Source organism: Haloferax marinum, from assembly GCF_009674625.1.
GTDB classification, from domain to species: domain Archaea; phylum Halobacteriota; class Halobacteria; order Halobacteriales; family Haloferacaceae; genus Haloferax; species Haloferax marinum.
On record NZ_WKJQ01000001.1, the window covers coordinates 787694 to 842921 of the forward strand.

General features: G+C 62.5%; 58 protein-coding genes, 1 tRNA gene, 1 other RNA gene and 1 pseudogene (2 of these 61 cut by a window edge). 37 read left to right on the plus strand and 24 right to left on the minus strand.

The window, feature by feature from the left end:
• Positions 1 to 23, plus strand: the end of a protein-coding gene (gene purL, locus GJR99_RS04015) for a phosphoribosylformylglycinamidine synthase subunit PurL (RefSeq protein WP_151109512.1). The gene continues 2083 nt to the left of window position 1, outside the view; the window shows 23 of its 2106 coding nt (coding positions 2084–2106); its start codon lies beyond the left edge, outside the window; it ends in the stop codon at positions 21 to 23.
• Positions 24 to 50: 27 nt separating this feature from the next.
• Here the strand turns inward: purL and GJR99_RS04020 are convergent, their stop codons facing one another.
• Positions 51 to 1022 carry a quinone oxidoreductase family protein gene (locus GJR99_RS04020; protein ID WP_151109514.1) on the minus strand — a complete coding sequence of 324 codons (972 nt, stop codon included), beginning with the start codon at positions 1020 to 1022 and terminating at the stop codon, positions 51 to 53.
• Between the two features lie 66 nt (positions 1023 to 1088).
• Positions 1089 to 1256 (minus strand): DUF7550 family protein, encoded by a 168-nt coding sequence (locus tag GJR99_RS17370; RefSeq protein ID WP_191967065.1) that lies wholly within the window; start codon positions 1254 to 1256, stop codon positions 1089 to 1091.
• Between the two features lie 264 nt (positions 1257 to 1520).
• Between GJR99_RS17370 and GJR99_RS04025 the strand changes: the two genes are divergently transcribed.
• Positions 1521 to 3272 carry a glycoside hydrolase family 13 protein gene (locus GJR99_RS04025; RefSeq protein WP_151109516.1) on the plus strand — a complete coding sequence of 584 codons (1752 nt, stop codon included), beginning with the start codon at positions 1521 to 1523 and terminating at the stop codon, positions 3270 to 3272.
• A gap of 30 nt (positions 3273 to 3302) precedes the next feature.
• Here the strand turns inward: GJR99_RS04025 and GJR99_RS04030 are convergent, their stop codons facing one another.
• Entirely contained in the window at positions 3303 to 3926 is a 624-nt protein-coding gene (locus tag GJR99_RS04030) for a VOC family protein (protein ID WP_151109518.1), read from the minus strand.
• Between the two features lie 68 nt (positions 3927 to 3994).
• Complete coding sequence (locus tag GJR99_RS04035) at positions 3995 to 4237, minus strand: YgaP family membrane protein (protein ID WP_151109520.1); 243 nt, start codon at positions 4235 to 4237, stop codon at positions 3995 to 3997.
• Between the two features lie 129 nt (positions 4238 to 4366).
• Here GJR99_RS04035 and hisF point away from each other — a divergent pair, with 129 nt between their 5' ends.
• Complete coding sequence (hisF, locus tag GJR99_RS04040) at positions 4367 to 5179, plus strand: imidazole glycerol phosphate synthase subunit HisF (RefSeq protein ID WP_151109522.1); 813 nt, start codon at positions 4367 to 4369, stop codon at positions 5177 to 5179.
• Positions 5180 to 5268: 89 nt separating this feature from the next.
• On the plus strand, positions 5269 to 5862 hold the full coding sequence (locus GJR99_RS04045; RefSeq protein ID WP_151109524.1) for a DUF1684 domain-containing protein: 594 nt from the start codon (positions 5269 to 5271) through the stop codon (positions 5860 to 5862).
• Between the two features lie 47 nt (positions 5863 to 5909).
• On the opposite strand, the gene GJR99_RS04050 is transcribed toward GJR99_RS04045, so the two are convergent.
• Positions 5910 to 6563 carry a helix-turn-helix domain-containing protein gene (locus GJR99_RS04050; protein ID WP_151109527.1) on the minus strand — a complete coding sequence of 218 codons (654 nt, stop codon included), beginning with the start codon at positions 6561 to 6563 and terminating at the stop codon, positions 5910 to 5912.
• A gap of 134 nt (positions 6564 to 6697) precedes the next feature.
• On the opposite strand from GJR99_RS04050, the gene GJR99_RS04055 reads away from it, so the two are divergent.
• Together GJR99_RS04055 and GJR99_RS04060 are read left to right on the plus strand one after the other, a co-directional pair.
• Positions 6698 to 7438, plus strand: coding sequence for a peroxiredoxin family protein (locus GJR99_RS04055; RefSeq protein WP_151109529.1), 741 nt, complete (start codon positions 6698 to 6700; stop codon positions 7436 to 7438).
• A gap of 108 nt (positions 7439 to 7546) precedes the next feature.
• Positions 7547 to 7966 (plus strand): hypothetical protein, encoded by a 420-nt coding sequence (locus GJR99_RS04060; RefSeq protein WP_151109531.1) that lies wholly within the window; start codon positions 7547 to 7549, stop codon positions 7964 to 7966.
• 64 nt (positions 7967 to 8030) lie between these two features.
• Here the strand turns inward: GJR99_RS04060 and GJR99_RS04065 are convergent, their stop codons facing one another.
• Together GJR99_RS04065 and GJR99_RS04070 are read right to left on the minus strand one after the other, a co-directional pair.
• Entirely contained in the window at positions 8031 to 8321 is a 291-nt protein-coding gene (locus tag GJR99_RS04065) for a DNA-directed RNA polymerase subunit L (protein ID WP_151109533.1), read from the minus strand.
• Between the two features lie 26 nt (positions 8322 to 8347).
• Positions 8348 to 9334, minus strand: a complete 987-nt coding sequence (locus tag GJR99_RS04070) for an MBL fold metallo-hydrolase (RefSeq protein ID WP_151109535.1) — start codon at positions 9332 to 9334, stop codon at positions 8348 to 8350.
• A 118-nt stretch (positions 9335 to 9452) separates the two neighbouring features.
• Between GJR99_RS04070 and GJR99_RS17790 the strand changes: the two are divergent.
• Positions 9453 to 9587, plus strand: a pseudogene (locus GJR99_RS17790) (DnaJ domain-containing protein); the annotation flags it as partial.
• A gap of 53 nt (positions 9588 to 9640) precedes the next feature.
• Here the strand turns inward: GJR99_RS17790 and GJR99_RS17795 are convergent.
• Entirely contained in the window at positions 9641 to 10204 is a 564-nt protein-coding gene (locus tag GJR99_RS17795) for a hypothetical protein (RefSeq protein ID WP_323849371.1), read from the minus strand.
• Positions 10205 to 10217: 13 nt separating this feature from the next.
• Between GJR99_RS17795 and GJR99_RS17800 the strand changes: the two genes are divergently transcribed.
• The 3 genes from GJR99_RS17800 (at position 10218) to GJR99_RS04085 (ending at position 12337) form a co-directional block, all read left to right on the plus strand.
• Positions 10218 to 10640 (plus strand): molecular chaperone DnaJ, encoded by a 423-nt coding sequence (locus GJR99_RS17800; RefSeq protein WP_323849372.1) that lies wholly within the window; start codon positions 10218 to 10220, stop codon positions 10638 to 10640.
• A gap of 104 nt (positions 10641 to 10744) precedes the next feature.
• Complete coding sequence (locus GJR99_RS04080; protein WP_151109539.1) at positions 10745 to 11476, plus strand: MBL fold metallo-hydrolase; 732 nt, start codon at positions 10745 to 10747, stop codon at positions 11474 to 11476.
• A 48-nt stretch (positions 11477 to 11524) separates the two neighbouring features.
• Entirely contained in the window at positions 11525 to 12337 is an 813-nt protein-coding gene (locus tag GJR99_RS04085; protein ID WP_151109541.1) for a DUF4097 family beta strand repeat-containing protein, read from the plus strand.
• A gap of 332 nt (positions 12338 to 12669) precedes the next feature.
• Here GJR99_RS04085 and GJR99_RS04090 read toward each other — a convergent pair whose 3' ends face one another.
• Both GJR99_RS04090 and GJR99_RS04095 read right to left on the minus strand, forming a co-directional pair.
• Complete coding sequence (locus GJR99_RS04090) at positions 12670 to 13296, minus strand: uracil-DNA glycosylase family protein (RefSeq protein WP_225317594.1); 627 nt, start codon at positions 13294 to 13296, stop codon at positions 12670 to 12672.
• An 88-nt stretch (positions 13297 to 13384) separates the two neighbouring features.
• Positions 13385 to 13858 (minus strand): DUF5793 family protein, encoded by a 474-nt coding sequence (locus tag GJR99_RS04095; protein ID WP_151109544.1) that lies wholly within the window; start codon positions 13856 to 13858, stop codon positions 13385 to 13387.
• 286 nt (positions 13859 to 14144) lie between these two features.
• Here GJR99_RS04095 and GJR99_RS04100 point away from each other — a divergent pair, with 286 nt between their 5' ends.
• The 8 genes from GJR99_RS04100 (at position 14145) to GJR99_RS04135 (ending at position 22565) form a co-directional block, all read left to right on the plus strand.
• The gene (locus GJR99_RS04100; protein ID WP_151109546.1) at positions 14145 to 14642 is read left to right on the plus strand and encodes a DUF7549 family protein; all 498 of its coding nucleotides are present in this window, start codon (positions 14145 to 14147) and stop codon (positions 14640 to 14642) included.
• Positions 14643 to 14708: 66 nt separating this feature from the next.
• Entirely contained in the window at positions 14709 to 16403 is a 1695-nt protein-coding gene (locus GJR99_RS04105; RefSeq protein WP_151109548.1) for a type II/IV secretion system ATPase subunit, read from the plus strand.
• 1 nt (position 16404) lies between these two features.
• Positions 16405 to 18588, plus strand: coding sequence for a type II secretion system F family protein (locus GJR99_RS04110; protein ID WP_151109550.1), 2184 nt, complete (start codon positions 16405 to 16407; stop codon positions 18586 to 18588).
• A 142-nt stretch (positions 18589 to 18730) separates the two neighbouring features.
• The gene (locus GJR99_RS04115) at positions 18731 to 19378 is read left to right on the plus strand and encodes a class I SAM-dependent methyltransferase (RefSeq protein ID WP_151109552.1); all 648 of its coding nucleotides are present in this window, start codon (positions 18731 to 18733) and stop codon (positions 19376 to 19378) included.
• 109 nt (positions 19379 to 19487) lie between these two features.
• A complete protein-coding gene (locus tag GJR99_RS04120) occupies positions 19488 to 20516 on the plus strand; it encodes an NAD(P)/FAD-dependent oxidoreductase (RefSeq protein ID WP_151109554.1) in 1029 nt (342 codons plus the stop codon).
• A gap of 84 nt (positions 20517 to 20600) precedes the next feature.
• Complete coding sequence (locus GJR99_RS04125; RefSeq protein WP_225317595.1) at positions 20601 to 21893, plus strand: DUF4382 domain-containing protein; 1293 nt, start codon at positions 20601 to 20603, stop codon at positions 21891 to 21893.
• Positions 21894 to 22021: 128 nt separating this feature from the next.
• Positions 22022 to 22092: transfer RNA gene (locus tag GJR99_RS04130), tRNA-Gly, on the plus strand.
• A 167-nt stretch (positions 22093 to 22259) separates the two neighbouring features.
• A complete protein-coding gene (locus tag GJR99_RS04135; RefSeq protein ID WP_151109556.1) occupies positions 22260 to 22565 on the plus strand; it encodes a Sec-independent protein translocase subunit TatA/TatB in 306 nt (101 codons plus the stop codon).
• A 206-nt stretch (positions 22566 to 22771) separates the two neighbouring features.
• Here the strand turns inward: GJR99_RS04135 and ffs are convergent.
• Both ffs and GJR99_RS04145 read right to left on the minus strand, forming a co-directional pair.
• Positions 22772 to 23083: signal recognition particle sRNA (gene ffs / locus GJR99_RS04140), an RNA gene on the minus strand.
• Positions 23084 to 23195: 112 nt separating this feature from the next.
• The gene (locus tag GJR99_RS04145; protein ID WP_151109558.1) at positions 23196 to 23609 is read right to left on the minus strand and encodes a DUF7548 family protein; all 414 of its coding nucleotides are present in this window, start codon (positions 23607 to 23609) and stop codon (positions 23196 to 23198) included.
• Positions 23610 to 23702: 93 nt separating this feature from the next.
• On the opposite strand from GJR99_RS04145, the gene GJR99_RS04150 reads away from it, so the two are divergent.
• From GJR99_RS04150 to GJR99_RS04160, 3 genes are all read left to right on the plus strand, one after another.
• Positions 23703 to 24854, plus strand: coding sequence for a thiolase domain-containing protein (locus GJR99_RS04150; protein WP_151109560.1), 1152 nt, complete (start codon positions 23703 to 23705; stop codon positions 24852 to 24854).
• Complete coding sequence (locus GJR99_RS04155) at positions 24854 to 25231, plus strand: Zn-ribbon domain-containing OB-fold protein (RefSeq protein ID WP_151109562.1); 378 nt, start codon at positions 24854 to 24856, stop codon at positions 25229 to 25231. Before GJR99_RS04150 ends, GJR99_RS04155 begins: the two co-directional genes overlap by 1 nt.
• Before the next feature lie 81 nt (positions 25232 to 25312).
• Positions 25313 to 25780 (plus strand): hypothetical protein, encoded by a 468-nt coding sequence (locus GJR99_RS04160; RefSeq protein ID WP_151109564.1) that lies wholly within the window; start codon positions 25313 to 25315, stop codon positions 25778 to 25780.
• Positions 25781 to 25783: 3 nt separating this feature from the next.
• On the opposite strand, the gene GJR99_RS04165 is transcribed toward GJR99_RS04160, so the two are convergent.
• From GJR99_RS04165 to GJR99_RS04175, 3 genes are all read right to left on the minus strand, one after another.
• Positions 25784 to 26515 (minus strand): DUF7547 family protein, encoded by a 732-nt coding sequence (locus tag GJR99_RS04165; protein WP_151109566.1) that lies wholly within the window; start codon positions 26513 to 26515, stop codon positions 25784 to 25786.
• A 53-nt stretch (positions 26516 to 26568) separates the two neighbouring features.
• Positions 26569 to 27654: an NADH:flavin oxidoreductase/NADH oxidase gene (locus tag GJR99_RS04170; RefSeq protein WP_151109568.1), complete on the minus strand. Its 1086-nt coding sequence runs from the start codon at positions 27652 to 27654 to the stop codon at positions 26569 to 26571.
• Positions 27655 to 27764: 110 nt separating this feature from the next.
• A complete protein-coding gene (locus GJR99_RS04175; protein WP_151109570.1) occupies positions 27765 to 28529 on the minus strand; it encodes a carbon-nitrogen hydrolase family protein in 765 nt (254 codons plus the stop codon).
• 123 nt (positions 28530 to 28652) lie between these two features.
• On the opposite strand from GJR99_RS04175, the gene GJR99_RS04180 reads away from it, so the two are divergent.
• The 3 genes from GJR99_RS04180 (at position 28653) to GJR99_RS04190 (ending at position 33103) form a co-directional block, all read left to right on the plus strand.
• On the plus strand, positions 28653 to 29912 hold the full coding sequence (locus GJR99_RS04180) for a HEAT repeat domain-containing protein (RefSeq protein WP_151109572.1): 1260 nt from the start codon (positions 28653 to 28655) through the stop codon (positions 29910 to 29912).
• 422 nt (positions 29913 to 30334) lie between these two features.
• A complete protein-coding gene (locus GJR99_RS04185; protein WP_151109574.1) occupies positions 30335 to 31447 on the plus strand; it encodes an SMP-30/gluconolactonase/LRE family protein in 1113 nt (370 codons plus the stop codon).
• Between the two features lie 57 nt (positions 31448 to 31504).
• On the plus strand, positions 31505 to 33103 hold the full coding sequence (locus GJR99_RS04190; protein ID WP_151109576.1) for a phospholipase D-like domain-containing protein: 1599 nt from the start codon (positions 31505 to 31507) through the stop codon (positions 33101 to 33103).
• A 36-nt stretch (positions 33104 to 33139) separates the two neighbouring features.
• On the opposite strand, the gene GJR99_RS04195 is transcribed toward GJR99_RS04190, so the two are convergent.
• Positions 33140 to 35041 carry a DHH family phosphoesterase gene (locus GJR99_RS04195; RefSeq protein ID WP_151109578.1) on the minus strand — a complete coding sequence of 634 codons (1902 nt, stop codon included), beginning with the start codon at positions 35039 to 35041 and terminating at the stop codon, positions 33140 to 33142.
• Positions 35042 to 35137: 96 nt separating this feature from the next.
• Entirely contained in the window at positions 35138 to 35989 is an 852-nt protein-coding gene (locus GJR99_RS04200; protein ID WP_151109580.1) for a fructosamine kinase family protein, read from the minus strand.
• A 107-nt stretch (positions 35990 to 36096) separates the two neighbouring features.
• Between GJR99_RS04200 and GJR99_RS04205 the strand changes: the two genes are divergently transcribed.
• Complete coding sequence (locus tag GJR99_RS04205; protein WP_151109582.1) at positions 36097 to 36582, plus strand: Mov34/MPN/PAD-1 family protein; 486 nt, start codon at positions 36097 to 36099, stop codon at positions 36580 to 36582.
• Entirely contained in the window at positions 36579 to 37007 is a 429-nt protein-coding gene (locus GJR99_RS04210) for an adenylyltransferase/cytidyltransferase family protein (RefSeq protein WP_151109585.1), read from the plus strand. The genes GJR99_RS04205 and GJR99_RS04210 overlap by 4 nt, the downstream gene beginning before the upstream one ends.
• A gap of 136 nt (positions 37008 to 37143) precedes the next feature.
• Here the strand turns inward: GJR99_RS04210 and coxB are convergent, their stop codons facing one another.
• A complete protein-coding gene (gene coxB, locus GJR99_RS04215; protein ID WP_151109587.1) occupies positions 37144 to 37854 on the minus strand; it encodes a cytochrome c oxidase subunit II in 711 nt (236 codons plus the stop codon).
• A 163-nt stretch (positions 37855 to 38017) separates the two neighbouring features.
• Between coxB and cyoE the strand changes: the two genes are divergently transcribed.
• The 4 genes from cyoE to GJR99_RS04235 all read left to right on the plus strand — a co-directional run bounded on the left by cyoE (position 38018) and on the right by GJR99_RS04235 (position 40926).
• Complete coding sequence (gene cyoE, locus GJR99_RS04220) at positions 38018 to 39424, plus strand: heme o synthase (RefSeq protein WP_151109589.1); 1407 nt, start codon at positions 38018 to 38020, stop codon at positions 39422 to 39424.
• A gap of 2 nt (positions 39425 to 39426) precedes the next feature.
• Positions 39427 to 40083 carry a DUF7546 family protein gene (locus tag GJR99_RS04225; RefSeq protein WP_151109591.1) on the plus strand — a complete coding sequence of 219 codons (657 nt, stop codon included), beginning with the start codon at positions 39427 to 39429 and terminating at the stop codon, positions 40081 to 40083.
• A gap of 205 nt (positions 40084 to 40288) precedes the next feature.
• On the plus strand, positions 40289 to 40525 hold the full coding sequence (locus GJR99_RS04230) for a SelT/SelW/SelH family protein (RefSeq protein WP_151109593.1): 237 nt from the start codon (positions 40289 to 40291) through the stop codon (positions 40523 to 40525).
• Positions 40522 to 40926: a metal-dependent hydrolase gene (locus tag GJR99_RS04235; protein ID WP_151109595.1), complete on the plus strand. Its 405-nt coding sequence runs from the start codon at positions 40522 to 40524 to the stop codon at positions 40924 to 40926. The genes GJR99_RS04230 and GJR99_RS04235 overlap by 4 nt, the downstream gene beginning before the upstream one ends.
• A 24-nt stretch (positions 40927 to 40950) precedes the next feature.
• On the opposite strand, the gene GJR99_RS04240 is transcribed toward GJR99_RS04235, so the two are convergent.
• Positions 40951 to 41973 (minus strand): aldo/keto reductase, encoded by a 1023-nt coding sequence (locus tag GJR99_RS04240; RefSeq protein ID WP_151109597.1) that lies wholly within the window; start codon positions 41971 to 41973, stop codon positions 40951 to 40953.
• 183 nt (positions 41974 to 42156) lie between these two features.
• Here GJR99_RS04240 and GJR99_RS04245 point away from each other — a divergent pair, with 183 nt between their 5' ends.
• Positions 42157 to 43152, plus strand: a complete 996-nt coding sequence (locus tag GJR99_RS04245; protein ID WP_151109599.1) for a Gfo/Idh/MocA family protein — start codon at positions 42157 to 42159, stop codon at positions 43150 to 43152.
• 12 nt (positions 43153 to 43164) lie between these two features.
• On the opposite strand, the gene GJR99_RS04250 is transcribed toward GJR99_RS04245, so the two are convergent.
• The gene (locus GJR99_RS04250; protein WP_151109601.1) at positions 43165 to 44547 is read right to left on the minus strand and encodes a PQQ-dependent sugar dehydrogenase; all 1383 of its coding nucleotides are present in this window, start codon (positions 44545 to 44547) and stop codon (positions 43165 to 43167) included.
• A gap of 203 nt (positions 44548 to 44750) precedes the next feature.
• On the opposite strand from GJR99_RS04250, the gene GJR99_RS04255 reads away from it, so the two are divergent.
• The 3 genes from GJR99_RS04255 to GJR99_RS04265 all read left to right on the plus strand — a co-directional run bounded on the left by GJR99_RS04255 (position 44751) and on the right by GJR99_RS04265 (position 46858).
• Positions 44751 to 45692, plus strand: coding sequence for an ABC transporter ATP-binding protein (locus GJR99_RS04255; protein WP_151109603.1), 942 nt, complete (start codon positions 44751 to 44753; stop codon positions 45690 to 45692).
• Complete coding sequence (locus GJR99_RS04260) at positions 45689 to 46444, plus strand: ABC transporter permease (RefSeq protein WP_151109605.1); 756 nt, start codon at positions 45689 to 45691, stop codon at positions 46442 to 46444. Before GJR99_RS04255 ends, GJR99_RS04260 begins: the two co-directional genes overlap by 4 nt.
• A gap of 129 nt (positions 46445 to 46573) precedes the next feature.
• Complete coding sequence (locus tag GJR99_RS04265; RefSeq protein ID WP_151109607.1) at positions 46574 to 46858, plus strand: DUF7545 family protein; 285 nt, start codon at positions 46574 to 46576, stop codon at positions 46856 to 46858.
• 150 nt (positions 46859 to 47008) lie between these two features.
• Here the strand turns inward: GJR99_RS04265 and GJR99_RS04270 are convergent, their stop codons facing one another.
• The 3 genes from GJR99_RS04270 to GJR99_RS04280 all read right to left on the minus strand — a co-directional run bounded on the left by GJR99_RS04270 (position 47009) and on the right by GJR99_RS04280 (position 49325).
• Positions 47009 to 47806 (minus strand): ZIP family metal transporter, encoded by a 798-nt coding sequence (locus tag GJR99_RS04270; protein WP_151109609.1) that lies wholly within the window; start codon positions 47804 to 47806, stop codon positions 47009 to 47011.
• Positions 47807 to 48076: 270 nt separating this feature from the next.
• Positions 48077 to 48829 carry a mechanosensitive ion channel family protein gene (locus GJR99_RS04275; protein ID WP_151109611.1) on the minus strand — a complete coding sequence of 251 codons (753 nt, stop codon included), beginning with the start codon at positions 48827 to 48829 and terminating at the stop codon, positions 48077 to 48079.
• A 241-nt stretch (positions 48830 to 49070) separates the two neighbouring features.
• Complete coding sequence (locus tag GJR99_RS04280; RefSeq protein ID WP_151109612.1) at positions 49071 to 49325, minus strand: hypothetical protein; 255 nt, start codon at positions 49323 to 49325, stop codon at positions 49071 to 49073.
• 208 nt (positions 49326 to 49533) lie between these two features.
• Between GJR99_RS04280 and GJR99_RS04285 the strand changes: the two genes are divergently transcribed.
• The 3 genes from GJR99_RS04285 (at position 49534) to GJR99_RS04295 (ending at position 54586) form a co-directional block, all read left to right on the plus strand.
• A complete protein-coding gene (locus tag GJR99_RS04285) occupies positions 49534 to 51627 on the plus strand; it encodes an acetate--CoA ligase family protein (protein ID WP_151109614.1) in 2094 nt (697 codons plus the stop codon).
• 26 nt (positions 51628 to 51653) lie between these two features.
• Positions 51654 to 52751, plus strand: coding sequence for a phosphotransacetylase family protein (locus tag GJR99_RS04290; RefSeq protein WP_151109616.1), 1098 nt, complete (start codon positions 51654 to 51656; stop codon positions 52749 to 52751).
• Positions 52752 to 52888: 137 nt separating this feature from the next.
• Positions 52889 to 54586 carry a sensor histidine kinase gene (locus tag GJR99_RS04295; protein ID WP_151109617.1) on the plus strand — a complete coding sequence of 566 codons (1698 nt, stop codon included), beginning with the start codon at positions 52889 to 52891 and terminating at the stop codon, positions 54584 to 54586.
• A gap of 34 nt (positions 54587 to 54620) precedes the next feature.
• On the opposite strand, the gene GJR99_RS04300 is transcribed toward GJR99_RS04295, so the two are convergent.
• Positions 54621 to 55228 carry the 3' portion of a M24 family metallopeptidase gene (locus tag GJR99_RS04300; RefSeq protein ID WP_151109619.1) on the minus strand. The gene runs 499 nt beyond the window's last position, so the window shows 608 of its 1107 coding nt (coding positions 500–1107); its start codon lies beyond the right edge, outside the window; its stop codon occupies positions 54621 to 54623.

Below are 55228 nucleotides of genomic sequence, written 5' to 3' on the forward strand. Positions count from 1 at the left end.
TGCTCACGCGCGAACTGGACTAAGACAAAAACGGAAGCGAGAACCGTCGGTTACGGTTCGAGGACGACTTTCCCGCTAGATTTTCTGTCTTCGATGTACTGCTGTGCTGCAGCGGCGTCTTCGAGGTCGAATCGCTCACCGACGACGACTTCGAGTTCGCCAGAAGCGAGGAGTTCCGAGAGTTCAGGGACGGCACCGAGGACCGATTGGGGGCGCTTCTGCAGGGCGTTTCCGAGGTGGAACCCGATGACCGACTTGTTCTCGAAGAGGAGTCGCCTGGTGTCTGCTTTGGCGACCTCGCCCGACGCAACACCGTAGGTGACGATGCGGCCGAAGTCAGAGAGCGCGTCGAGACTGTGTTGGAACGTCTCGCCGCCGACACCGTCCAAGACGAGGTCCACGCCCTCGCCGTCGGTTTCGGCGTCGACGACGTCGCGGAAGTCTACTTCGGTGTACTGGATGGGGTGGTCGAGGCCGAGGTCTGTCGCGAGGTCGAGTTTCTCCTCGGTACTCGCGGTTCCGAACGTCTCTGCACCGGCGAGAGACGCGAGTTGGACGGCAGCGGTGCCGACACCACCGGCGGCGGCGTGAATCAACACTCGCTCGCCGTCTTCGAATCCGCCCCACTCGTGGAGGCAGTTGTAGGCGGTGAGGAACTGAACAGGGAACCCGGCGGCCTCGGCGAACGACATCGACTCGGGAACGTCGAACAGGCCAGCAGCACGGGTCGTGACGTACTCTGCATACGCGCCGCCGCCAGTCATGGCGACGACACGCTCGCCGACTTCCCGGTCGACGCCCTCGCCCACAGCGTCGATGGTGCCTGCCGCTTCCAATCCGGGCGTGTACGTCGGTGTCGGCCCGTTGCGGTAGTGCCCGCGTCGCTGCATGATGTCGGCGAAGTTGATTCCGGCCGCTTCGACAGCGAGACGGACCTCTCCCGGTCCTGGTTCGGGTTTCTCTGTTTCGCGTACTTCGAGTGTGTCGCTACTCCCGTACTCGGTGACGACGATAGATTTCACGTCTACCCATGGTCACGGAAGAGGTAAAAGCGGGGAGGAACCGGAAGTTCGGACGAAGGTCCGTGTCTACGCGAGAAGCAGTGGCAGGCCGAACGTGACGGCGAGGCCGACGGCGAGGACGAGAACGCCCGTCGTGACCTGTCCCATCGTGAACTCTTGCATCGGAGAGGTGACGCGTCCTTCTTGCTCGCCTTCGTGGTGGTCGTGGTCGTCAGCGTGGTGGTCGTCGCTCATACGCGACGCGACGGGTTCGCGGTACAAAAACACACCTAACCGTCGCCACCTTCAGCTATCTCACCGTCGTCGCGTACGACTGTTCCGCTGACCGACCCCACTGTTCAGGTGTGAGACTCCACTGCCCGAGTGCGAGTGTCTAGCCGCGTCGCACACGACGCCGTCGTCTGAACCGAGACGGTGTCGTCGAAGAACACCTCGCCGTGTTGCCATTGGCGGCAGAAACCGACGGAATAAAACACGGAGCCGAGTGAATTTCCAGTAATGACAGCTCTCGACCGCGCGTGGTGGAAGGAAGCGGTCGTCTACCAAATCTACCCCCGGAGTTTCAACGACTCCGACGGCGACGGGCTGGGAGACATACCCGGTATCGTCGAGAAGGTAGACTACCTCGATTCCCTCGGTGTCGACTGTGTCTGGCTCAACCCTGTCTACGAGTCGCCCGGCGTCGACAACGGGTACGACATCTCCGACTATCGCGCCATCATGGACGAGTTCGGGACGATGGCCGACTGGAAAGAACTCCGCGATGCCCTCCACGAGCGTGGTATTCGACTCATCATGGACCTCGTGGTCAACCACACCTCGGACGAACACGCCTGGTTCGTCAACTCACGCTCCTCGAAAGACGCCGAGTACCGCGAGTACTACTGGTGGCGAGAGGGTCGTACCCCAGAGGGAACCGGCCTCGACCCCGACGACTACGACACGCCTGCCGACGTAGACGAAGTCCCCCCGAACAACTGGGACTCCTTCTTCGGTGGCCCCGCGTGGACCTACGACGACCAGACCGGCGAGTGGTATCTCCACCTCTTCGACGAGCGAATGCCCGACGTGAACTGGGAGACTGCGGACCTCCGCGAAGAGTTGTTCGAGATGATGGAGTGGTGGCTCGACAACGGCATCGACGGGTTCCGAATGGACGTCATCAACCTCATCTCGAAACCGGACGGCCTGCCGGACGGCGAGGACCCCACCGCTATCGTCAAAGGGGTAGACAAGTTCACCAACGGCCCGCGCGTCCACGACTATCTCTCGGAACTTCACGACCGAGTGCTGGAGGGCACCGACTCGATGACTGTCGGTGAGATGGCCGAACTCTCCATCGAGGAGGCGAAACGCTACGTCGGCGAAGACGGCGACGGCATGAGTATGGTGTTCACCTTCGACCACATGCGACTCGACATGACCGACGCCGGTCGGTGGTCCTACCGGGAGTCGTCGCCGCGAGAACTCAAGGAGACGATGACGCACTGGCAGGACGGACTCGCAGACGAAGGGTGGAACTCGCTGTTCCTCAACAACCACGACGAACCGCGACAGGTCTCTCGGTTCGGCGACGTCGGTGAAGGCTACCGCCGCGAGTCGGCAAAACTGCTCGCAACCGTACTGCACACACTGCGTGGCACACCCTACATCTACCAGGGCGAGGAGTTGGGGATGACGAACTACCCGTTCGACTCCCTCGACGAGATTCGTGACGTCGACACCATCAAGAACGTCCGCGCCGCCCAGAAGTCGGGCCAGTTGGACGAAGACGACGTGATGGACCTCGTCCGGTACCGCACCCGCGACAACGCGCGGACGCCGATGCAGTGGGACGACTCCGAACACGCCGGGTTCACCGACGGCACTCCGTGGATGCCAGTCAACCCGAACAAAGACACGATAAACGCCGAGGACGCTCGGAACGACCCGGACTCCGTCTGGCACTACTATCGGGACCTCATCGACCTGCGAACAGAGCGCGACGTCGTCGTCTACGGCGAGTACGACCTTCGCCTCCCCGAACACGAGTCGCTGTGGGTCTACACGCGCACGCTCGAGACCGACGACGGCGAAGACACGCTCCTCGTCGTCCTCAACTTCGGAAACGACGAGACGGAGTTCGAACCGCCAGCGGACCTCGTCGGTGAATCTGCAGAGATACTCATCTCGAACTACGACACCGACGTGAACGCCGTCGAACAGACGACGCTCCGGCCGTGGGAAGCGCGCGTCTACGACCTCGCGTGAACGGCGGGCAGAACCACATCCGGCGGAGTCTCAGACCGTCTCGTCTGCCGTCAACGATGCCATCTCGAAATGCGATGTTTCGACACGAGCACCATCGAGCAGCGCTTCTCTGACGCCAGGGTCTGGCCCCCGAACCGGTGACACACGAAGGTTCTGCACGTCACCAAGGACCGCTTGGAGAGTGCGGGAGACTGCGTCTCGCGCTTCGACCGGGACGGCGAGTGTGACCTCGGTAAATCGGCAGTCTGCAGGCGACTCGAGTTCGGAGAGAACGTCGCTCTCCGGTGTCTGGAGTTCGATTCGGAATCCCCACGGCGTGAGCAGAAAGCTCCGACGCTCGTTTTCGGTCACCGACCAGTCGCGCTCTCTCGCCCGTTCGACGACGGCCGAGGCGTCCTCGACGACGACGCCGAAGTGGTCGAAGTCGAGTCGAGGGCCTGGTGTGAGCGTCACGTCGGCTACGCCCCCACGGTTTGTCTGCAGACGGAGTCTGAACGGTTCGGGTGGCGTGTCGGCGGCGGACAACGCGAGCGATTCGCCATCGACCGACCCGAACCGCTCGGCCGGTTCGATTCCGTGGGCCGAGAGAACTGACGCTGCGTAGTCGACGTCGGGAACGTGGTAGTGGAGGTGGAAGACGTAGGGCACGTCCATATCTGATGAGACCTGCCACGACCGTATGAACGTAGCGTCAACCCAGCGTCACGTTTGTGCAACGAAGACTATCGCGCCACAGCCATCTCACTATCGAGCGTGTCGATGCCGAAGAGGCTGTATATCGGGCAGGTTTCGGCAGTGGCGGTGACGAACAACACCGCCGCGAGGAAGAGCGCACCGGCAGCGACACCGGCGGTCGCCGGCACGTCCCACGGCCGGAGGTAGATGACGCTCATGGACACGACAGTGATGGCCAGACCCAGTGCGAGGCGAACTCCTTTGTCGAGTGAACCGACGTTTTGCTTCATGTCTCTTTGTTGGCGTGGTGGCGTAGTGTACTCTCGTGATGGCTCTCGGTGACCGGGAACGACGCGACCAGTTTCCCCTGCCGTAGTCGAAACGGTGAAACAGTCCTTTCACCAACGATTCAGTAGCGAATGCTCACGAAGCGAATCATCCCCTGTATCGACGTCGACCTCGACGAAGACGGGAACCCCGCCGTCTACACCGGAGTCAACTTCGAGGACCTGAAGTACACGGGCGACCCCGTCGAGATGGCCAAACTGTACAACGAGGCTGGCGCAGACGAGTTCGTCTTCCTCGACATCACGGCCTCGGCCGACGGTCGCGAGACGATGCTCGACACCGTCTCGAAGGTCGCAGACGAGGTGTTCATCCCACTGACCGTCGGTGGCGGTATCCGCACCCGTGACGACATCAAAGAGACGCTCCGCGCCGGTGCGGACAAGGTCTCTATCAACACTGCAGCACTGCAAAACCCCTCACTCATCGAAGACGGTGCACGCTCTTTCGGCAGTCAGTGTATCGTCATCTCGGTCGACGCTCGCCGCCGATACGACGAAGACGGCGAGTACTACGCGGAAGTCGACGGCGAATCCTGCTGGTTCGAGTGTACCGTCAAAGGCGGCCGCGAAGGAACCGGCGTAGACGTCGTCGAGTGGTCCCGCGAGGCCGAATCGCGCGGTGCTGGCGAGTTGTTCATCAACTCCATCGACACCGACGGCACGAAAGACGGCTACGACATCCCGCTGACGAAGGCCGTCTGCGACAACGTCTCGACACCGGTCATCGCTTCGTCGGGATGTGGCGGTCCCGAAGACATGTACGAAGTGTTCACCGAGGCGGGTGCAGACGCCGGTCTCGCAGCCTCTATCTTCCACTTCGACGAGTACTCCATCCGTGACGTCAAGGAGTACCTCGACGAACACGGCGTCCCGGTCCGTCTGTAACCTGCGGGGTCGAGTCAGTCAGGCGGTCGTGCGCCCCCAGCGCAGTCGGAACCAATCGTAATCATCCCAGCGGTCGTATCGTTCTCTCGATGACTGACGACTCCTGGCGGACAGCACTTCACCAGCACCGCGAGCAGAAAGACCGGTATCTCGCCCACGACCGGCACTCTCCGATTCCGCCAGACCAACGCGAGTCGTTCGACGGACTCGACTACTTCGACCCGGACTCGGACCTCCGGTTCGAACTCGAACTCCACGTGTACGACGACCCGGAGACGATTACCATCGGAACTTCGACCGAGGGCGAGCGCGACTATCTCGTCTGGGGGGAGTTCGCGTTCGAGATTGCGGGTGAAACGTACACACTCGACGCCTACCGCACGTCACCGGACGAAGACCGATTGTGGGTTCCGTTCCGCGACGAGACGAACACGAACGAAACGTACGGAGCAGGCCGATATCTCGACCTCGAAGCAGAAGACCGAACCGACGACGGACGGTGGGTTCTCGACTTCAACTACGCCTACAACCCGTTCTGTGCGTACTCACCACGGTTCGAGTGCCCGCTCGTCCCGATGGAGAACTGGCTACAGGTCCGCATCGAGGCCGGTGAGATGGATTACACGGGTCCCACAGAGAGAGGGGGTGACCACGGGGCGCACGGTCACGGCCACGCGGACTGAACTAGGAGTGTCGTCCCGAGGGTAGCAGGCGTATTCTTCGGATCGAGTTAGAGACGGATACTCTCGAACACCCGGGACTCTATCTTCTGCAGGTGTTCGCTTACGGTCCCGGTGGAGAGGCCCAGTCGGGTAGCAATGTCTCGGTGGGTTGCCCCCCTCGGAACGTCGTAGTAACCGAGATCGAGAGCGACGTCCAGCACGTCTCGCTGACGGTCCGTCAGTAGCGACACGACGTGTTCTCCCGAGTCCGGGTACGGACCGAGCCGTTCCACGGTCACGGCGAGTTCCGGGGGCAGGTCGGTGAGGGCCTCGCGTAACACCTCGTTCGTCTCGCCGATCATCACCACTCGAAGACGTCCGTCGTCGGTACTCCCGATGGGGAAGTCGAAGAACACCTCGTGAGTTCGCGGGAGCTCTAGGAACCGCTTCATCTCGGGCGGTGGTCGAGCGTGGATATACACCAACCCACCTTGGCCATCCTCAGTGGAGATGCTGAACTCGAGTACGTCCGGGTCGTCTCTCAACAGTCGTCTCGCTTCGTTCAGGTCGCCACGAAGTCGCCCGAGGAGGACGACGGTTTCGTCTGCAAGGACGTTGAGGTGGTAGATTCGCTCTCGTTCGAACTCGGAGTCTGCACCGAACATTCGGTACGCAACGTGCCTCCCGTCCGGTCGTCCGAGATTGAGAGTTACGGCCCTCATCTACCGTTCGTGCTCCTCTCCGACGTGTTCAAAACGCACTGACTCTGGTTCGCTCGACCCCACACTCATTTGTACTACCTAGAGTGCTAGGCAGTTATTGAATCTGTCTCTGTGTCGTACTCACGAAACGAAACATGACCTCCTCACAGGCAAGCCTTATGCGAGAGACGGACACGACCGGGGAGTACAACTACCGTCACTTTGGCCCGGAGCACTACGATTTCAAGACGTTCGACGGACCCGAACCCGGTGACGATGCTCCGAATTTCGAGGCGTGGACGTTGGCGGGTGATGAAGTAGAGCTCTCGGATTTTAGGGGCTCGTGGGTCGTCCTCGAGACTGGCAGCATCACGTGTCCCATCACGGATTCGAAAGTTCGAGCGATGGACAAACTACAGAGCCAGTTCGAGGACGTGGAGTTCATTCTACTCTACACTAGGGAAGCGCACCCCGGGGAGCGATTGGAGGCACACGATTCGCTCGAGGACAAACTCGCTCGGGCGAGGACGTTCGCGGACGACTACGACGTAGAGCGCACCGTCCTCGTGGACGACGTCGAGGGAACCGCCCACAAACAGTACGGCGGGATGCCGAACTCCGTCCACGTCATCAACCCGGACGGTGTCGTCGTGATGCGGGGTGACTGGAACAACGTCAGGAAGGTGAAAGAGGTGCTCGAGAACGGTGATGAGGGCTTGATCTACAAACGCGATATCTACCGGGGCAGCCCGCTGTTCTTCACGCCAAAGAAGGGTGTCGTGAGGGTACTTCGGGACGCGGGGCCAAGGGCAGTAGGCGACTTCGTGAAGAACGTGCCGGCGCTCGCGCTGATGCACCTGAAGAAGGAACTGCGAGGCAAACAGCTGAATGGATAGCCTGGTGGATACGCGCGCTGTACGCAGTCCGATCTCGACAGTTTGTCAGTGATTGGAGGCTCCAACAGAGCCAGAGATTTGAAACGCCTATCGTATCTTTGTACCACCATGTCCCTCCCGACCCGTCGTAGATTCCTCCAAGCGGGATTCCTGACTGCGAGCGTCGGTAGCAGTGGCTGTCTCGGACTGTTCGAGTCGTATCCACAGACCGGGCTTCTCCTCGTCAACTGGGGCGGCGAGCAACCGAGAACAGTCGTCGTTCGCGTGACCGACACCGACGACGAGACGCTGTATCACGACACGCTCACTGTTCCTGCAGACGGACGCCTCGAACGCGAAAATATCGTCGACACGGGACCCATCAACGTCTCGGCGTACGTCGAGGGAAACCCGGAGTTCCCGTTCGATAGATTCTTCGATTTCGCCGGGTGCCGCGCTGCACGTCCGGTCATCACTGTCAGAAACGGAGTCGTCACCCGCATCGGAAAACAGGACACCTGCCGACCGGACGAGGAACCGCACGACTGACCAACCTCACTGCACGACGAGCCGATGGCTCGGAAAGCAACGAAACGAGAGTAGAGTCGTCAGATTACGCGTCGATTCCAGCGTTGTACGCTGCCGTGAAGTTGTCCGCAGTCTCCTGAACGCCGCGCGCGGCCTCTGCGAGCGCGTCGAGCGGGTCGACACCCGCTTCGGTTTTGATAGAGAGCACGGGGTCGGTCTGACCACCGGACTGCTCGGGGTTCACGTCGTACGTCGCCGCAGTCACGCTCTCGGTCTGGAGGAGTTCACCTTTCAGCACGTTCATGAAGGTGTGGTCCTCGCCGCCGATTTCGATGCGGAGTTCCTCGTCGGTCTTGTCGATGACCCGCAGTTCCATGGGTCTTCGTTCCGCCCAGCGGCGTTTTAACGTTTCGTCTCGGGGACAGGGACGAGTTCGTCCACGTCTACGTCGCCGTCAGTCAGGACGTAGTCGGTCCCGTCCTGTTCGACGACACCTTCGGCCACGAGGTGGTCCAGGTGCGCGAACGCCTCGCCGGGGCCGTGGAGGATGTGGATGGCAGAGAGGTCACCGAAGAGGTGTGCGCTGACGGTCCACGCGTCCGCAGGGCCGTGTTCGTCGAGGACCGAGAGGACGCGTTCGGTCCGGTCGCGGTGGTGTTCGGCGATGACTCGTGCCCGACCTGCAGGGTCGTCGATGGGGTCGCGGTGTCCCGGCCACGCGCGGGCGAAGTCGAGGTCTGCGAGTCGTGCGAGACTGTCGAGGTACGTCTCGAGCGGGCGGTCGACGCGGAGGTCGGCGCCACCGACGTTCGGCGTGTATTTCGGGAGAATCACGTCGCCGACGAACGCCTCACGGCCGTCGTCGCCGTCGAAGGCAAAGGCGCTCAGACCGGCGGCGTGGCCGGGGAGGTGGACGACTTCGAGTTCGCCATCGCCAGCAAGGATTCGGTCTCCATCTTCGACTGTCGTCACGTCTACCGGGTCTCCCTGGAGGTCGACGTGACTGTCGAGAAACGAGGTGACTTCGTCGAGTGGTTCGTCGGGAATACCCCACTCTTCGAACCGACGTTCTCGAATCTCACGTTCGTCGTCGATGGCCGCCGAGTCCCCGGCGACGATACCGGCGTCTCGCTCGTGGACGTACACGTCGGCACCGCTCTCGGCCTGCAGTTCACCTGCAAGTCCGGTGTGGTCGGCGTGCCAGTGTGTGAGGACGATGGCTTCGAGGTCGGAGATGTCGTATCCTGCGTCCGCGAGACCGTCACTGAGGTCGCGCCGGACCGAGTCGGTTGCGACCCCGACGTCGACGAGCGTCGGTCTCTCGCCAGGGATGAGGTACGCGTTGTTCCGTCCTTCGAAGACGGTGTTCCCTAACCGGATTCGTTCCATGCGCTCACCTGGCCGTGGAGGTGCATGATTATTCCGAAGGGATTCGACGGGTCCCCGTCGTGTCTTCTAACTCGCCCGGTACATTCAAAACCCATCCTCACATCGATTTTCACATCGAATGCCGGTGGACTTCTACGAAATCCTCGGGGTCGAACGCGGCGCCGAGACAGGCGAAATCAAACAGGCCTTCCGTCAGAAGGCGCGGGAGTATCATCCCGACGTCAACGACGACGAACGAGCGACGGCGCAGTTCACCGTCGTCAGGAAGGCCTACGAAGTCCTCACCGACGACGCCGAGCGAGCAGATTACGACCGTATGGGCCATCGGACGTACGTCGAAAAGCGACTCGACGGCCTCAACAAATTCAAATTCCCTGGACAAGCGGGCGAGCAGTCGTCGAGTGACCCCACGTCACGTTCGACGACCGATTCCTCGTCCTCGCGTTCCTCGTCGCGTTCGACGACGTCTTCTTCGTCCTCACGTTCGACGGCCGATCCCTCCTCGTCGTCGCGTTCGACCTCGTCAGGTTCGTCGTCGTCAGGCTCGTCGTCGTCCCGTTCGTCGTGGACCTCGTCGACGTCGTCTGCACGGTCTTCGGGCCGAACGAGTTCGTCTTCGTCACGTTCGTCCTCCTCGAACCGGTCGTCGTCTCGAACCTCGTCGCGCAGTTCGAACCGGTCGAGTACGTCATCTCGGTCAGGTTCGTCGCGTGGGTCGTCCAGTCGAACGACGTCGTCGAGGACTCGAGGGACGACGTCTCGGACTGGTGGGGCAGGGACGACCAGTCGATTCGAGAGAGAACGTCGGTCAGAGACCGACACCGCCAGACCAAGCGGCCCGAAGGCGCTCTGGTACGGGTGGAGCGTCACACTCGTCGTGCTGGTGGCGTACTTCGCCGGCCTCGGCAGATATCTGACTGGCGAGGGCGCGGCCTTCGTGTCGGCGCTCGTCTCCATCGATACTGCCGCGCCAGTTCCGGCCGCACTCGCGACGTCGCCCCTCTCGCTTCCGAGCGTCGCCACACTCCAAACCGCTGCGTCCGCGGCACCATCGGCGCTTATCCTCCCCGGAACCGCGGCAGTCCTCGCGGTCTCGCTCGTCGTCATCGTCGCCCGATTTGGACACTCGTGGACGACGTGGCTCTACGCGCTGGCGGCACTCGTGCCGGTCGTGGTACTCGCCGCAGGCGCACTCGGTATCGCACGGCCACTCGTAGTCGACGTCGTTGGACTCGTCGTCTGCCCACTGCTCGGTGCAGGCGGGTTCGTCGTCGACGCAGGTCGGTATCTCTTCGCCACTCGGTGAGGTCTCCGGACTGGGTGCCGCACTCCAGCGTGGACTCCCGTGACTGGTGAGTCTCGGTGCGCCCTGACTGTCGATTTTTTGTCGCCAGAGTGTGAAGTTCGAGTATGTCGATTGCCGGTGGCCGCGTCAGGAGATTCCGACTCCGTGCGGCCAATGCTTACCTCGTCTCTGACCCAAGTCGTCCTCAGGACGACGACTCGACGATTCGACCAGGTCGCGGCCGTGGCAGTGACGACGAGTTTGTTCTCGTCGATGCTGGGTTGCCGTGGGACCGCGGAAGACTTCTGCGAGGACTGGCAGACGTCGGACTCGATGCGGGCGACGTCGACCGCGTCCTCCTGACTCACTACGACGTCGACCACGTCGGGACGCTCGCCACCCTCGGTCTTCGAGCAGACGTTCCGATTCACGTCGGAGAACCGGACGCGTCGTATCTGACCCACCGGTCGAACCCACCGATTCTGTCACACAAAGGTGCCGCCCAACTGCTCGCCGCACCACTTCTCACGCCGCCGACGAATCCAGTCGAGGTAGTCGACGACGGCGACCGAATCGGTGGGTTCGTCGCGTACGGCACACCCGGCCACACACCCGGACACACCGCGTACGTCCACGAACGACTCGGTGTCGCCTTCGTAGGCGACATGGTTCGCGAGACTGACGGGCGACTCGAACCGGCGCCGTGGGTTCTCAACGCAGACTCCGACCAGAATAGACGAAGTATTCGCGAATTCGCCGCACGCTGTCCACCCGTCGACGTGGTCGCGATGGGACACGGCGACCCGATAGTCGAATACGGATACGGTTCACTGAAGCGCGTCGCCGACCGCGTGTGAACGTTTCATTCAGTCAATATTTTCTCTGCTGGTCGCGTCGTTTCTCGTATGCACGACTCTTCCAGGCGGACGTTCCTCACGTACGGAGGCGTTCTTGGTATTGCAGCACTGTCGGGGTGTGCTGCCCCCAGCATCGAGACGCAGGAAGAAGAGACGAGAGTCATCCCACCGGACAGTTTCGACTCACTGGAAGTGTGGAACATCAATGGAAGCGTCACCGTCGAGACGTGGGACGAAGACGACATCGAACTGCGTATCGTCAAACGCGCGTTCTTCACCGAAGATTTCGACGCGGCTGAAATCGACGTCGCTGGCGACGATACACTCGTCATCGCACGAATCGTCCACGACGAAGAACCGGGCCTCGTCGTCGTCTCACTCGAGCTCCGTGTTCCTGCCGAGTTTCCGGTGACACACGCCTCGACGTCGAACGGATTCGTCGATATCAGGGGGACGACCGGTGACCTCGAAGTCCGAACGACGAACGGAAAGGTCGACGTTCAGGACGTCGATGGGTTCGTCCGACTCTCGACCAGCAACGGGAGTGTCACGGCCTACGACGTCGGTGGCGTCGATGGCGCGCGCACGACGAACGGGTCTATCGACATCCACGTGCCAGCGATTCGTGTCGACACGAGCATCGAGACGTCGAACGGGTCGATAGACGCCGCCCTCGCGGGAGAGTTGGACGCGGAACTCGAGGCGCAGACGTCGAACGGGTCTATCGATACGAGTAGCATCTCGCTCTCTGAGAGCGCCGTTTCACGCACACGCGTCACCGGAATCCTCGGAGCGGGCGGGCCGATGCTCACGCTGTTGACGAGTAACGGAAGTATCGAGCTATCGCTCTTGTCGGAGTAAAGAGCGGGGACCGCGGCCGAGCGCAAGTCCCCGGACTGACCAAGCCACTGCGAGGAGCACCAATCTCACAGTTGCCTGACGCGCCCGGCGGAAATGAATCGAACCACGCGCGTCAACAGCACGTATGGCGGTAGTTGTAAAAAGTCCTTTGTTCTCGCCAATTAGGACCACGCCATCCAGAACGATTGGATAAATATGCCATTATGTGGAGCAAACACCTGAGAAAAGTGAACAAAGCATAACCTTCATGGTTCTTGGTGGACGAACGACCGGCAGAATCGTGAAGAATTCAGAGAATCGAACGACGCTGGTCGAATTGCCGAAAATATTGCCTACCGAACGAGATACGGTTCGTCGCCAGGGATGAATCGGCCGAGGTCGGTCTCGCGACGGAAGTCTGTCGATTGGAGCGTCAACAAGCCTGCGACGAGTTCGTCGTGGTCGTCTTCGTCCCACTCCAGTGGGTCTTTGATGGGGACGACGAGGAACCCACTCCCTCGAATCTCGGTTCCGTGGAGTTCCTCCATGTCGACGTCGGTCTTCCACCCGACAGACGTGTAGTTGTTCAGGACGTGGTCGGTGGCCGTCGCGCCGACAGGCAACAGGACGTGTGCAGCGATTGCGCGGAGTTCCGCGTCGAAGAATCGCTCCATGTCGGTGTACTCTGCTGCAGTCGGCGTACTATCTGGGACGCACATGTGTAGATACGACATGAACGTCTTGTTCACCGTCGGTTCGTCACCTGTGGTCTCTAAGAGACCCGAATCGACGAGCGCCGCTTGCAGTCGCTTGCCCGCTTCGTCCGTAAACGGAACGCCGGTGTCTTCCCCACCGTGGACCAGTGGGTGGTCACCGACGACGTGGAAGTCCGCGTTGGCGTCGCCATAGCCGGGGACGAACCGGTCACACGACGGTTGCATTCCGAACGGGTTGCTCGTGCGGTCGGTTACGTTCCTCACGGTAACACCTGGGGTTTCGGGCGATAAAGATGACGTGGTTCGTGGCGATAACGTCCACGAACGAGCGTGATAGTTGGTTCTCCGGGCGTCAGAGTTCGACTCCGGATGGGATGAGGCTCTGACCGCGAAGCAGACTTCCTTCGGTATCGTAGACGAGGAACGTCGACTTCTCGAACGTCGCGAAGTGTTCGTTTTCGATAGCGACGTCGACGCGATATCGGCCGTCGGTGTCGTCGGTACTCCGACCGTACTCTCGGGCCGCACCGATAAACTGGAGAACGTCTTCAGCGTCGGCGTTGAGTTCGAGGACGTAGTCGCCCGTCAACCGGTCGGTGACGCTGACGACGCCTCGTGTGTCGGTGTCGTCGATGGGTCCCTGGAGACGTAACGATACGTCGAGGTCCTCCGCCGCGAGGACCGCTCCATCGGGAGCGGAAAACCGTTCCCGAAGCTCCTCGGGTGGGCCATAGAAGTCGATAGAAACCGTCGGCTGACGAGGGGTTCCGTCCTCTTCGTGCCAGCCGACGTCACGAACGTCAAGTTCGAAGTAATCACGCCGCATTCCGTACACACACGTTGTATTTGGCCGCCTATTAACGTGACGCCCCACACAGTATTGTGCCTGGTCAGTCCGATAATTGTTGTTTGGTTGTTATTTCACCCGTTGTCTTGTTTTCTGCTACTTGTAGCCTGGTTTTCTGTTACTTCTTGCCTGGTTGGCCTGCCACTGCGGCCCCCCCGACTGGGCCTGTCGCTACTGACCGCCACCCCAGTGTCGGTACCAAACCGACCGCCTCTCCGTCGAGAACGTCGGTAGTTTTTACCTGTCGCACTGTGCCGGTTGTCCCATGGTCTGGGTCCGGTCCGAACACGCAGGCGCACTGGCAGTCGTCTCGACGTGGCTCTGTGCGCTCCTCCCGTGGAACATCACCTACACATCGAATATCGCCGGCGTCAGCCTCCTGTTCGTGAGGTTCCCATTCGTCGAAGTTCAGTACGCGTGGGGACTCTCACAACGTGTTGCCGTCCGCGACCCGTTGTCGGCGCTGGCAATCCAGGCGGGACAGACTGTCGCAATCGCCTACCAGGCGTGGGCGTTCGGTGCGGCAGCGATGGCGATTGCCGTCGTCTTTTCGTTCGGGTACTACCTGCGCGAAGAACGCGTCGAAGAAGGTCCGGTAGACCCAGTCCGCCTCCTCGGTGGCCTCCTCGGCGTCGTCGGTGTCGTCCTCGCGGCCTCGACGTACCTGCTCGCGACTCGCGGAATTCCGGGAGTTCCGCTCCCAGTCGGAGTCGTCATCTCGCTCGTCTTTGCTGGCGTCTTGCTGACAGTCGAGCGCTCCTGACTTTCTCCTCGCGGTTCATTTAAGTAGTGACCTCACATACCACCCGACCAACTGATTCGGGTGACGATGCAACAAGATACTACGGGTGAAACGAACACACCCACAAACTCCACGACCGGTCGTGGGTTCTTCCGTCTACTCAGCGACGGTGAATTCGGTGGTGCCGCCTCCGAGGCCAGGCGAATCTTCCGTCGAACCACCGAGATGCTTCGCGGGTCGAACCTGAACGTCCGCCCGCTGACTCCCGAAGATACGCCACTCGGGACTTACGAGATTCCACCGGACCACGAAGAGGTCGACCGATACTGGGTGAACGCCCCGTACTCCTACGTCGTCGTCACGTTCGATACGAACGCCACCGCCCACCACTACCACGTCGTCGAACCCGACCTCGACGAGTTCGAGGCGTCGCTCCTCGAACGCGTCCGCACGGACATCCGCGACCCGCTGTTGTTCAGACGCGACATCGACCCGACACAAGACGACGCACTCGTCACCGAACTCGCCTCCCTCATCGAACAGTACGGCCTCGAACTCGGGATGGGGTCGTTTCACTCCGTCCTGTACTATCTCCGGAGAGACTTCCACGGGTACGGCCCCATCGACCCGTTGATGGGCGACCCCCACATCGAAGACATCTCGTGTGACGGGTACAACCTCCCACTCTTCGTCTACCACGACGACTACACCGACATCGAGACGAACATCTCCTTCGAGAGCGAGGAACTCGACAACTTCGTCGTTCGTCTCGCCCAACGGTCCGGCCAGCACATCAGCGTCGGCGACCCAGTACTCGGGACGACGCTGCCCAACGGTGCCCGTGCAGAACTCGCACTCGGAGAGGAGGTGACCCCACGCGGGTCGGCCTTCACCGTCCGCCTCTACGCCGAAGAACCGTTCACTCCAATCGACCTCGTCGAGTACGGGACGTTCTCCATCGAGCAGATGGCGTATCTATGGCTCTGTATCGAACACAACAAGAGTCTCATCTTCGCTGGCGGGACTGCGTCCGGGAAGACCACGTCGATGAACGCCGTCTCGATGTTCGTCCCACCGCGGTCGAAAGTGCTCTCTATCGAAGACACTCGTGAACTCGCCCTCTACCACGACAACTGGTTGTCCTCTGTCACCCGCGAACGCCTCCACGACGACACGGACATCACGATGTACGACCTCCTGCGGTCGGCACTCCGCCACCGCCCCGAGTACATCATCGTCGGCGAGGTGCGTGGGGAGGAAGCAGTGACGCTCTTCCAGGCGATGAACACCGGCCACACCACGTTCTCGACGATGCACGCAGACAGCGTCGAGACGGTCATCAACCGTCTGGAGAACGAACCCATCAACGTCCCGCGCGCGATGGTGCAATCGCTCGACTTGCTCTGTGTACAGACGCTCACTCGCCACGACGGCGAGCGCGTCCGCCGGTCGCAGACCATCGGTGAGATTGGCGACATCGACCAGCGGACTGGCGAACTCGACTACTCCGCGTCGTTCTCGTGGAAACCCGATGGCGACTCGTTCACCCAGAGCGACAGTTCGCTCCTCGACGAGATTCAACGCGAAAACGGGTGGTCACGGACGGAACTCCGCCGCGAACTCCGCCAGCGCGAGCAGTTCCTTCGCTACCTCCTCGACAAAGGCGTCTCCGACTATCGACGGTTCACCGCGCTCGTCAACGAGTACTACGCCGACGCCGACGACGTGATGGCACGGGTCGAAGCAGACGAGAGCGTCGTCGACGTCGGGTCGGGTATCTAGCATGGAGTTCGGACTCCACCTGCTTCCGCTCGTCGTCGCCATCGTTCTCGTCCTCCCCGTGATACTCTCTCCAGTGAGCAAACGCGCCGATTTAACCGTCTCACGGGTCGCGCTCCCAATCTTTGGATTCTACGTCGCGAACGAGAATCCACGCCGACGAGAACAACGCCAGCGCCTTCGTGCCGCACACGTCGGTGTCACTCACCGAGTGTACGCCTCGCGGACGCTTCTCATGGCAGGTGCGTTCGGCGTCGCCGGGAGCATCTTCGGGGTCTACTTCGCCGCCAACGTGTTGGAGACACTCGCCGTCTCGGGAGCGACAGTTCGCTCGACACTCCCGTCTGCACTGCAGTTCCTCGGTGGTCTCTCGAGTATCTCCAACCTCTCACTCGGGCAGTTGTTCGTCATTCTCCTCTTTTCGAGTGCGACCATCGGGACGGCGCTTGCAGTCGGCGTCTACTGGATTCGCTGGTACTACCTCGTCAAGCGTGCAGACACGCGCGCCTCGGAAATCGAAGCGACGCTCCCGCGGACGGTGGCGTTTACGTTCGCCCTCTCTCGGTCCGGGATGCCGTTTCCCAAGGTTCTCCAGACGCTCGCCCGCAACGAGGCAGTCTACGGTGAGGCGGCCCGAGAGGTGAGTGTGGCCGTCCGCGACATGGACGCGTTCGGAACCGACGTGCTCACTGCACTCCAATCGATGTCTTCGCGGACGCCCAGTCCGAACCTCGAAGAGTTCTCGGCCAACCTCGCGAGCGTCCTCGGGAGTGGCCGGAATCTCTCGTCGTTCCTCCGCGAACAGTACGAGCGGTTCCAGGCGGAAGCAGAGGCCCAACAACAGCAGTATCTCGACTTGCTCTCGACGCTCGCAGAGGTGTACGTCACCGTCCTCGTCGCCGGGCCGCTGTTTTTCATCACCGTTCTCGTCGTCATCGGCCTCGTCCTCGCCGACACGCTGTTCGTCATCCGCCTCATCGGCTACATCGCAATTCCACTCGCCAGTCTCGGCTTCGTCGTCTACATCGACAGTATCACTCGTTCGCTTCGCGGGGCCATCGTCGTCGACGACGATACCCAGACTGCCAGTGACTCGATTCGCTCTCTCGAACCGCGGGCCAGAGTCGGTGGTCACCCTGCCACAGATGGTGGTGAGACTGCCGACCGATGGCAAGTCAACCGTGAGCGACTCGCTGCGTACGACCGATTCCGCTGGCTTCGGAAGTGGGTCGACCACCCACTGGAGACCCTCAGTCGCCGTCCGCTTGCGACGCTCGTCGTCACCATCCCCGTCGGAATCGTCTGGGTCGCACTCCAGTCGTCGCAGTCACTCTCGTCGATACCCCTCCCATCGTCGCTTCCCAGCATCCCGACGAGTCTGTTCGTCTCGACGTCGCCGACGACCCAGTCTCTCCTCGACATCGTCGCCGCGATGGACCAACACGTCGTCGAAGCGGCCATCGTCGCACTCGCGATCGTCTCGGTCGTCCACGAGATTCGAAAACGACGAACTCGAGCTATCGAACGGAGCATGCCGGACTTCCTCGACCGTCTCGCCAGCGTCAACGAGGCGGGGTTGACCGTCGTCCAGAGTCTTCGGCGCGTGTCGTCGTCCGACCTCGGAACGCTCGGTGACGAAGTCGAGCGAATCTGCCGCGACATCGACTGGGGCGCGGACGCCCAGACGGCGCTCCGTCGGATGGACCGACGAACGATGAGTCCGATGGTCTCGCGGTCTGTCACGCTCATCACGAACGCGATGAACGCCAGCGGCGACATCGGCCCTGTCCTCCGAATCGCCGCCAACGAAGCACAGGATAGCCGACGACTCGCCCGCGAGCGAAGACAGGAGATGTTGACCTACCTCCTCGTCATCTACATCGCCTTCTTCGTCTTCCTCGGCATCGTCGTCGCCCTGACAGTGTCGTTCATCCCCGCAGTCGAGCAGGCGACTGCCGGCACAGCAGTCGGGGCCGGCGGAGTCGGCGGCGTCACCTCCGGAACGTTCGCTGGCCTCCGCGACGTCGACACCGCTGCCTATTCGGTGCTGTTCTTCCACCTCTCGGCGATTCAAGGCGTCTGCTCTGGCCTCATCGCAGGACAGTTAGGCGAAGGCGAAATCGCAGACGGCATCAAACACGCGACACTGCTCTTGTTCGTCACGTACGCCGTCTTCTTGTTCATCTGAGTCCGGTTTTCTCGTCGATGGAGAACACGTCGTTAGGGAACACGTCGCGTCGGTGGGGAACACGTCGTTGGACAGCAGGTCGACTACGGTGTCGCCACCGACGACCCGTGCGGTCTTTGGTGGGGCATCGCTACCCATCGATATGGACGATTCCCGAACGGCGGTCCGGGAGACCTACGACCGCATCGCGTCACACTTCGCGTCGACCCGCGAGTATCCGTGGCCGGAAGTCGAGACGTTCGTCACGGAGGCGACTGCAGACGCCCCAGCGGTCCGTGCTCTCGACCTCGGGTGCGGCAACGGTCGGCACGTCGAACTCCTCTCGGCACACGCCGACGAGGTGGTCGGACTCGACGTTAGCCGTGGGCTACTCGACGAAGCGACCACCAGAGCAGCAGACAGAGGATTCGAAGCAGGCCTCGTGCAGGGTGACGCCTCACGCCTCCCATTTGCCGACGACACGTTCGACCTCGCCGTCTACGTGGCGACACTCCACCACCTCACTCCTCGTGAGGCGCGCGTCGAGAGCCTGAACGAACTCGCTCGCGTCCTCACGTCGGACGGTCGCGCCGTCGTCAGCGCGTGGAGCACCGCCCACGACACGTTCGACCGCGAGGACGGATTCGACACCACGGTCGATTGGACGCTCCCCGGTGGCGAGACAGTCCCGCGATTCTATCACATCTACGCGCCCGACGAGTTCGACGCCGACCTCACGGCGAGTTCGCTCGGGGTTGTCGAATCGACGATTTCGAGCGGGAACTGTTACGCCGTCGTCACCGGCGTCTGAGAAGGGTCGACACGCTGTGGCAGGTGTGAGAGTCGATGCCATTTCGCGGCTGGATACCGGCGTCGCACAGGTGATGTGGGCTTAAGAGTGACCGGACGTATCGACATGTATGACCAAGACCGACGAACGACAGGAGTACGAGGTGGTCGTCGTAGGTGGCGGCCCTGCTGGACTGCAGACGGCACTCTACACGACGAGACTCGGCCACGACACGGCGCTCGTCGACCGAGGCGGTGGCCGCGCGGCGATGATGCTCGACACGCACAACGTCATCGGCGTCACCGAAGACCAGTCGGGCAACGAGTTCCTCGGGACGGCCCGCACGCAACTCCAAGAGTACGGCACCGACATCTACCGTGACCTCGTGACCGACGCCGAGCGACTCGACGACGGCCGGTTCCGCCTCGTCGCCAACGACGGTGAGTTCATCGCCGAACGCGTCGTGTTCGGCGTCGGCTTCAACGACAAACGCCCCGAACCGCCGCTTCCACGCACCGGAAAGGGTCTCCACTACTGTCTCCACTGTGACGCCTACATGTTCGTCGACGAGTCGGTGTACGTCATGGGTCACTCTGACTCTGCGGCCTACGTCGCCATGATTATGCTCAACTTCACCGACGAAGTCGACATCCTCCTTCGCGGCGCAGAACCCACCTGGTCCGACGAGACCGACGAACTCGTGCGTGCGCACCCGGTCGATATCATCGACGAGGATATCTCGGGGATGACGAAGCGCGACGACGGGTGGTTAGAGAGCTTCGAATTCGAAGACGGCACCGTCCGCGAGTACAAAGGTGGCTTCGCGATGTACGGGTCGGAGTACAACACCACGCTCTTCGAACAACTCGACGTGGAACTCGACGACGACGGCACCGTTCCCGTAGACGACCACGGACGGACGAGCGTCGATGGCGTCTTCGCTGTCGGTGACGTCACGCCCGGCCACAACCAGATTCCCGTCGCGATGGGGAAGGGTGCGAAAGCCGGCATCGCCATCCACATGGAACTCCGCGAGTTCCCGAAGAGCCTCGAAGAGGTTCGCGCCGAGGGTGCAGTCTCTGCGGAGGACGTGCCTGGTATCTCGCCCGCGCTCCTCGACAAAGCCAAGCAGTTCAACGAGTCGCACGCCGACGACTAACCGCGAAATTCGGGGAAAATCGGCGTTAATCGGGGGTGAATAAACACCTACCTCAAGTTCTCGGAGACAGTATAGTCTGGCACGATGAAACGTACTGGATTCGCGACTGTTCTGGTCGCGCTCCTGGTCGTCTTGGCCGGGTGCGCGGGTGGTGCAGGAACACTAACTGATAGCCCGCAGTCCGTCACCGAAACGACTGCAGAGACGACTGACGCGTCCTCGACCGGTGGGTCTGCCGGTGAGTCCGGCACCGTGAACTTCTACGTGAGCGACGAGGAGAACGCCATCGAGGACTTCGAGAGCCTCAACGTCACCATCGAGCGCGTGACGTTCATGAGTGCGGAGAGCGGTGACGACGAATCCGAAGCAGAGCCTGCGGAATCTGAGGAATCCGAAGAAAGCGAAGAAAGCGAGTCTGAGGACGAGTCCGTCGAAGCAGAGGCAGAAGCAAACGCCTCGGCTAACTCGACGGTCGCAAACGCGACTGCCAACGCGACCGCGACGGAGAACGCGACTGCCAACGCCTCGACAGCGGTCGAAAACGAGACTGAGGTCGAAGCAGAGAACGAGGTCGAAATCGAGTCTGAGTCCGAGTCCAACGGAAAAGTCAGCTACGAAGTCGATAACGTCACTGTCGACCTGACGGAACTGAAAGGCGACAAGGCCTCGCTCGTCGGTGAGTACGACGTTCCGAAGGGGAACTACAACGCCGTCCACGTCGAAGTCACCAACGTGAGTGGGACGCTCAAGACGGGCGAACAGGTGAACATCAAACTCCCGAGCAACAAACTCAAACTCAACTCCGACTTCACCGTCGGAAACGGTGAGTCTGTGGACTTCGTCTTCGACATCACCGCCTTCGAAGCGGGACAGAGTGGGAAGTACATCATCAAACCCGTCATCAGCGAGTCCGGCACCGACGTTCCGATAGAGCACGTCGACGAGGACGCTGAAGAAGTCGAAAAAGCCGAAGAGGAAGCAGAAGACGAGACGGAAGAAGAACGGGAAGACGAAGAGAAAGCAGAAGATGACGACGATGACGGAGACGCAGTCGAGACGGCCGAGAGTGCCGAACTCAACGTGACCTTCGACGGCAACGTCACCACTGACGAGAACGTGACGCTCACCGTCACGCAGAACGAGTCGGCAGTCGAGAACGCGGCGGTGGTCGTCAACGACGTCGAGGTCGGGACGACCGACGCCAACGGAACGCTCGTCGTCGACGTTCCGGACGCGAATGAGCTGTCTGTGAAGGTCATGCACGATGACGCCGAAGCCGAGTTCGAGTTCGAACTCGTCGCCGAGGTGACCGAAACGGGCGAAGACGACTCGAAGAAGCCCGATAACACCGGAAAATCGGATAACAGCGACGCCTGACCGAAAAGGTAACATCCTTATTGTGGCGTCGAATACGAAGAGGTAGACACCGACGACACGAGCACCGGTGTCTCGGCCGAACGAAGTGAGGTCGAGGCTCGGTGCGCGAGTGAACGGTGTGAACGAGCGCACCGGTGGTCTAATGGTAAGACATTGGCCTTCCAAGCCAATTATCTGGGTTCGATTCCCAGCCGGTGCATCTTCTGAACGGACCTAAACGAGGAGTCATCGGGCTCAGCGTTTCTGCGGAGTGATTCGATTCGGTACCCCCAGATGGAGAGACCACTGTCTCTCGGTCACATATTATTGTAACGAGTTCGACACGGACCGTCTCTCTTATCTTCCCCCCGAACGTAAGCGAACGTAATGATAAACTCTATTCCACTGTTCCCCGGCCTGCCGGGTGGTCCAGAACTGCTTATCGTCCTGCTCATCATCGTCCTCCTGTTCGGGGCGAACAAACTCCCCCAACTCGCTCGCTCCTCTGGGCAAGCGATGGGAGAGTTCCGCCGTGGACGACAGGAGATCGAAGAAGAACTGAAGAAGGGTGTCGAAGGCGAAGGCGAAAGCGAAGGCGAAGGCGACGAATCGTCGGCGTCGTCGGCATCGGCAGACGAGGAAGAAGAAGAGGAAGCAGAGTCCGTCGAAGCAGAAGCGGAAAAAGAGAACTAAGGTCTTTTCGTGGGGGGTGACCCCACCACAGAATCCACACACTCGACGAGTGGCAACTCCATCTTTCGTCGCCCACTGTTTCGCGGCGTCGAATGGGAGTCCCGCGGCGTCGAATACGGGAGCGAATCGACAGTTGTGTCTCAGTACCAACGCTCGCAGAGAAGACAACCATAGCCGACGCTCACCGATTCGAATGAGGTATGAATGGGTGGACAGCGAGGTTGCCCGGCGTTCCGACGTGGGGAATCTCGGTTGCCTCCTCCACCCCGCGATCCCTCGAGCGACGCACGTCCGATGGTCCGCTGCTCGCTCCCGCGCCTGGCGGGGTACCACCGATGAACCGCGCCAACCCTTCCCTGCGGAAGGGGTACACGGAACCGCTGTCCCCGAGGGACGAGGTTTCTACGTTGGCTTCCGAGGCCCGCGCCGGTCTGACCGGACGCGCCCGTTTTTGGTCCCCGCTAAAGACCTATTTCGCGGGTAGAGAGCAGGGCCTAACTGCCCGACCTAGTCCACTCACTCCTAATCCACCGACTGTTAAGGGCCTTTCGACTCGCGAAGCGAGAAATCGAGGGACACCGCCGGGGTTCTTCGACGCGGTTTCGAGCAGTAAACGCAGACGTTCTCGACTCAGACGATGTTTCGCGCGTAGCCTGCGGCCCCGACGAACGTGATGGCGGCAGCACCGATGACGGTCCAGCGGTGGTAACTCAGCCACGAGTACTGCTGGGGGAAACTGAACAGCACGTTCGGGTCGATGGCGAACGTCCACACGACCGAGAGACCGAGCATCGAAAGCGACAGCACGAACGCGAGCCCGGCGGCTACAGCAGGGTCGGTTCGTTCCTGCCGCCCCGAGAGAAAGACGATGACTTCGAGGAGTGCGAGCATCCCGACGAGAGAGATGCCGAACGGTCCAGCGGCGTAGTACGCGGCCATCTCACCGGCACCGGATTCGACGGCGACGGCAGGGACCGCGACGGCGACTGCGAGGAGAGTCGCACCGACGAGTCCAATCGTCGAGGCGAAACGTTCGACGTCCATGCATTCCCGTTCGAATGACCGACTGATAAACGGTTTGAGACGGGACGGAGCGGGATTACCCGGTTTTAAATCGCGCTGTAACGACGTGCGCGTATGGACCGCGTAGCGATTATCGGTGCATCGATGACCCAGTTCGGGAAACGCGATGCGTGGATTCGCGAGTTGCTCGCCGAAGCGGGGCAGAGCGCACTCGCGGACGCCGGCATCTCGCCCGACGAAGTCGAGCACCTCTACGTTTCGAACATGGCCAGCGGCGAATTCGAGGGCCAGACCGGGGTTCCGAACGCCCTCGCCCACGACCTCGCGGCGATGCCCGCGTACACCGCTCGAATCGACCAGACCTCCTCGTCCGGTGGTGCGGGCGTCTACGCCGCGTGGCAGTCTGTCGCCTCCGGCGCGTCCGACATGACGATGCTCGTCGGCGGCGAGAAGATGACTCACCGAACGACGGCGGAAGCGACGGACGTCATCGCCTCGCTGACCCACCCCGTCGAGTACAAACACGGTGTGACACTTCCATCGTTCGCGGGACTCACCGCGCGACTCTACCTCGACACCTACGACGCGCCTCGCGAGTCGCTGGGCAAAGTCGCGGTCAAGAACCACAAAAACGGCCTCGACAACCCGCACGCACAGTTCCGCAAAGAAGTGGACCTCGACACCGTCTTGGACTCGCCAATCGTCGCCGACCCGCTTCGTCTCTACGACTTCTGTCCCATCACGGACGGGTCTGCAGCACTCGTCTTCTGTCCCGAATCCGTCGCTCGCGAGTACACCGACGACTACGTCGTCATCTCCGGTATCGGCGGCGCGACGGACACCCACGTCGTCCACGAACGCGCCGACCCGACCACGATGGGCGGCGTCGTCAACTCCTCGGAAATCGCCTACGAGATGGCCGACCTCGAACCCGAAGACATCGACGTGGCGGAACTCCACGACATGTTCACCATCCTCGAATTCCTCCAGTCTGAGGACCTCGGATTCTTCGAGAAAGGCGAAGGCTGGAAAGCCGTCGAAGAAGGCGTCACCGACCGCGACGGCGAACTTCCCATCAACACGTCCGGTGGTCTGAAGTCGAAAGGGCACCCCCTCGGGGCGTCCGGTGTCGCGCAGGTGTACGAAATCTACAAGCAACTCATCGGTGACGCAGGCGAGCGACAGGTCGACGCGGACGTCGGCCTCGCGTGCAACGTCGGTGGATTCGGCAACTGTGTCATCACGACCATCATGGAGTCCCGATAATGTCCGACGACATCCCCCCGATGGAAGCGTACCGCTACCCCGACGGGAGCATCACCTACCCCGGTCACCCGGTCGGCCCCGACGGCGAAGAACCGGTCGGAACCGTCGATTTGAGCGACTACACCGCGACGGTCTTGACGTGGACCACCTCGACGGCGACGCCACCCGGTGTCCGCGCACCCAACACGCTCGCCATCGTCGAGTTCGACGTGGACGGCGAACCCGTGCGCGCTATCGGACAAGTCACCGACGAGGACGAGGTGGAAATCGGCGACGAAGTCGAACCCGTCTACTGCGAAGAACTCCGCGAACCCGGCGCTGGCATCCGCGAACCGGCGAGTCAGGACTGGGACGGGTACCAGTTTAAACCGCTGTAAACGGCTCTCTGCTGTCGATTCCGACGTTCCCCCGACACACCGACGGGGAATGTTGATACAGCTACACGTTCTACGTCTCGTATGAACCGAACCCAGCAGGTTATCTTCGCCCGCGACGCTGTCGTCGCGACTGCGGTGCTGGCCGGACTGTACCTCCTCGGGTACGGCATCCAGTTCCAACCCCTCCAGATTCCGACCTACCTCCTCATCGTCGGATTCGACCTGTTAGAAGTCACGTTCGGCTCCGCAGGGACAAACTACGACCTGTTGTTCGCCGCGTATATCGTGGGCCTCGGCGTCGTCGGTGCTGCCGTGGCGGGACTCCTTCGCACTGGCGCGCGCAAGACCGACCTCCCGCAGTGGCGACTCGGTACGGCGGGAGCACTGGCCATCTTGGGGACTCTCTCGCTCCTCTTCGGTCTCAGAGTTCTCCTCGTGAGCACCCAGCGGACGCCCGTGTTGGTAACCGGTGCGGCAGGCATCGCGTTGCTGGCGCTGGCTGGTTGGCTCTCAGGTCTCTACAGAATCGAGTTCGGACAGGCACAGTAGTCGTTATTCGTCTTCGTCGTCTTCGTCGCCTTTGACCTCGCGTTTTATCGACTCCAGTTCGGCGTCGACGTCCACCTGTGGCGAGTCGTCGCTTTCGGCAGATTCGTCGTCGTTTCCGCCGAGCTCTGAGCCTTCTTCGGTCACGTCGATTCTGACAGGTCCCGAATCCCGCACGCGGGACTCCTGTCTGTTCGAACGCTGTCGCCAACTCGACTCGAACCGGGTTTCGTCGTCGCGCCAGCGTCGTTCACGTCGGTCGCGTTCTCGCTCTGCGTCGGTGATTCGAGCGTCGAGTTCGTCCGCGAGCGACCGGGCGTGTTCCATGATGTCGCGCGCGTCAGAGTTCGAGGGAAGGTCCGCCTCGGAGAGTGCCCGGCGGAGTTCGTCGAGCGCGCGCTCGACGCCCGTAACCGCGGTCTGTGGGACGCCACGGAGTTGAATCTCTGTCTCTCTCCGGGCGTCGTCCATCGCTCGCCCAGGGTCCGACAGGCGGATGAGACGGCGGAGGAGTTCGAGCGAGGCGATAGTCGCTTCGAGGACGGCGATGATGGTCGGGAGCGTGTACGACTCGGTAAAGCGCATCACCTCGCCGAACGTCGGCGGACGAGGGGTTCGGAACCGGTCGCGAACCTCGCGGTCACGTTCTTCCCGGAGTTCGGTTCCGAGTTCGTCGAGTGTCTCCCCGAGTTCGTCCAGTACGTCGAGGATATCGTCGTCCCGTCGTCGGTCGCTCATACGACACTGTTGGGTCGCATCGGGGATAAGCCTTCGAGGGGAGGCGGTCGTTATCAGCGAGGGAGGGCGCGGCGATACTGCGGCGGCCACTCGACGTCTGCGTCGAGGTCCGTCGCTGCGTGGAGGGCGAAGTAGGGGTCGCGGAGATGTTCGCGACCGACGATAGCGAGGTCGGCGCGACCGTTTCGGACGATTTCGTCGGCGTGGCGGGCCGTGCGAATCCCGCCGACTGCACCGACCGGGACGTCGGTCTCCTCGCGGATGAGTTCGGCGTACGGAACCTGATAGCCGGGGCCGGTGCTCGGAATCTGCTGGTCGGGGTGGATTCCACCGGAACTCACGTCGACGAGGTCTGCTCCGATGTCACCGAGCGCTGTGGAGAGACGAACGGACTGGTCGATATCCCACGACGCTCGGTCGTCTAACCAGTCGGTCGCCGAGATTCGAACGAACACAGGTTTGTCGTCGGGCCACACCTCGCGGACCGCCTCGGTCACCTCGCGGACGATGCGCGTGCGGTTCTCGAACGACCCGCCGTACTCGTCGTCGCGGTGGTTGGTCACGGGCGAGAGGAACTCGTGGAGGAGGTAGCCGTGGGCCGCGTGGACCTCCGCGATTTCGAATCCCGCGTCGAGCGCGCGCGCTGCTGCCGCGCGGAAGTCGTCGACGACGTCGCCGACTTCCTCCGTCGAGAGTTCGTGGAGTTCGGGAGCGTCCTCGTCGTAGGGCCACGGCACGTCGCTCGGGGCGACTGGATTCCACCCGCCGTCTTCGGGGAACACCGGTTTGCTCCCGTCCCACGGCCGCGACTTGCTTCCTTTCCGCCCCGCGTGTGCGAGTTGAATCGCCGGGACGCTGTCCATCGACTTCACGAACGTCGTGATTCGTTCGAGTGCCTCGGCGTGTTCGTCGGACCAGATGCCGAGGTCGTTCGGTGAGATTCGACCCTCGGGAGAGACGGCCGTCGCCTCGGTCATCACGATACCCGCGCCGCCGACCGCCCGACTCCCGAGGTGGACGAGGTGCCAGTCGTTTGCGAGGCCATCGGTAGCCGAATACTGGCACATCGGAGAGACCATGATTCGGTTCGGGAGCTCCGTCTCTCGCAGAGAGAGCGGACTAAAGAGCGTGTCAGTCATCGTCCGTGATTAGTCGCCGTCGGCAAAACCCCACTCGATTCCGGTGATGCAGACCGGTTCTCGTGACCGCGCTCGCGTCGTTACTTCACCGACCCGACGAACTCACGCGGTTACTCAATCGACCCGACGAACTCGCGTTGTTCGTCGAGGACGTCCCGGTCGAGCGTCCATAGGAGGTCCCGTTCGTCTCGGTTCAGCGCTGCCGCGACGACGCCGTCGGGTCTGACGACCAGCGAACGGCCCGCAAATTCCGACCGGGCCACGCCGGGAATCGTCCCGCTTCCGGTCCGTCCCGCGCCGACCAGCCATCGAACTCCATCGAGCGCTCGGGCGCGACAGAGCAACCGCCAGTTCTCGGAGTGTGCGGCGGGCCACGCGCCGACGACGAAGAGCGCGTCGACGCGTTCGTCGGTCAGTTCGGCGCTGTCTCCGACGAAGTTCAGGTCGTAGCAGGTGAGCAGACCGGTCTTCCCCGCAGGTGTGTCGACGACGACGAGTTCGTCGCCCGGCGTGACGACCGACGATTCTTCGCCCCAGAGGTGCCGTTTCCGGTAGACGTCGGCGGTTCCATCGGGTCGAACGTACGCGGCGGCGTTGTAGAGCGTGTCGTCGTCGAGTTCGAGGTAGCCCGCGAGGACGTCGACGTCGTTGTCGGCGGCGACCGACGCGAGGAATTCGGTCGCGTGGTCGCGCGTGACCGCACCGCTGTACGCCCGGTTGTCCGGGACGAATCCCGTCAGTGCGTACTCGGGAAAGAGGACGATATCGGCGCTGTCCGGTAGTTCTGCCGCTCTCTCTCGAATGGCGGCTTCGTTCTGTTCGGTGTCGAGGTCGGAGACCGAGAGTTGTGGAATCGCGACGGTGGGGCCAGTCACGACCCGACAGACGACGTCCCGACGAAAAAGTACTCGGCATCGAGCAACTGTTCGGGTCGCGTTCACACCGACAGGCGAAGCGAAGGGAAACGCTCTTTTTACCGACGAACGCAGTTCCGGCATATGAGTGACGGGGACGACGATACGACGGAACTCTCGCCCGAGAGCCTCACCGAACGCCTCGACGAGGCACAAGAGGCGCTCGAAGCGGCTGAAACCGAAGCCGACCTCGACGACGTCGAGGCGACGCTCGACGAGATAGACGCGGACATCGAGGCCGCGGACCTGCCCGAAGCAGACGACGACGAAGAAGACCCTGCCGAGGAACTCACCTCGACGCTGTCTGACCTTCGTGACGACCTCGAGTCCCAGCGCGGCCCCTACGGGGAAGACGCCATCGAGACCCTCGAAGAAGCGAAGTCCACCATCACGGACACGCGCTGGACCGAACAGGGTGAAGGCGAAATCGTCGCTGCGGTCGAGGCGTTCGCCGACGACTTCGGCGGCGTGCTCGACGCCGACGTCTCGGTCGACGGCGACGACGAAGACGCCCTCACGGCCGCTCTCGACGACGCAATCTCGGCCATCGAAGCGGCCGCCCTCGACGCCGACGACGACGCCGAAACCATCGCAGACCTCGTCGACGTCACCGACGGACTCACCGATGGTCTCGACGACGCACAAGAGTGGGACGACCTCGAGACGCGCGAGAAGCTACAGGCACAGGGCTTCTACGACGTCCTTGGTCACTACAAGGACTACCCGCCGGAACTCTCGGCGCTCAAAGAACACGAGAAGCGCGGCAACGTCGAGATGATTGCCCTCGCGTTCGAGAGCTTCCAATCCGGCTTCATGGAAGAGTACTGCATCGAAGCGTTCACGCGCATGAACGACCCGGCCGCGTACGACGCGGTCCAACCGCAGGCCAAGCGCCGTAACAAGGGCGCTATCAAGGCTATCGGGAAGATGGGTGCCGAAGAGGGTGTCGAGATGCTCGTCGACTACTCCGACACCGACAGCGACCCGGCGCTCCAGAAGGTCGTCTTCAAAGCACTGGGCGAAATCGGCTCCGAAGAAGCGACTCAACCGCTCGCGAACAAACTCGTCACCGAGAACGAGAACGTTCGCTCGGCCGCCGCTCGTGCACTCGGTCTCCTCGGCGACACGCGCGCCGTCGAACCGCTCGCGGACGTCGTCGCGGACGACGACGTAGACTCCGTGCGCGCGAGCGCCCTGTGGGCACTCCGCCAGATTGGCACCGAGACGGCACTCGAAGCGGCCGCCGAGTACGCCGACGACCGGTCGTACCTCGTCCAGCGCGAGGCCGAACTCGCCGCCGACTCCCTCGGCGAAGGCAAGTCCGAACCCGAAGCGACGGTCTAACACACGGAGCTGTGGCCACCCCCGCCGCCGCCCTCCCCGACTCGGCGGCGTCGTGTGTCCACGAAATCTCATTCTCCAGGGACGCAATCACTCTCGCAGCCGAGCGCTTCGAGTCGGGTGGGATCAACAGTTCCTGGTAGGCTACCAGATAGAAGTCACTCGGTGAATCCTGCGAGGTTCTCGGAGAGATAACGCCGTCATAACGGCCTACTGCATCCTGTCTTGCTACATTGTACCACGCGGAACTGCTAACGTACCATTATCGACGAACGTGTTCGACCGTTCTCGATTCGACGCTGCAGCGTTTGGCTTACCCCTAATATAACAATCAAACAACACTTCATACGTTTTTATGAACGCTCGCTGGAGAACCACGGGTCGTGGTCCACTCCGACGCGAGCGAACCTACACTGGAGAAAAACATGACACGATTCGTATCACGGAGAACGATGCTGAAGGCGCTCGGTGCTGGCGGGGCGATGCTCGCCGGCGGGGTGCCACTAGCGTCCGCAAAGTCGCATAAAGTGGGTGAACTGGAACTCCTCTACGAGTTCACCAGTCCTACCGAGCAACCACCATTCGGCGAACTCCCGGAGAACGTTGCAATAGACAGTGAAGGCAACAAGTACGTCAGCGTCCCGTCCGTGGGACAGATCTGGAAGTTCGGCCCCGACGACGAGGTCGTCGACTCCCCGTTCGTCCAGTTCAACTTCGCCCAGGAGTTCCCTGTCGGGCCGGCGGGCCTCGAATTCGACCAGTCAAGTGGAACGCTCTACTCGACGTTCTTGAGCGACCTGGCGACGCAACCCGGTTCGGACACCAACGGCGTCTGGGCTATCGACTCGGACGGAAACCGCGAACTGTACGCAGCGATATCGTCTGGTATGCAGGGCGTGCCGACGTTCCCCAATGACATCGCACTCTTCGGGGACTCCCTGCTCGTCACGGACAGTATCCTCGGTGTCGTCTGGAAAGTCCAGAAGGACAGCACAGAGGTGTGGGCGGGAACACCGGGAGACCCGGACGGTCTCCTCGCGGCGCCTGCTGTACCCGGCGCGCTCGGAGCGAACGGTATCCAGGTCTCGAAGAACGGCAAGACCGTCTACGTGGCCAACATCGGAAAAGGAACTATCGTCAAAATTCGGGTCGACAGAGAGGGGAATGCGGGCGAACCCGAAGTGTTCGCCGATGGACTCGTTGGTCCCGACGGACTCGCGATGGACGTCCGAAACAACCTCTACGTCGCAGACAACGGCGGCAACGAAATCGTCCGTATCGCACCGAGTGGGAAGATGCAAACGCTGGCCAGTAACGACGGCGGCGGCCCACTTCTCGACCAACCTGCTGACGTGACGTTCGGGACCATCGGTGGGCAAACTGAGACGCTGTACATCGTCAATCTCGCACTGCCGGCTTTCGCACTGCCGCCGGACGAACGGCCGGACACGTATCCGGCGTTCCTGAAACTCGACGTCGGCGCACCGGGACTCCCCGTGGAGCGATACCCAATCGGGAATTCGCCTGAAGACGAATAGCGAGTCATCGCCCAACCCAACGAACCTTTTTGTACCATCACGGGACCACCGCGGCGTGTGTTCCACCGGGTCGTCCTCGCCATCATCGTCCTCGCCGCCGTCGCACCTGCACCGATAGCGGCCGCCGGTGACTCACCACCAGCGACCCCACAACCAGAAACCCCACCCGACCACCCAGACGCCCGAATCGTCGCTGCCCTCCCCGACCCGGCGACGCCCGACGACCGAGGTGAGTTCGTCGTCGTGCGCGCACCCGAGGGCACCAACCTCACTCTCGACGACGGCGAGCAACGCGTCTCGTTCGTCGCACCTGGCGGAGCTGTCGCCGTCACGTCGAATCCCGAGGCCACCGCGAACCTCACCGACTACCCGGTCGTCTCTCCCGGTCTCGCCCTCGCTAATGGTGGTGAGGAAGTCACACTCACCGTCGATGGCAACGTCGCCGACCGACTCGTCTACGACCGAACCAAGGAAAACGAACGCCTCGAGCGACGCGACGGCGCGTGGTCGTGGTGGCCTCGGACGCTCCCGCGCCGCCCCGTCACGACCCACGGCCCCGCGAACGCGACGCTGTTCGTCCTCCCGGACTCGCCGACCATGCCACTGGAGACGCTGCGTGCTGCCGACGACAGACTCCTCCTCGCGGGCTACGTCGTCTCGTCGTCCCGCGTCGCGGACGAACTCGTCGCCGCACGTGAACGAGGCGTCCGCGTCGAAGTTCTGGTAGACGACGCGCCAGTCGGTGGGTTTCCGCGAGCGTCTGCCCGCCTCCTCGACAGACTCGTCGCGGCCGGCGTCACCGTTCGCGTCGTCGGAGACCCGCACTCGTTTCACCACGCGAAATACGCCGTCAGCGACGACGCCGCGCTCGTCACGACGGAGAACTGGAAACCTGCGGGGACCGGCGGCCAGAAGAGTCGCGGATGGGGCGTCGTCGTCTCCTCTCGTTCGGTCGCAACCGACCTCGCGGCGACGTTCGCTGACGACGCGACGCTCCCTGCAACCCGCCCGTGGGAGTCGTACCGAGTCGGTCGCGAGTTCGTCGTCACCGAGCGCGCGAACGGGTCGTACCCCTCCCGTGTCGCACCGAAGACGCTACGCGCCGACAGAATCTCCGTCGTCCGCGCCCCGGACAACGCCCAACGGGCGGTCGTCTCCCGACTCGACGCCGCCGACCGACGAATCGACGTGATACAACCGACTGTCGAGGACGACGGCCCGTTCGTCGTGGCCCTCAAACGGGCGGCCAAGCGAGGTGTTCGCGTCCGCCTCCTCCTCGGGAGCGTGTGGTACGTCGACGACGAGAACCGCGAACTGGCCGACCGGTTGAACCGCTGGGCCGACCGAACCGGAAATCCGCTCTCGGTTCGGCTCGCGCGACCCGCCGGTCGCTACGGAGCGATACACGCGAAGGGAGTCGTCGCTGACGACACTGTCGTGGTCGGGAGTCTCAACTGGAACACCCACTCGGCCACCCAAAATCGAGAACTGTCGGTCGCCATCGCCGACCCGGTGGCCGCGACGTACTACCGCGAGGTGTTCGAGGCCGACTGGAACGCGAGCAGAGACGGGGCGCGACCGGTACTCGTCGGTGCGGCGGCGATAGCCGTCCTCGTCGGACTGGTCGCTCTCAGGCGAGTGGAGTTCGAAAAATGAGAGCTGTCTGTCCGTGTGTCGAACGCGAACGTCGGCTTACGCCGTCGTCGAGAGTTCTTCGTCGATGTCTGCTTCGGCCATCTTCTCGACGAGCGTGTCGATGACTTCCTCGCGCATGCCGCTGACGAACTTGATGGAGCCGACGACGAGGTGGCCGCCACCCGAGACGCCGCCACCGACGACTTCCTCGTTCAGTTCGGCGACCATCCGCGGGATGTCGAGGCGGACGCCGTCAGACCGGAGGACGGCGAAGTCGGGACCGTAGCCGATGGTGATGACGGGTTCGCCCGTCTCCTGGACCTTCTCGTCGTGGAGTTTGCCCGTCGTCTTCCCCGGCGCGGGGTAGGTAAAGCGGTGGGCCCACTTGTCGAGGTCGATACGGTAGAGGTTCGCCCCGCTGTCGAGTCGCTCGTGTTCGAGGTGGGGTTCCGCCGCTTCGAGTTGCCGCTCGACGTCGCGCTCCGCACGGGTCGAGAGGAACTCGACGAGTTCGCGGTGGCGCTCGTCGTCGTCACAGCCGACGTTGAGCACGTCGTTGACGATGGACGCACCGTCGTTGTAGCGAAGCCAGTGTGCGGCGTAGTCGAGCGCTTCACCCACGTCGAGGAGTTCCTCGCGGTCGTAGCCTTCCGCTTCTGCCAGTGCGATGTAGTCGTCCATGACCTCGGCCTTCGAGCGGTCCGAGAGACCGGCGACTGCCGGGACGTGACGCAGGTCGTCGGTCACGTCGGGGTAGATCATCCGCGCGAGTTCGACACACATCATGCCCGTCGTGATGCGGTAGTCTTCGCCGTGGAGGTACGGGTTGACGTGGGCGTCGAGGAGCGGGTTGACCGCTTCGGGGTCGGGGTGGTGGTGGTCGACGACGGCGATTGGCACGTCGTAGTGGGCGAGGTTCTCGTAGGCAGGGACGTCCTCTTCGGTCGACCCGTTGTCGAGCATGAGGAGGAAGGGAAGTCGCTGGCCGTGGCGGGCGCGGCCTTCCAGCGCGAAGTTCAGGTCGCGCGTGACGTCTTCCATCTCGTAGAACGGTGCCTTACTCGGCAGTCGCTTGAACAGGTGTCGGGGCGCGTCGGGGTCGTCGTGGACGTCGGTGATGAACTTCTCGAGCGCCAGTTGGACCGGCACGGACGCACACATGCCGTCGCCGTCGGCGTGGTGGCGGACGCGAATCGGGCGACCTTCGAGGACCGTCCGGCGCAGGAGTCGGGCGACGTCTTCGAGGTCCTCGCGGAGTTTCTCGAACGCGGGCCACTCGACGAGCGGGTCGACGTCTTCGGGTTCTGCGAGTTCGTCCATCGAAGCGTCGATTCGGTCGCGTGCTTCGTCGGCGTCGTCGCCTTCGAGAACCGACAGGCCGTCGACTTCGAGTTGGCGCGTCCCTTCGTGGTCCTCGACGGTTCCGTTCATCCGGATGACGTCGTCGAGTTCGACGTGCGGGAACGCACGGACGCCGGCCTCTTCGAAGGCGGCGGCGGCGATGATTCCCGAATCGTCGGCGATGCGGAAGACGGTGGGGCCGCCGGTCTGTTTGATTTGCGCGACGACGCCTTCGATGGTCGCACTCTCACCGACCGCGAGGTCGGCGATGGGCGTGATAGTCGGTTCGTGTTCGACGATTAGCGTCCGGTAGTTGTCCGGCGTCTCCTCGGCGAACGCGATGTCGCCGTTCTCTCGAACTTCTTCCAGTCGGACGACCAGGCGGTCACCGACCTCGTAATCGGTCGAGAGGTTCGACTCGTGGATGAGCCCAGAGACAGAGTCGGAGATATCCACGAAGATGCCGTATTCGACGACGCCGTTGACGACGGCGTGGTAGTACGCGTCGGTTTCGGTGTCTTCGACGGTACAGTTCGGTGCTAAATCGTAGACGATAGGTCGTGAGTCCGAATTCGGACCCGAGTCGGCGCCGGAATCCCCGGCGTGCTCGTCGCTCATAGTCTCGCTAGGTCGGGGGTTGGTGTTAAGCTTTACAAAAGCGTCTCGCGGACGCGAACCCCAGATTCGCCGTTCGGCCGTCGTCGTCCGACCGGGTCAGTACCCGATTGCCTCGACCGCGTCTCGAATCTCGGGGACGTAGTCTGACCCGAACACGCGGACGTGTTCGAGGAGTGGAAAGAGGGCGTAGACCGGTGCACGCTCGTCGAAGAATCCGGGGTCGAGCGGCCGCAGGTCGGTGTACGTCTCGAAGAAGTCGTCACCGGCGCTGTCGAACCACTCGATGTACGCGAGTTCGACCTCCGGATGTGCGTAGTAACACGCTGGGTCGAGGAACGCGGCGACGCGACCCTCACGGACCACGAGATTCCCCTCCCAGACGTCACCGTGGACGAGTCGGGGCGCGTCAGGTTCGGTGAGGAGGTCGCCGAGGTCGCTCGCGATAGCGTCGATTCGCTCGGCCATCGATTCGGGGAGTCCGGAAGACGTTGCTGCGGCACACCACGGTCGGAGTCGCTGGTCGCCGAAGAACTCGACCCAGGAGTCGGTCCACGGATTCGGTTGGTCGTACGGGCCGGAGAGCGTGTCGTACGGGAAACCGAACGCCGGTGCCGTGGTGTCGTGGAGTGACGCGAGGTGTCTGGCGAGGTCACGTTCTGCTCGGGAGTCGAGTTCGGCGTCGCCGTCGACGTAGTCGAGAACGAGCAGGTCTTCGTCCGCGTAGTGAACAGTCGGAACTGGCAACCCCGCCCGCGCGAGCGACGTGAGCATCGCCCCTTCGACGTCGAGGGGTGTCGGCCCCACTTTCGCCACGAGCGACTCCCCCCGAGGAAAGTGGAGGGCGAACACCTGGCCAACGTGACCGCCGTCGAGTTCTGTCACGGTATGTGGGTCGGCGTCCGCCTCGAGTACTGCGACGACACGTTCGACCACGGCGGCAGCGTCCATCACAGATGTCGTTCGGTTCGGGGGGAACCTGAGTATGGCGGTGCTATTCCGCGGAGGAAAGTCCTCGTTCCGGAACCCTTAGATGGAGTGCCCGCCGACGACTCGGTATGCGACTGTTCCGGTCGCGGGAGGTCATCGGAATCGCTGCCGAGACCCTCGACTTCGCGCTCGAATCCGCTACTGAGACACATCCGAACGAGTACATGGGACTCCTCCGTGGGGAGGACGCCAGCAAGTTCGGACTCGACCGTGACGGCCTCCTCGTCACGGACGTCCTCATCATCCCAGGGACCGTCTCGGACCCGTACAGCGCGACCGTCAGGACCAACCTCGTTCCGAACGACTTCCGTGCCGTCGGGTCGATTCACTCACACCCCAACGGCGTGCTTCGACCGAGCGATGCCGACCTCGACACCTTCGGCAGTGGGACCGCACACATCATCATGGGCCATCCGTACGGCCCGAACGACTGGGAAGTGTTCGACCAATCTGGTGAACCACGCGACCTGCCAGTCTACAACGTAGACCTCCCAGACCCCGAATCGTTCTTCGATTTCACACAGGAAGATATCGACGCGGAGTTAGACCGATGAGACGAGTTATTGCACAAGGGACGTTCGACATCCTCCACCCCGGCCACGTCCACTACCTGTCGGACGCGAAAGCGATGGGTGACGAACTACACGTCATCATCGCCCGTGGGGAGAACGTGACGCACAAGGCGAAACCGATTCTCGACGACCGACAGCGGCGCGACATGGTCGCCGCCCTCGACGTCGTCGACGAGGCACATCTGGGGGACCCCGACGACATCTTCGTTCCGATCGAAGAGATAGACCCCAGCGTCATCGTCCTCGGATACGACCAACACCACGACGAAGCGGGAATCAAAGCCGCGCTCGCCGAACGCGGTATCGACTGCGAAGTCGCTCGTGCGACGCCGCGCGACCAGACGTACGACGAGGAAGTCCTCTCGACGGGACGCATCATCGACCGAATCATCGAGCGACGCTGCTGAGGTCCGCGACACTACGACAGGCAGCCATCCGGGAGGCTCGTTCTGCAGAGACTACCAGACCACTGCCGACAAGTTACTCCGAGTGAGCGACGGCGTCGTCACTCGCCGGTCGGAGACGGTGGAAAGAAAGAGACGCTTACTGGCTGGACTGCTGTTCGTCGAGCCAGTCTTGGTACTCTTCTTCGGAGACGACTTCGACGGTGAAGTACATCTGCGAGTGAGCGACACCACAGTACTCAGTACAGTAGCCCTGGTAGGTGCCTTCCTCTTTCGCGACGGTCTTGATGGTGTTCTGCTGACTGGGCATCGCGTCCTGCTTGAGTCCGAGTTCAGGGACGGCGAATCCGTGTATCACGTCTTGTGAGGTCACCTGGATGTACACCGGGCGGTCTTTCGGAATGACGATTTCGGTGCCCGAGGTGAAGTTACCCTCTTCGGGGTAGTACATGTTCCAGCCCCACTGGTAGGCTTCTGCCGTGATGACGACAGGGTCCTCAGCAGCGTCGATCTCGTTGCCCTGGTACGTCACGTCCTCGTTGGCCAGCACGCCGTAGGAGGCGACGCCGACGAACAGCAGGATGATGGCGGTGGCGATAGTCCACGTGATTTCGAGTCGGCGGTTCTCCTTTGTCGGCAGTGCGCGCTCGCTGTTGCGGAACTTGAGGACCGTGTAGAGGAGGATGACCTCGACCATCACGGTAATCGGGATAGCGATGTACAGAAGCTTCCCGTTCAACTGGTTGATTAGTTCCACAGTGGTGGACGCCTGCGCGGCGACGGGAGTGGCGACGAGTGCCATCACGACTGTCGCAAGCAGGGACGCGAGCGCGAAACGCGTCTTTCTCATGCTAAAGTGGGGTTAGGAACAACCGCATAAATGCATACCGACTCTCACGCCGATACTTTTGTACTCCACCCCGATATATCGAGGGTCAATACGACACTCGTTCTCCCCCGAAAAACGGGGGTCCTAAATACAGGACGACCTAATGGCTCCGTAGGTGAATACAGTGGCCACGACGCGCGCTTCGAACACCTTCCATGGCCTACTCGCGGCGACGGCGATGGGAGTCTACGTGTTACTCCTCGTCGGCGCGACGACGGCGCTCACTGATGCGACCGCCGCGTGTGCCGCGTGGCCCGCGTGCGGTGAAGGATTCTCACTCCCGTCTACGATGGACGGATGGGTCGCACTCGGGCATCGAATCGCCGCCGTCCTCGTCGGTCTCTTAGCTCTCGTAACGCTCGTCTCGGCGTGGCGCTCGGACGCGTCCCGCCGGGTGAAAGCCACGGTGACCGCGTCGACGGCGCTCTATCCAGTGCAGGCTGGACTGGGTGCAGTCGTCGCGACGCTCGGCGCAAGTGAACTGCTCTCGACACTCCACCTCGTCGTCGGGATGGCTATCTTCGGTGGCCTCCTCGTCGCACTCGCGTGGACGCTCGAAGAGGTAACCGGCGACCCCACCGACAAACCGGTCGGGAGTCCATCGATGGCACCGCCGGCAGACGACGGCGAACGCCCACCGATACCCACTGCCCCCGTCGCACGAGCGAAGGCGACGGCGTATGCGTACTTCCGGCTGATGAAGCCACGACTGATGTGGCTCCTGTGTCTCGTCGCGTCGGCGGCGATGACGCTCGCGGGCACCGTCTCGCCCGGTCTCACACCACAGGTCATCGCTGCGACGCTCGGCGGCGGCGTCCTCTCTATCGGCGCGTCGGGGACGTTCAACCACGTCCTCGAACGCGACATCGACCGCCGGATGCAACGGACGAGCGACCGGCCACTCGCCGTCGACCTCGTCCCCGTCCGCAACGCCATCGCGTTCGGGGTCATCCTCGCCATCGCCTCGGTGGCGCTCTTTGCCTCTGTCAACTGGCTCGCGGCGGTCCTCGGACTCGTCGCCATCGCGTTCTACAGCGTCGTCTACACGCTCATCCTGAAGCCGAACACCGTCCAGAACACGGTTATCGGCGGCGCAGCGGGTGCGCTTCCGGCGCTCATCGGCTGGGTCGCAGTCACGGGAGACATCGGACTCGGGGGCATCGTCCTCGCTGTCGTCATCTTCCTGTGGACGCCCGCGCACTTCTACAACCTCGCGCTGGCGTACAAGGACGACTACGCTCGCGGTGGGTTCCCGATGATGCCCGTCGTGCGCGGTGAGACCGAGACGCGAAAGCACATCGTCTGGTGGTTGGCCGCGACACTCGTCGCCGCCGCTGGCCTCGCAGTGATGGACGCCCTCGGCGTCGTCTATCTCCTGACGAGCGTCATCTTCGGAGGCGCGTTCCTCTACTTCGTCGTGCGTCTGCACTACGAACGCGACGACACGGCGGCGTTCCGAGCGTTCCACGCCTCCAACGCGTATCTCGGGATGTTGCTCCTCGCAATCGTCGTCGATACCCTCGCCCTCTGAACATGGCAACTGCAACCGCACTTCCTCGCCCGTCGCGGGACACGCTCCTCCGCGCGGCGTTCGCCGTCAACACGACGCTTGTTCTGACGTTCGCGTACCTGCTGTTCACTGACGCGCGTGTCGGTGCACCGCGATACGCACTCTACGGCGTCACGTGGGTCGTCGTCGGCCTCTGGGTCATGTTCGATACGCGCGTGTCCGCCGCGTCGGCCCAGACCAAACGACGCGCGGCCGCTATCGCAGTCGGCTACTTCGCAGTCTTGGCCGTCGCCGGCGGACTCGTCACCGGGCCGGTTCCAGGTGGGACCGAAGGCTTCCGTGTCGCGTTCCTCCCACCGGGATGGGGGCCAGCACTCATCTACGGCGGCGACCTGTTCAACCTCATCCTCATGCCGGCGCGCGTCGTCGGCTACGTCGCACTCGCGTTCCTCGTCTACGACACCGTGGTCGAGGCGGCGGGCGCGGCCGTCTCGGGAATCGTCGGTCTCTTCTCGTGCGTCTCGTGTTCGTGGCCGATTCTCACGTCACTCGCGACGAGCGTCTTCGGGAGCGGAACGGCGCTGGCGCTGACGGTGTCGACGTTCTCGTACGACCTCTCGACGCTCGTCTTCCTCGTCACCGTCGTCTTGCTTCGGTGGCGACCAGGGTTCGGGCGGTAGTCGGGTTGGGGTGGGGCGGTAGCCTGCCCTGATTCGGGCGGTGGTCGGGTTGGGGTGGGGCGGTAGCCTGCCCTGACTCGGGCGGTGGTCGGGTCGGTTTGGGTTAGTCGAGTCGAGCCGGGTCGAGTCTGGCCTCCGGGGAAATCTCCTCTCTGCGGCCTCTCTCGCCGCCTCGTTTTTACACGTCCGTCCTGTACACCGTGCTATGACCGAGGTCGAAATCGAGTACTGCGTCCCGTGTGGCTTCCTCGAGCGCGCCGAAGAGATTCAACATCAGTTACTCTTGCAGTTCGGCCAGAAACTCGACCGTGTAGCCCTCGTGACCGGCGACCACGGCGTTCTCACCGTCTCTGTCGACGGTGAGCGTGTCTGGGACAAGTCCGAAGACGAGTACGACCCAGAGACGATTCTTCGGCGGGTTCGCCCACACCTCAGTCCGTGAAATCGCTCGAACACGCGGCCGTCGGGGGTGTCGTCGGCGTCGCCGCCGCGATACTGTTGCGACCGCCGGTCAGTCTCCCCGTTCTCGTCGTCACCGCGGTGGTTCTGAGTGTCTTCGTCGACCTCGACCACTTCGTTCTCGCGCGGGCCGAACGCGGAGATTGGGCGACGCTCGAACTCGCCGTGACGAACCCACGGGTCGGCCTGTTCGAACAAGAACGACTGTTCGAAGAGTTCGACGACGAGTTCGACCTGAAACGACTGTTCACTCACCACCTCCTCGGCGGTGTCGCCGTCGCCGGCGTGGCGCTGGCCGGGAGCGTGTCACTCGCCGCGTTCGTCGCCGTCGTCCTCTACGCGCACGTCGTCTGTGACTACCTCAGAGACCTCGGCCTCGCGTGAAAAACAGGTTCGAGTGTCGGCCGTTCAGTGACCCCAGCGCCGGCCTTCTTCGTCGTAGCGAGCGTTCGTGATGCGCTCCCACTGGTCGGACGAGAGGTCGACGTCGGCCGCACCGGCGTTCTCGCGGAGTTGCTCGGGCGTCCGTGCGCCGACGATCGGGACGACAGTCGCTTCCGGATAGTCCATGAGCCATCGAAGCGCGACCTGTGCGGGGCTAGCGTCGACTTCGTCTGCGACGGCGCGAACCTCGTCGAGCACGTGCCATCCTCGCTCGGAGAGGTAGAACCGCTCGAATCGCTCGTCGAACGACCCACGAGAACCGTCGGGGGCGACGTACGCCGAGGGGTCGTCTGGGTCGGCACGTTCGTACTTGCCGGTGAGGAATCCACCGGCGAGCGGCGAGTACGGACAGACCGCAATCTCCTGGTCGCCACAGACGTCGAGGTAGTCTTTCACGTCCTCGTAGTAGCCTGCGTGGAACAGTGGTTGGGTCACGTCGAATCTGGCGTAGTCGTTCACGTCTGACTTCCAGAGCGCCTTCGTGAGTTGCCACGCCGCCATCGTCGAGGCACCGAGATAGTTCACCTTGCCTTCTTCGACCAGCGCGTTGAGTGTCTGGAGGGTCTCTTCGATGGGCGTCTCGTCGTCCCAGCGGTGGATGTAGTAGAGGTCGAGATAGTCCGTATCGAGACGGTCGAGCGTGCCCTCGATTTGGTTGCGGATGTGGGTCCGCGAAAGGCCGCGCCCGTTCGGGTTCTCCTCGTCGAAGGGGAAGTACACCTTGGAGGCGACGACGTAGTCTTCGCGGTCACGCTCGGCGAGCCAGTTGCCGATGTACTCCTCGGAGGTGCCGTTCGGGTCGCCGTAGACGTTGGCCGTGTCGATGAAGTTGCCACCGAGTTCCTCGTAGGTGTCGAGGAGTTCGTGGGCGTGCTCCTCGTCGGTCTCCAAGACGCCGCCGGTCTGTCGGCCGAATCGCCACGTGCCGAAACACAGTTCGGAGACGCGGGTTCCTGTCGAACCGAGTCGCCGATAGTCGAGGCTCATACTCGATGACACGACTGCGAGCGACTAAAGAGTGAGAGTTGCGGCGAGGTGTTCGAAGAAACTGGAGACGGATGGCGCACAGCTCGGGATGCATGGAGCGCAGAACAGCACTCGATTTCGACAGCACGGTCTCGGTCGTCTCTCGCCCGCACGCTTTTGCCGCCCGGACACGACATGTAAGCTATGTTTCGAGTCGCAGGCATCGGCCTCGGAAACCTCGGTGTGATGGAGTGTCGCCTCTTCGACGAGATGGACGGCGTGAGCATCGTCGCGGGCGTCGACCCCGACGAAGACGCTCGGGGGCGCTTTGCAGACGAGTTCGACGTCCCGACGTACGAGACGGTCGAAGAACTACTGGACAGCGAGTTCCTCGACGCCGTGACCATCGCCTCACCGCACACACAGCACTTCGACCAGGCGCTGGCCGCACTCGACGCTGGTCTGCACGTCCACCTGGAAAAACCGATGGTGACCGACCTCGGCGGGGCACGCGCGCTCATCGACCGAGCAGACGAGGCAACCCTCACGCTCGCCGTCGGCTATCAACGACACTTCGACCCGCGGTTCCACGAACTCCGTCGAATCGTCGATTCCGGGCGAATCGGCGACCCACACATGGTCGTCTGCCACCTCGAACAGGAGTGGATTCAGTGGACGAAAGACGAGTGGCGCGGCGACCCAGCACTCTCTGGCGGCGGCCAGTTGTACGACTCCGGGTCACATCTCCTCGACGCGATGCTCTGGGTTACCCGTTCGAAACCCATCACCGTCGCGGCGGCCGTCGACCACCGAGGCTACGACGTGGACGTAAACTCTGCGCTCGCGGTCGTTCTCGACCGAGACGGCGACCGACTCACCGCCAGCGTCGCCGTCTCTGGTGAGGGGCCGAGCGTGCCTGCACCGGGAGAGTCGCTCCGCATCATCGGCACCGAGGGGATGGTCAGTTTCGACGGCGAGACCATCGAAGTGACCGAAGGAGACGTGACGTATCGGGCGACGCCATCAGAACCCGACTTCGAGCGATTGACCGAGAAGAAACTCCGGAACTTCGTCGATGCCGCCCGCGACGAGGCGGAGTTGGCTATCCCTGCAGAAGACGCGCTCCGTGTGACTGCGCTCACCGAGGCCGCCTACGAGTCTGCGACGACGGGGCGGCGAGTCAACGTCGGCGGCGACTGACTCAGACCCCCCTCAGAGGGGCCGGAGTCGATTGAGCGTCCCGGCCGTTCCAGTGACTCCTCTGTTTCCGCTCGTACAGACGTAGAGTTCGCCGGCCGGGTCGCGACCGAACGCGAGCACGTTCTTTCCACCGCCATCGAGGTCGGTGATGGGAATCTCGGCGATGTCCCACGGTTTCGACGCCTGTGGACGGGCGGCGAACAGTCGCTCTTGTGACTGCCAATCGGCGAAGACGTACGCGCCCGACAGCGCCGGAATCTCGTCACCACGGTAGACGTAGCCACCGATGATGGCGACACCCGATGGCCCCCTCGCGGCGTGCGGATATTCGAGAACCGGGTCGACGAGTGGTTCGCCGTCCGGTGTCTCTGTCGGGCAGGTGGACGCCCGGAAGCAGTGTGCGCCTTCGCGAACGTTCCATCCGTAGTTACCGCCCGCTTCGACGACGTTCACTTCTTCCCACTGTGCCTGTCCGACGTCTGCGACGTAGAGGTCGTCGCCGTCGAACGAGAGTCGCCACGGGTTCCGCAGTCCCCACGCGTACTGTTCGTCGAGTCCCGCACGGCCCACGAGTGGGTTGTCGTCGGGGATACCGTACGGTTTGTCCTCGTCGCCGGTGACGCCGCCCTCACTATCGACGTCTATTCGGAGGACGCTTCCGAGGAGGTTCGACTGCACGTCCTGTCCGTTGCCGCCGTCGAGGGCGTCGTACCAGTCGTCGACGTGGCCGCGACCCTCGTCGTTGGCCCCGCCACCGTCACCAACAGCGACGTAGAGGTAGCCGTCGGGACCGAACGCGAGTGCCCCGGCGTTGTGGTTCGACTGTGGTTGCGGGATTTCCAAGAGCGTCCGCTCGGAGTCGCCCGAGACAGTCGTCGCCTCGGGGTCTACCGTCAGTTCACTCAGGACGAACGTGTGACTGAAGTTCGACGGCGTTCCCGAGCGACTCGGGGCACTGTACCGGAGGAACAGTCGTCCGTTGTCGGCGAACGCCGGGTGGAAGGCGACGCCGAGTAACCCGCGCTCGTCGTACCCGCCCACGTCGACGACTCGGTCGCCGAGGTCGAGATACGGGTCCGTCCTGAGTCCCGTCTCGTCGTGGAGCCAGACGCGACCGGGTTGGTCGACCACGAACCGCCGGTCGCCATCGAACGCCTCGGGGATGGCGACGTCGACAGGTGAGGTGAAGCCACTGGCCAGCGTCTCGTACCGGAGTTCGAGGTCGGAGAGGTCACCCCCGGTGTCGGAAGTCGCCACATCGTCTGTCGTCGTCGCTGCGTCAGTGGGAGTCGTCTCGTCGGTGCCGCCACCACCCGGAAACCCCATACACCCAGCGAGGCCACCGAGGAAGACACCACCTGCCGTCGCGAGGAAGGCGCGTCGGGAACCGTTCATGTCAACTGAGAGGGTTCCCGCAGGAGTAAGGCTTCCTCTGGATGGTGGCGTCCATCCTGGGTCGAACGTCGCGCCGGTTCTGAATCCTCGCCGGTTCTGAATCCCCACCAGTTCCAAATCCACGCCGGTTCCGAACCCACGCCGGTTCCGAACCCACGCCGATTTCGAATCCCTTACCACCCGACCGGTTCGTCGGGTACCACATGAACGAGGTACTCGTCGCTGACGGCCTCAGGAAGTCTTACGGCGACGTGGAGGCGCTCTCGGGCGTCTCCCTGTCCGTCGCCGAAGGAGAGGTCTTCGGTCTCATCGGCCCGAACGGCGCGGGGAAGACGACGCTCATTCGAACGCTCACGGGAACGACGACGCCCGATGGCGGGTCGGCGTCCGTTCTCGATGGGCACCCGACAGACGTCGACCGACAGCGACTCGGTCTCCTCCCACAAGATTTCCGACCGGCAGGGCGACTGACTGCTCGCGAACTCGTCGCCTACTACGCGGGCCTCTACGACGACGCTCGTGACCCAGACGACGTGCTCGACGACGTCGGACTCGCCGACGCGTCGGAGACGTGGTACGAGAACCTCTCGGGCGGGCAACAGCGCCGTGCCTGTATCGCGCTGACACTCGTGAACGACCCGGACGTACTGTTTCTGGACGAACCGACGACCGGAATCGACCCCGCTGGTCGACGTGCACTCTGGTCGCTCATCGACGACCTGGCCGACCGTGGGACGACGGTCTTTCTGACGAGTCACTCGATGGAGGAAGTCGAGCGACTCGCGGACCGCGTCGGCTTGCTCAACGAAGGGCGACTCGTCACGGTTGGCCGCCCAGCCCAACTCGTCTCCGAACACGGCGGCGAGAGCAGACTCGTCGTCAGAACCGACGGTGACGTCGACCTCGAGTCGCTCGCGCTTCCTGCCTCGCTCTCGGGCGAGGTGACGGACGACGGCATCGTCGTCTACGGCGTCGGCCCGCGACAGATTAGTGCGGCAGTCGACGCCTTCGACGACGCGGGTGTCGTCTACGAGTCGCTCGTCTGGAAGCAACCCGGTCTCGAAGAAGTGTATCTCTCGTTGACCGGCGAGCAGTTCGAAGGTGCGCGTCCCGCCGCGGCCGCGGCGATTGGAGGTGACCGATGAGCGGTCTCGAACGCGTTCGGTCGGAGTTCGTCGCCTCGTGGCACTCGTTCCTCCGCCGGCGGACGGCCGTCTTCTTCACGTTCTTCTTCCCGGCTATCATCGTCGTCATCTTCGGCGCACTGGTGCAGACCCAACCGACGGGCGGCGGTCTCTTCGCCGAACCGAAGGAGTACTACATCGCCGGCTACCTCGCCGTCGTCGTACTCTTTACGCCACTGTCGCGGGTCGGAAGCACCATCGCTCGCCACCGCGAAGGCAACCGCTTCGAGAAGTTGGCGACGACGCCACTGACGCGAAGTGAGTGGTTGTTGGCCCACTCGCTCGTCAACGTCGTCATCATCGGCCTCGCGGCGCTGTTGCTCCTCGGCCTCTCTATCCTCGTGACGGGGGCGTCGATTCCGCTGTCGGCGGCGACGCTGGCACTCGTTCCGTTCATCGCACTCGGGGTGACGCTCTTCTGTGGCCTCGGCGCAATCATCGGGAGCGTCGCCGGGTCACAAGACGGGGTCATCGCCGCGAGCAACGCCATCGCGCTCCCCCTGTTGTTCCTCTCGGAGACGTTCGTGACGCCCGACTTGCTCCCAGCGTGGTTCCAACCGGCGCTGAACCTCTCGCCGCTGACGTTCTTCGCCCGTGGAGTCCGTGCACTCACGTACTCTGGCGAAGCGTGGGCACTCAACCTCGCGGTTCTCGCTCTCCTCGCCGTCGCGTTCTTCGTCGCCGGGACGGTCGCGATTCCACAGACAGACTGACACCGTTCGACCACGGAGGGAGTCAGTCACCGTTCGACCACAGAGCGAGTCGGTCGATGCCCGACCGGGCGGGCGTCCTCGACACCCGTAAACTCAAGCCTTAACCCGCGCCCGGTCTCACGTGTTGGCATGGTCGAAACTGAGACGTACACCATCGAAGGACCGAACGGTGACTCCGAAGAACTCGAACTTCCTGCAGGTCTCGTCGACATCTTCGCGGAACAGGGCGAAGAGCCGACGGCAGTCGTCGCCGACATCGTCGTCCAAGCGTTCGCACAGCAGGCCCACGTCGTCGCACACCACAGCGAAGGCGAGGGTCCGTCTGACATCGCCGAAATCAACGAGAAGATGGAAGAACTGTTCGAAGACCGCTTCGGCATCGCGCTGTCGGACGCACTCGGCCACTCGCACTAAGCGGGTTTCGAAGCCAATCGCTTTTCGCTATATTTCACCCGAGAGCGACTGCGTCGTCTGGAGGACAGGAGTCGTCAGGAAGACGCAACGTCGTCCAGAAAAGAACGAAAGAGGTAGCGGGGAGGCTCCGAGGGGAGAAAAATCCGAGACTTAGATGAACGCCAGCGGAACCATGATAGCGAACCCAGCGGCGAGGCCCGCGAACAGTTCCACCTTCCCACCCCGCGGGAGTCGTTCACCGAGTTCGAGTGCCTCGGGGATGAACTCCGTGAGGACGAGGAACACCATCGCCCCCGCGGCGAATCCGAACCCGAACGGGAGGAACTCACGGGCGACGCGCACGAAGTAGAACGCGATGACCGCCCCAATCGGTTGCGGGAGGCTAGAGAAGATAGCCCACCAGACGAGTTTCCAGTTCGGGACGTCCATCGACCGAAGCGGGATGGAGATAGCGAGCCCCTCCGGGATGTTGTGAATCGATATCGCGATGGTCATGAACACCGCGAGCAGCGGCACGGTGAAGCCGAGCATCTCCACACCACCTTCTAGTCCGAGGTCGGCGAACGAGACGCCGACGGCGACGCCTTCGGGGAAACTGTGGACTGTGAGGATGCCGAGAATCAGCAGGAGCTTCTTGAAGTCGGCCTTCTCGTACTTCTTCGGGGTTACTTCCGTTCCCTCGATGACGTAGTGTGCGACGAGGACGAGGACGACACCGGCGAGCATGCCGAGTCCGAGTTGCAGTGGCGTCCCGTTGGCGAGTCCTTCGAAGATGAGACCGAACAGCGACGCAGAGACCATAATCCCGGAGGCGATACCCCAGAGCGCCACGTTCCAGCGGTCGCTCACGTCGGAGACGAAGAAGAACGGCAGCGCACCGATTCCGGTGGCGATTGCCGTGATGAGCCCTGCGATAAAGACGAACACGAGGGCCGACAGTTGTTCCATACCAACTGTAGCTGTTCGAGGCCGATAAGTATTATCATATTTTAGATAAGTTTCGGCACACCTAAACTCGTGGAGTCGGTAATTCAGTAATTTCGGGTTTCACACCGCCGAAAAATCGTCTCTGGAAATACCCTATAAAATCTGCCATTTGGGGCATCTCCGACTGGTGAACTGGTGGTTTCACCACCGGACGAGTGGCCCTCAGTGAGGACTGAAGGAGATGGCCGAAAGAGATGGTCGATGGGCAGGCCGATAGGCAGGCCGACGTGGTCAGTCGTCGGCCGGGGACGCACCCTCGGGCACGTCGCTATCACTGCCCATCGGGGAGACTGGCGACGCCGCGACCGAACGGGCCGAACCCATCCAGCGTTCGACGTTGGCAGAGACGTAGTCGCGGGCACCGAACGCGACTGCGCCACCGACACCGATTGCGAGTGCGGCGGCGATACCCCACGCGAAGGCCTGGGCGATGGTGAACAGAATCTCCACGTCGATACCCATCGTGCTCAGTCCGATGACGACGGCGGTGAAGTAGAGGAACATCCGGGTGCCCACGGCGAAGATGCTCGTGTACGGCGTTTCGGTTGCGGCACGAGTTCGGCCGATGGCGTCACCGATGAAGTCGGCGACGACGAACCCGAGGACGATGACGAGCAGACCGGCAACGAACGCCGGTGCGTAGGAAGCGGCCGTCGAAATCCACTCGGAGAACAGGTCTACCGCGAGGACATCTGCTGCGGCGAGGATACCGATGGCGTAGACGAACCACCGGCCGAGCGTTCCGAACGAGCGTGAGACGGCTGCTTCTGTCCCGCCGAGAATCTTCCCGATGGGGGTCGCGAGAACCGCTTTGTCGATTTCGACACGGTCTGCGACGCGGGTGATGACGCGACCAGCGAGTCGGCCGACGAACCACGCGACGAGGAGAACGAGAATCGCGCCTGCCAGTCGCGGTAAGAATGCGATGACAGAGTTCGTCAGTTCGGTGAGCGAATCTGTCAGTGTGATTTGTAACGGGTTCATTGCACTGTCAACCTAGCGTCCTGACGGGTTAGTTAATGAGCCTATCATTGTGAATAAAATCGTCAGATAAACAGTACGCTCAGTGTTCATCGACAATCAGCAAATTAGGCGAGTTTGGGAGTCACAACTCGATGTGGTTCTGTGAGTTGGGACCTACCGATTGGAGAGACAGTCTATCGTTCGGTGACGACTGTCTCGGTTTAATCTGCACCTCACCACCAGGTTGGTTCAGATAGAGAGGCTACATCTCGGCACGTCGACTCTCCTCCGTCTCTGCATCCGCGAGTCGTTCGAGGTTGGTCGCAATCTGTTCCATGGCGACGACGAGTCGGGCGGCGTACCACAGAACGACGACGCACCCAACCAGGAGCACCCACAGGAGTATCTGCTGGGCGATGAGGAGTGCATACACCAGAGTCACCACCAGAAAGAGGGCGATAGCGATTCTCACACCAATCGACTCATGAATCGGTGCTTCGGTTGGAGGGGACGACATACCCCACTATTTCCGGGGTAAATCTATAGGCGTTTGGGGACGAACAGAACGCGCTCGTCAGAGACCAAGAACAGATACGTACACGCGCGTGACGACGAATATAACGGCGAATCATCCTGATTAATTGCACTACTGTAGCGTGCCACCAAAGGCCGTGAGACGGGCCACACCCCCGAATTTATCAGTCGTGTCTGGGTATCCAAAGGTGATGGGAGAGTTATCTGAACTGTTCGCGCCGAACCGAATCGCAGTGGTCGGCGCGACCGAGCGCGACGGGGCCATCGGCCGGGCTATCATGGACAACCTCATTGCGGATTACGACGGTGAGGTCGTCCCGGTCAACCCCAAGTACGACGAACTATTCGGCCTGGAGTGCTACGGTGACGTCGGCGAGACAGACGCCGACCTCGCAGTCATCGTCGTCCCTCCGAAAGTGGTTCTTCCCGCGATGAAGTCCGCCGGAGAGGCAGGCATCGAGAACGCAGTGGTCATCACGGCCGGTTTCGGCGAGACGGGCAGCGAGGGTGCCGCCCGCGAGCAGGAACTCCGTGAAATCGCAGACGAGTACGGCATGAACGTCGTCGGCCCGAACAGTCTGGGCATCATGAACACCGACGTCGGTATGAACGCGACGTTCGGCCCGGACATGGCTCTCGAAGGGAACATGTCCTTCATGAGCCAGTCTGGGGCGTTCATCACGGCCGTCATCGACTGGGCCAACGACGAAGACATCGGCTTCAAGGACATCGTCTCGCTGGGGAACAAAGCGGTCCTCGACGAGGCAGACTTCATCGAGGCGTGGAACGACGACCCCGACACCGAAGTCATCATCGGCTACCTCGAAGGTATCAGCGCGGGCCGCGAGTTCATCGACTCCGCCCGTGAGGTGACGAAAGAGACGCCAATCGTCCTCGTAAAGTCCGGCAAGACCGACGCCGGTGCGCAGGCCGCATCCTCGCACACCGGGACGATTGCTGGGTCCGACGCCGCCTACGAGGCAGGTCTCGAACAGGCAGGCGTCCTCCGCGCAGAGTCCGTCCAGCACCTCTTCGACACCGCTCGCGTGGTGGGCGACCAACCGCTCCCCGAGAACAAAGACGTCGCCGTCATCACGAACGCCGGTGGCCCCGGTGTGATGACGACCGACGCCATCGGCGAATCGGACCTCGAGATGGCGAGTTTCACCGACCCGACGCTGGAGGAGTTCTCCGAGACGCTCCCACCAGAAGGGAACATCTACAACCCGGTCGACATCGTCGGTGACGCCGACAACGCGCGCTTCAAGAACGCTCTCGACGTTGCGCTCGCCGACCCGAACGTCGGCAGCGCCATCGTCCTCACGGCGCCGACGGCCGTCCTCGACTACAACCAACTCGCGCGAGACACCGTCGAACTCCAGCAGAAACACGACAAACCAATCGCCGCCTGTTTCATGGGAGGCGAACGCGTCAACGCCGCGTCCGACCTGATGAAAGACGCCGGCATCCCGAACTACTTCGACCCCTCGCGTGCGGTCGACGGCCTCGAAGCACTCGCGAAGTACGCCGACATCCGCCAGCGCGAGTACGACGCACCGACCGAGTTCGACGTGGACCGCGAACGTGCCCGTGAGATTCTCGAAACCGTCAAAGAGCGCGACGAGACACGTCTCGGCGTCGAAGCGATGGAACTGCTCGACGCGTACGGCATCGAGACGCCGAAAGGCGACATCGTCGACGACCCGGCCGACGCGCTCAGCGTCGCCGAAGAGATAGACGGCAACGTCGTCATGAAGATCGTCAGTCCGGACATCCTCCACAAGTCCGACATCGGCGGCGTCAAAGTCGGTGTCGAGAACGAAGACGTCTACGACGCCTACGAGGACCTCATCACCCGCGCGAAGAACTACCAACCAGACGCCAACATCCTCGGCGTCCAGGTCCAAGAGATGGTCAACCTCGACGACGGCGTCGAGACCATCGTCGGCATGAACCGCGACCCGCAGTTCGGACCGCTCATGATGTTCGGTCTCGGCGGTATCTTCGTCGAGATTCTCGAAGACACGACGTTCCGCGTGGCACCCGTCTCGCAGTCTGAGGCCGACGAGATGACCAAAGAGATAGACGCCGCACCGATGCTCCGCGGCGCTCGTGGGAACGACCCCGTGGACACCGGCGGCATCGCAGAGACCATCCAGCGTCTCTCGCAACTCGTGACGGACTTCCCGGCCATCCTCGAACTCGACATCAACCCGCTCGTCGCACTGCCCGACGGCGTCAAGGCCGTGGACGTTCGCCTGACCGTCGACCCGGACGAACTTTAAACACCTCACCAACCAATCATCAAACAATGAACACGGTACTCGTCACCTCGACCGAAGAAAGCACCGGGAAGACCGCCATCACACTCGCACTTGGTCTCCTCGCCAAGGAACGCGGGCTAGACGTCGGCTACATGAAGCCGAAAGGGACGCGCCTGCAGTCCAGCGTCGGCAAGACGCTCGACGAGGACCCGATGCTGGCCCGTGAACTCCTCGACGTCGACGCGGAGATGCACCAACTCGAACCCGTCGTCTACTCGCCGACGTTCATCCAGGGTGCCATCCGCGGCAAAGAGAACAACGAAGAACTCTCCGAAGTCATCGCTCACCACTTCGAGGACATCTCGGCCGACAAGGACCTGATGTTCGTCGAAGGCGGTGGGTCCTACCGCACCGGCGGCATCGTGGACCTCACGGACGCCGACATCGCGAACCTCCTCGACGCGGAGGTCATCCTCGTCGCCGAATACAAACACCCGAGCGACCTCGACGACGTCGTCGCCGCCGTCGAAGACATCGGCAGCGAGCGTCTCGCGGGCATCGTCTTCAACCGCGTGAGCGACGCCTCCTACGACGAACTCGAGACCGAAGTCGCACCGTTCCTCGAAGCACGCGGCGTGCCCGTCCTCGGCGTCGTTCCGAACGAGAAAGACCTCGCCGGCGTCACGGTACAGGAACTCGCCGAGGAACTCGGCGCAGAACTCGCGACCGACGCCCCCACCGACGCCTTCGTCGAGCGATTCCTCGTCGGCGCGATGGGTGGAGACGCAGCACTGCGATACTTCCGCCGGACGAAGAACGCCGCCGTCATCACGGGTGGTGACCGCGCGAACATCCAGCGTGCGGCCCTCGAGGCACCCGGCGTCAAGTGTATCATCCTCACTGGCGGCCACCGACCAGTCGGTGCCGTCATCGGCAAGGCCGAACAGAAGGGCGTCCCCGTCCTGTTGGTCAACGGCGACACCCTCTCTGTGACCGACCGAGCAGAAGACATCGTCAGCACGGGCCGCACCCGCGACGAACGCACGGTCGAACGGATGCGAGACCTACTGTACGAACACGCGGACATCGACGCAATCATCGGCAACATCACGCCGTCTGGTGACGCCGACGAAGACGACGAGTAACCACCGCCAACGCGGTTCCCGGACGAGCACCAACACGTCTTGTCCGTGGTTTGCCACATCGTCCACTTTCCACGCGTATTTTTCTAATTTGATAATCCACCGAAGCAGTAATGCCACCATAGTCGAAGGGTCACACGATGATAGGTGTGCTTTCGGCACCCATCGTGCTTCTCGTCGGCGTCTCTCTGGCCGCGTTCGCCATCGCCGCTACGTTCTTGCGCCGCCGGCGTGACAGGCCGGGAGCGAAAGAACTCGGGGCGATTCTCGTCGCCGTCGGCACGTGGTGTGTACTCTACGCTGCCCAACTCGCCATCAGTTCGAAGACGGGCATGATATTCATCTATCAGTTGATATATTTCTGCATCGTTCCACTGCCAGCGCTGTGGTTCAAATTCGTCACCTCGTACACGGGGAGTAAACCGCTGCCACTGGGTGGATGGGCCGTCGGACTCGTCGTCTCGACTGGCTACGTGATGGGTGCGCTGTTGTGGCCCGAGACGACGCTCGTCTGGACAGCGGTCAGCGTCGTCTCACTCGGCGAACTGGAGACGCTCTCGCTCGGGAAAGGACCCGTGTTCTACGCGTTCCTCGGCTACAGCTACCTCCTCTTTGGCTGGGGCCTCGTCAGACTCGGCCGAAAAGGTATCACGAATCGAGGGACACTCCGGACCCAAACTCGGTCTATCGGACTCGCACTCTTCGTCGTCTTGGTCCCGAACCTGGCGTACAACGCTGGAGTCGCTCCCCTCGCGTTCGACCCGACACCGTTTGCGTTCACGGTTGCGATACTCCTCTTCGTCGTCGCCGACTCGCAGTACGGCCTGTTCAGGAGCCATCCGCTCGCCCGCGATATCGCCCGCGAACACGTCCTCGAAGAGATGGTCGACGGTGTCTTCGTCGTCGACAGGGCGGACGTCGTCACCGACATCAACCCCGCGGCGGCGGAGGCTCTCGGGGTGTCGCCCCAGCATATCGTTGGACGCCAACTCGACGGTGTCCTGCCGGCTCTCTCCACTCGAATCGAGGCAGCCCCAACAGAACAACCGACCACCTACCACGCACCCAACGAGCGGAATTACGACGTGACGTTGTCGCCGCTTTCAGACTCCACAGACGGGATTCAGGGGTCGGTCGTCACGCTCCACGACGTCACCGAAACACGGCAGCGAGAAGAACGCCTCGCCGTACTCAACCGAATCCTCCGGCACGACATTCGAAACGGCCTCAACGTCGTTGGAGGCTATGCAGAACTCATGACCGAACCGGACGCCGACGAGGAGACCAAGGAGTTGGCGGGAGCTCGTGTCAAGGACCGCACCAACGAGTTACTGGAGCTAGCCGAGAAGATACGCACGATAGAGAAGGGACTCGACCGACACGCAGAGCGACAGACCGTCGAGTTGATGCAGGTGTTGGGAACTGTCGTCGGAAGGGTCGACCGCGACTGGCCCGACGCCTCGCTGTCGCTGTCCGGCCCCGACGAGGTCGTCGTCGTCGCCACGTCCATCGTCGAAGCGCTCTTCGACAACCTCGTCGAAAATGCGGCAGAACACGGTGGAACGGCACCGAATATCGACGTGCAGGTGACCGACGACGACGGCTGGGTCAGTATCGATATCGCCGACGATGGCCCCGGCGTCCCACCTGAAGAGTTATCCGTCATCGAAGCAGGGGAGACACAACTCCATCACACGAGTGGAATCGGACTCTGGTTGGTGACGTGGCTGGTCCGGCAGTCGAACGGGACCATCGACTTCGACGTGAGCGACAGTGGAACGACCGTCTGTGTCCGTCTGAAGCGTGCGAGCGAAGACGCTGTGTCGGTCAACGTGTGACCTCGGTGGTGCCCGGCCACGCACCAGCGGCCGTTCAGACCTGCCAGCGCCGGTCTGTATCGTTCAGTAGTTCCGCGCCGTCTTCCGTCACGACGACGAGGTCTTCGATTCGCACACCGAACTCACCGGGAAGGTAGACACCGGGTTCGATACTGAAGACGTTCCCAACGTCGAGTTCGCGGTCGCTCCCGCCGACGATGTAGGGTTCTTCGTGAACGTCGAGACCGACCCCGTGACCGGTCCGGTGGATGAACTCGTCTCCGTAACCGGCGTCTTCGATGACCTCGCGTGCCGCGCGGTCGATTGCGCCCGCCGTGACGCCCGGTTCGACCATCTCGAATGCGGCAGTCCGAGCGGCTCGGACGGTTTCGTGGACCTCCTCGAACTCGGCAGGCGGGTCGCCGCCGAAGACGAGCGTTCGGGTCTGGTCGCTCGGATAGTGGTCGACGTAGGTTCCGAAGTCGAGGACGACCGGGTCGCCGGACTCGATGATTCGGTCGCCGTAGGTGTGGTGCGGCATCGCGCCGTTCGGTCCCGACCCGACGATTGGACCGAATGCGACACCTTCGCCGCCTTCGTCGTCGAGCAGTCGCTCGATTTCGGCGGCGAGTTCCGCTTCGGTCATATCGACACACTGGTCAC

What these genes read in the sequence shown, in the direction of transcription:
- GJR99_RS17370 (WP_191967065.1), bottom strand. Translation starts at nt 1,256, where the DNA reads ATGAGCGACGACCACCACGCTGACGACCACGACCACCACGAAGGCGAG.
- GJR99_RS04025 (WP_151109516.1), top strand. Translation starts at nt 1,521, where the DNA reads ATGACAGCTCTCGACCGCGCGTGGTGGAAGGAAGCGGTCGTCTACCAA.
- GJR99_RS04030 (WP_151109518.1), bottom strand. Translation starts at nt 3,926, where the DNA reads ATGGACGTGCCCTACGTCTTCCACCTCCACTACCACGTTCCCGACGTC.
- GJR99_RS04035 (WP_151109520.1), bottom strand. Translation starts at nt 4,237, where the DNA reads ATGAAGCAAAACGTCGGTTCACTCGACAAAGGAGTTCGCCTCGCACTG.
- hisF (WP_151109522.1), top strand. Translation starts at nt 4,367, where the DNA reads ATGCTCACGAAGCGAATCATCCCCTGTATCGACGTCGACCTCGACGAA.
- GJR99_RS04045 (WP_151109524.1), top strand. Translation starts at nt 5,269, where the DNA reads ATGACTGACGACTCCTGGCGGACAGCACTTCACCAGCACCGCGAGCAG.
- GJR99_RS04050 (WP_151109527.1), bottom strand. Translation starts at nt 6,563, where the DNA reads ATGAGGGCCGTAACTCTCAATCTCGGACGACCGGACGGGAGGCACGTT.
- GJR99_RS04055 (WP_151109529.1), top strand. Translation starts at nt 6,698, where the DNA reads ATGACCTCCTCACAGGCAAGCCTTATGCGAGAGACGGACACGACCGGG.
- GJR99_RS04060 (WP_151109531.1), top strand. Translation starts at nt 7,547, where the DNA reads ATGTCCCTCCCGACCCGTCGTAGATTCCTCCAAGCGGGATTCCTGACT.
- GJR99_RS04065 (WP_151109533.1), bottom strand. Translation starts at nt 8,321, where the DNA reads ATGGAACTGCGGGTCATCGACAAGACCGACGAGGAACTCCGCATCGAA.
- GJR99_RS04070 (WP_151109535.1), bottom strand. Translation starts at nt 9,334, where the DNA reads ATGGAACGAATCCGGTTAGGGAACACCGTCTTCGAAGGACGGAACAAC.
- GJR99_RS04080 (WP_151109539.1), top strand. Translation starts at nt 10,745, where the DNA reads ATGTCGATTGCCGGTGGCCGCGTCAGGAGATTCCGACTCCGTGCGGCC.
- GJR99_RS04085 (WP_151109541.1), top strand. Translation starts at nt 11,525, where the DNA reads ATGCACGACTCTTCCAGGCGGACGTTCCTCACGTACGGAGGCGTTCTT.
- GJR99_RS04095 (WP_151109544.1), bottom strand. Translation starts at nt 13,858, where the DNA reads ATGCGGCGTGATTACTTCGAACTTGACGTTCGTGACGTCGGCTGGCAC.
- GJR99_RS04100 (WP_151109546.1), top strand. Translation starts at nt 14,145, where the DNA reads ATGGTCTGGGTCCGGTCCGAACACGCAGGCGCACTGGCAGTCGTCTCG.
- GJR99_RS04105 (WP_151109548.1), top strand. Translation starts at nt 14,709, where the DNA reads ATGCAACAAGATACTACGGGTGAAACGAACACACCCACAAACTCCACG.
- GJR99_RS04110 (WP_151109550.1), top strand. Translation starts at nt 16,405, where the DNA reads ATGGAGTTCGGACTCCACCTGCTTCCGCTCGTCGTCGCCATCGTTCTC.
- GJR99_RS04115 (WP_151109552.1), top strand. Translation starts at nt 18,731, where the DNA reads ATGGACGATTCCCGAACGGCGGTCCGGGAGACCTACGACCGCATCGCG.
- GJR99_RS04120 (WP_151109554.1), top strand. Translation starts at nt 19,488, where the DNA reads ATGACCAAGACCGACGAACGACAGGAGTACGAGGTGGTCGTCGTAGGT.
- GJR99_RS04125 (WP_225317595.1), top strand. Translation starts at nt 20,601, where the DNA reads ATGAAACGTACTGGATTCGCGACTGTTCTGGTCGCGCTCCTGGTCGTC.
- GJR99_RS04135 (WP_151109556.1), top strand. Translation starts at nt 22,260, where the DNA reads ATGATAAACTCTATTCCACTGTTCCCCGGCCTGCCGGGTGGTCCAGAA.
- GJR99_RS04145 (WP_151109558.1), bottom strand. Translation starts at nt 23,609, where the DNA reads ATGGACGTCGAACGTTTCGCCTCGACGATTGGACTCGTCGGTGCGACT.
- GJR99_RS04150 (WP_151109560.1), top strand. Translation starts at nt 23,703, where the DNA reads ATGGACCGCGTAGCGATTATCGGTGCATCGATGACCCAGTTCGGGAAA.
- GJR99_RS04155 (WP_151109562.1), top strand. Translation starts at nt 24,854, where the DNA reads ATGTCCGACGACATCCCCCCGATGGAAGCGTACCGCTACCCCGACGGG.
- GJR99_RS04160 (WP_151109564.1), top strand. Translation starts at nt 25,313, where the DNA reads ATGAACCGAACCCAGCAGGTTATCTTCGCCCGCGACGCTGTCGTCGCG.
- GJR99_RS04165 (WP_151109566.1), bottom strand. Translation starts at nt 26,515, where the DNA reads ATGAGCGACCGACGACGGGACGACGATATCCTCGACGTACTGGACGAA.
- GJR99_RS04170 (WP_151109568.1), bottom strand. Translation starts at nt 27,654, where the DNA reads ATGACTGACACGCTCTTTAGTCCGCTCTCTCTGCGAGAGACGGAGCTC.
- GJR99_RS04180 (WP_151109572.1), top strand. Translation starts at nt 28,653, where the DNA reads ATGAGTGACGGGGACGACGATACGACGGAACTCTCGCCCGAGAGCCTC.
- GJR99_RS04185 (WP_151109574.1), top strand. Translation starts at nt 30,335, where the DNA reads ATGACACGATTCGTATCACGGAGAACGATGCTGAAGGCGCTCGGTGCT.
- GJR99_RS04195 (WP_151109578.1), bottom strand. Translation starts at nt 35,041, where the DNA reads ATGAGCGACGAGCACGCCGGGGATTCCGGCGCCGACTCGGGTCCGAAT.
- GJR99_RS04200 (WP_151109580.1), bottom strand. Translation starts at nt 35,989, where the DNA reads ATGGACGCTGCCGCCGTGGTCGAACGTGTCGTCGCAGTACTCGAGGCG.
- GJR99_RS04205 (WP_151109582.1), top strand. Translation starts at nt 36,097, where the DNA reads ATGCGACTGTTCCGGTCGCGGGAGGTCATCGGAATCGCTGCCGAGACC.
- GJR99_RS04210 (WP_151109585.1), top strand. Translation starts at nt 36,579, where the DNA reads ATGAGACGAGTTATTGCACAAGGGACGTTCGACATCCTCCACCCCGGC.
- coxB (WP_151109587.1), bottom strand. Translation starts at nt 37,854, where the DNA reads ATGAGAAAGACGCGTTTCGCGCTCGCGTCCCTGCTTGCGACAGTCGTG.
- GJR99_RS04225 (WP_151109591.1), top strand. Translation starts at nt 39,427, where the DNA reads ATGGCAACTGCAACCGCACTTCCTCGCCCGTCGCGGGACACGCTCCTC.
- GJR99_RS04230 (WP_151109593.1), top strand. Translation starts at nt 40,289, where the DNA reads ATGACCGAGGTCGAAATCGAGTACTGCGTCCCGTGTGGCTTCCTCGAG.
- GJR99_RS04240 (WP_151109597.1), bottom strand. Translation starts at nt 41,973, where the DNA reads ATGAGCCTCGACTATCGGCGACTCGGTTCGACAGGAACCCGCGTCTCC.
- GJR99_RS04245 (WP_151109599.1), top strand. Translation starts at nt 42,157, where the DNA reads ATGTTTCGAGTCGCAGGCATCGGCCTCGGAAACCTCGGTGTGATGGAG.
- GJR99_RS04250 (WP_151109601.1), bottom strand. Translation starts at nt 44,547, where the DNA reads ATGAACGGTTCCCGACGCGCCTTCCTCGCGACGGCAGGTGGTGTCTTC.
- GJR99_RS04255 (WP_151109603.1), top strand. Translation starts at nt 44,751, where the DNA reads ATGAACGAGGTACTCGTCGCTGACGGCCTCAGGAAGTCTTACGGCGAC.
- GJR99_RS04260 (WP_151109605.1), top strand. Translation starts at nt 45,689, where the DNA reads ATGAGCGGTCTCGAACGCGTTCGGTCGGAGTTCGTCGCCTCGTGGCAC.
- GJR99_RS04265 (WP_151109607.1), top strand. Translation starts at nt 46,574, where the DNA reads ATGGTCGAAACTGAGACGTACACCATCGAAGGACCGAACGGTGACTCC.
- GJR99_RS04270 (WP_151109609.1), bottom strand. Translation starts at nt 47,806, where the DNA reads ATGGAACAACTGTCGGCCCTCGTGTTCGTCTTTATCGCAGGGCTCATC.
- GJR99_RS04275 (WP_151109611.1), bottom strand. Translation starts at nt 48,829, where the DNA reads ATGAACCCGTTACAAATCACACTGACAGATTCGCTCACCGAACTGACG.
- GJR99_RS04280 (WP_151109612.1), bottom strand. Translation starts at nt 49,325, where the DNA reads ATGTCGTCCCCTCCAACCGAAGCACCGATTCATGAGTCGATTGGTGTG.
- GJR99_RS04285 (WP_151109614.1), top strand. Translation starts at nt 49,534, where the DNA reads ATGGGAGAGTTATCTGAACTGTTCGCGCCGAACCGAATCGCAGTGGTC.
- GJR99_RS04290 (WP_151109616.1), top strand. Translation starts at nt 51,654, where the DNA reads ATGAACACGGTACTCGTCACCTCGACCGAAGAAAGCACCGGGAAGACC.
- GJR99_RS04295 (WP_151109617.1), top strand. Translation starts at nt 52,889, where the DNA reads ATGATAGGTGTGCTTTCGGCACCCATCGTGCTTCTCGTCGGCGTCTCT.